The organism is Lunatimonas sp. (assembly GCF_020832325.1).
Classification (GTDB): domain Bacteria; phylum Bacteroidota; class Bacteroidia; order Cytophagales; family Cyclobacteriaceae; genus Lunatimonas.
Genome location: NZ_JAFIEU010000028.1, coordinates 57,672 through 105,484 on the forward strand (window position 1 = coordinate 57,672; position 47,813 = coordinate 105,484).

General features: G+C 47.2%; 38 protein-coding genes (1 of these 38 only partly in view). 18 read left to right on the top strand and 20 right to left on the bottom strand.

The window, feature by feature from the left end:
• The 4 genes in view from JJU34_RS10670 to JJU34_RS10685 are tightly spaced (at most 24 nt apart) and all read right to left on the bottom strand, a layout consistent with a single transcriptional unit that may run on beyond the window.
• Nucleotides 1–17 carry the 5' portion of a hypothetical protein gene (locus JJU34_RS10670; RefSeq protein ID WP_228692345.1) on the bottom strand. Its footprint begins 370 nt before the window's first position, so only the first 17 of its 387 coding nucleotides appear in the window; the start codon lies at nt 15–17; its stop codon lies off the left edge, out of view.
• A gap of 14 nt (nt 18–31) precedes the next feature.
• Nucleotides 32–250 carry an AtpZ/AtpI family protein gene (locus JJU34_RS10675; protein ID WP_228692346.1) on the bottom strand — a complete coding sequence of 73 codons (219 nt, stop codon included), beginning with the start codon at nt 248–250 and terminating at the stop codon, nt 32–34.
• Between the two features lie 24 nt (nt 251–274).
• Nucleotides 275–643 carry a polymer-forming cytoskeletal protein gene (locus JJU34_RS10680; RefSeq protein WP_228692347.1) on the bottom strand — a complete coding sequence of 123 codons (369 nt, stop codon included), beginning with the start codon at nt 641–643 and terminating at the stop codon, nt 275–277.
• Nucleotide 644: 1 nt separating this feature from the next.
• A complete protein-coding gene (locus tag JJU34_RS10685) occupies nt 645–1,514 on the bottom strand; it encodes a M23 family metallopeptidase (protein ID WP_228692348.1) in 870 nt (289 codons plus the stop codon).
• A 190-nt stretch (nt 1,515–1,704) separates the two neighbouring features.
• Here JJU34_RS10685 and JJU34_RS10690 point away from each other — a divergent pair, with 190 nt between their 5' ends.
• The 3 genes from JJU34_RS10690 to uvrC are packed head-to-tail and all read left to right on the top strand — an operon-like array spanning nt 1,705 to nt 8,450.
• On the top strand, nt 1,705–4,269 hold the full coding sequence (locus JJU34_RS10690) for a tetratricopeptide repeat protein (protein WP_228692349.1): 2,565 nt from the start codon (nt 1,705–1,707) through the stop codon (nt 4,267–4,269).
• A gap of 1 nt (nt 4,270) precedes the next feature.
• Nucleotides 4,271–6,583 carry a transglycosylase domain-containing protein gene (locus JJU34_RS10695; protein ID WP_228692350.1) on the top strand — a complete coding sequence of 771 codons (2,313 nt, stop codon included), beginning with the start codon at nt 4,271–4,273 and terminating at the stop codon, nt 6,581–6,583.
• Between the two features lie 58 nt (nt 6,584–6,641).
• The gene (uvrC, locus tag JJU34_RS10700) at nt 6,642–8,450 is read left to right on the top strand and encodes an excinuclease ABC subunit UvrC (protein WP_228692381.1); all 1,809 of its coding nucleotides are present in this window, start codon (nt 6,642–6,644) and stop codon (nt 8,448–8,450) included.
• Nucleotides 8,451–8,559: 109 nt separating this feature from the next.
• On the opposite strand, the gene gldN is transcribed toward uvrC, so the two are convergent.
• The 9 genes from gldN to JJU34_RS10745 all read right to left on the bottom strand — a co-directional run bounded on the left by gldN (nt 8,560) and on the right by JJU34_RS10745 (nt 18,732).
• Entirely contained in the window at nt 8,560–9,375 is an 816-nt protein-coding gene (gene gldN / locus JJU34_RS10705; RefSeq protein ID WP_228692351.1) for a gliding motility protein GldN, read from the bottom strand.
• Between the two features lie 46 nt (nt 9,376–9,421).
• Nucleotides 9,422–11,023 (bottom strand): gliding motility protein GldM, encoded by a 1,602-nt coding sequence (gldM, locus tag JJU34_RS10710; RefSeq protein WP_228692352.1) that lies wholly within the window; start codon nt 11,021–11,023, stop codon nt 9,422–9,424.
• Between the two features lie 56 nt (nt 11,024–11,079).
• The gene (gene gldL, locus JJU34_RS10715; protein ID WP_301005360.1) at nt 11,080–11,838 is read right to left on the bottom strand and encodes a gliding motility protein GldL; all 759 of its coding nucleotides are present in this window, start codon (nt 11,836–11,838) and stop codon (nt 11,080–11,082) included.
• Between the two features lie 105 nt (nt 11,839–11,943).
• On the bottom strand, nt 11,944–13,038 hold the full coding sequence (gene gldK / locus JJU34_RS10720; protein WP_228692354.1) for a gliding motility lipoprotein GldK: 1,095 nt from the start codon (nt 13,036–13,038) through the stop codon (nt 11,944–11,946).
• A 116-nt stretch (nt 13,039–13,154) separates the two neighbouring features.
• Nucleotides 13,155–14,132, bottom strand: a complete 978-nt coding sequence (locus tag JJU34_RS10725; protein ID WP_228692355.1) for a type IX secretion system membrane protein PorP/SprF — start codon at nt 14,130–14,132, stop codon at nt 13,155–13,157.
• Nucleotides 14,133–14,209: 77 nt separating this feature from the next.
• Nucleotides 14,210–14,983 (bottom strand): uroporphyrinogen-III synthase, encoded by a 774-nt coding sequence (locus JJU34_RS10730; protein WP_228692356.1) that lies wholly within the window; start codon nt 14,981–14,983, stop codon nt 14,210–14,212.
• A 27-nt stretch (nt 14,984–15,010) separates the two neighbouring features.
• On the bottom strand, nt 15,011–16,132 hold the full coding sequence (locus tag JJU34_RS10735; RefSeq protein WP_228692357.1) for a DUF4271 domain-containing protein: 1,122 nt from the start codon (nt 16,130–16,132) through the stop codon (nt 15,011–15,013).
• Complete coding sequence (locus JJU34_RS10740; protein WP_228692358.1) at nt 16,133–17,866, bottom strand: BamA/TamA family outer membrane protein; 1,734 nt, start codon at nt 17,864–17,866, stop codon at nt 16,133–16,135.
• Nucleotides 17,860–18,732, bottom strand: a complete 873-nt coding sequence (locus JJU34_RS10745) for an SMP-30/gluconolactonase/LRE family protein (RefSeq protein WP_228692382.1) — start codon at nt 18,730–18,732, stop codon at nt 17,860–17,862. The genes JJU34_RS10740 and JJU34_RS10745 overlap by 7 nt, the downstream gene beginning before the upstream one ends.
• 252 nt (nt 18,733–18,984) lie before the next feature.
• Here JJU34_RS10745 and hemW point away from each other — a divergent pair, with 252 nt between their 5' ends.
• Together hemW and JJU34_RS10755 are read left to right on the top strand one after the other, a co-directional pair.
• The gene (hemW, locus tag JJU34_RS10750; RefSeq protein ID WP_228692359.1) at nt 18,985–20,109 is read left to right on the top strand and encodes a radical SAM family heme chaperone HemW; all 1,125 of its coding nucleotides are present in this window, start codon (nt 18,985–18,987) and stop codon (nt 20,107–20,109) included.
• A gap of 70 nt (nt 20,110–20,179) precedes the next feature.
• Nucleotides 20,180–20,494, top strand: a complete 315-nt coding sequence (locus JJU34_RS10755) for a DUF721 domain-containing protein (RefSeq protein WP_228692360.1) — start codon at nt 20,180–20,182, stop codon at nt 20,492–20,494.
• 7 nt (nt 20,495–20,501) lie between these two features.
• On the opposite strand, the gene JJU34_RS10760 is transcribed toward JJU34_RS10755, so the two are convergent.
• Nucleotides 20,502–21,215, bottom strand: a complete 714-nt coding sequence (locus JJU34_RS10760) for a DUF4197 domain-containing protein (protein ID WP_228692361.1) — start codon at nt 21,213–21,215, stop codon at nt 20,502–20,504.
• A 164-nt stretch (nt 21,216–21,379) separates the two neighbouring features.
• On the opposite strand from JJU34_RS10760, the gene JJU34_RS10765 reads away from it, so the two are divergent.
• The 6 genes from JJU34_RS10765 (at nt 21,380) to JJU34_RS10790 (ending at nt 28,613) form a co-directional block, all read left to right on the top strand.
• The gene (locus JJU34_RS10765; protein ID WP_228692362.1) at nt 21,380–23,446 is read left to right on the top strand and encodes a PP2C family protein-serine/threonine phosphatase; all 2,067 of its coding nucleotides are present in this window, start codon (nt 21,380–21,382) and stop codon (nt 23,444–23,446) included.
• A gap of 31 nt (nt 23,447–23,477) precedes the next feature.
• The gene (locus tag JJU34_RS10770) at nt 23,478–23,822 is read left to right on the top strand and encodes an STAS domain-containing protein (protein ID WP_228692363.1); all 345 of its coding nucleotides are present in this window, start codon (nt 23,478–23,480) and stop codon (nt 23,820–23,822) included.
• Nucleotides 23,812–24,228, top strand: coding sequence for an ATP-binding protein (locus JJU34_RS10775; RefSeq protein ID WP_228692364.1), 417 nt, complete (start codon nt 23,812–23,814; stop codon nt 24,226–24,228). Before JJU34_RS10770 ends, JJU34_RS10775 begins: the two co-directional genes overlap by 11 nt.
• A gap of 90 nt (nt 24,229–24,318) precedes the next feature.
• Complete coding sequence (locus tag JJU34_RS10780; protein WP_228692365.1) at nt 24,319–26,340, top strand: peptidylprolyl isomerase; 2,022 nt, start codon at nt 24,319–24,321, stop codon at nt 26,338–26,340.
• Nucleotides 26,341–26,356: 16 nt separating this feature from the next.
• Complete coding sequence (locus tag JJU34_RS10785) at nt 26,357–27,199, top strand: peptidyl-prolyl cis-trans isomerase (RefSeq protein ID WP_366512695.1); 843 nt, start codon at nt 26,357–26,359, stop codon at nt 27,197–27,199.
• A complete protein-coding gene (locus JJU34_RS10790; protein ID WP_228692366.1) occupies nt 27,192–28,613 on the top strand; it encodes a peptidylprolyl isomerase in 1,422 nt (473 codons plus the stop codon). The genes JJU34_RS10785 and JJU34_RS10790 overlap by 8 nt, the downstream gene beginning before the upstream one ends.
• Before the next feature lie 106 nt (nt 28,614–28,719).
• Here the strand turns inward: JJU34_RS10790 and JJU34_RS10795 are convergent, their stop codons facing one another.
• Nucleotides 28,720–30,432, bottom strand: a complete 1,713-nt coding sequence (locus JJU34_RS10795) for a PQQ-dependent sugar dehydrogenase (RefSeq protein WP_228692367.1) — start codon at nt 30,430–30,432, stop codon at nt 28,720–28,722.
• Nucleotides 30,433–30,613: 181 nt separating this feature from the next.
• Between JJU34_RS10795 and JJU34_RS10800 the strand changes: the two genes are divergently transcribed.
• Together JJU34_RS10800 and JJU34_RS10805 are read left to right on the top strand one after the other, a co-directional pair.
• Nucleotides 30,614–33,052: a TonB-dependent receptor gene (locus JJU34_RS10800; protein WP_228692368.1), complete on the top strand. Its 2,439-nt coding sequence runs from the start codon at nt 30,614–30,616 to the stop codon at nt 33,050–33,052.
• 134 nt (nt 33,053–33,186) lie between these two features.
• Nucleotides 33,187–34,611 (top strand): DASH family cryptochrome, encoded by a 1,425-nt coding sequence (locus JJU34_RS10805; RefSeq protein ID WP_228692369.1) that lies wholly within the window; start codon nt 33,187–33,189, stop codon nt 34,609–34,611.
• Between the two features lie 4 nt (nt 34,612–34,615).
• On the opposite strand, the gene JJU34_RS10810 is transcribed toward JJU34_RS10805, so the two are convergent.
• From JJU34_RS10810 to JJU34_RS10820, 3 genes are all read right to left on the bottom strand, one after another.
• Nucleotides 34,616–35,203: a DNA-3-methyladenine glycosylase I gene (locus JJU34_RS10810; RefSeq protein WP_228692370.1), complete on the bottom strand. Its 588-nt coding sequence runs from the start codon at nt 35,201–35,203 to the stop codon at nt 34,616–34,618.
• Nucleotides 35,204–35,339: 136 nt separating this feature from the next.
• Nucleotides 35,340–37,871 (bottom strand): M14 family metallopeptidase, encoded by a 2,532-nt coding sequence (locus JJU34_RS10815; RefSeq protein WP_228692371.1) that lies wholly within the window; start codon nt 37,869–37,871, stop codon nt 35,340–35,342.
• A 97-nt stretch (nt 37,872–37,968) separates the two neighbouring features.
• Nucleotides 37,969–38,631, bottom strand: coding sequence for a DUF3365 domain-containing protein (locus JJU34_RS10820; RefSeq protein WP_228692372.1), 663 nt, complete (start codon nt 38,629–38,631; stop codon nt 37,969–37,971).
• Between the two features lie 280 nt (nt 38,632–38,911).
• On the opposite strand from JJU34_RS10820, the gene prfA reads away from it, so the two are divergent.
• The 5 genes from prfA to JJU34_RS10845 all read left to right on the top strand — a co-directional run bounded on the left by prfA (nt 38,912) and on the right by JJU34_RS10845 (nt 45,844).
• Entirely contained in the window at nt 38,912–39,988 is a 1,077-nt protein-coding gene (prfA, locus tag JJU34_RS10825; protein ID WP_228692373.1) for a peptide chain release factor 1, read from the top strand.
• A 61-nt stretch (nt 39,989–40,049) separates the two neighbouring features.
• A complete protein-coding gene (locus JJU34_RS10830; protein WP_228692374.1) occupies nt 40,050–41,687 on the top strand; it encodes an ABC-F family ATP-binding cassette domain-containing protein in 1,638 nt (545 codons plus the stop codon).
• 106 nt (nt 41,688–41,793) lie between these two features.
• On the top strand, nt 41,794–42,249 hold the full coding sequence (locus tag JJU34_RS10835) for a DinB family protein (protein ID WP_228692375.1): 456 nt from the start codon (nt 41,794–41,796) through the stop codon (nt 42,247–42,249).
• A 309-nt stretch (nt 42,250–42,558) separates the two neighbouring features.
• Nucleotides 42,559–45,009, top strand: coding sequence for a TonB-dependent receptor (locus JJU34_RS10840; protein WP_228692376.1), 2,451 nt, complete (start codon nt 42,559–42,561; stop codon nt 45,007–45,009).
• A gap of 124 nt (nt 45,010–45,133) precedes the next feature.
• Nucleotides 45,134–45,844, top strand: a complete 711-nt coding sequence (locus tag JJU34_RS10845) for a hypothetical protein (RefSeq protein WP_228692377.1) — start codon at nt 45,134–45,136, stop codon at nt 45,842–45,844.
• Nucleotides 45,845–46,190: 346 nt separating this feature from the next.
• On the opposite strand, the gene JJU34_RS10850 is transcribed toward JJU34_RS10845, so the two are convergent.
• Together JJU34_RS10850 and JJU34_RS10855 are read right to left on the bottom strand one after the other, a co-directional pair.
• Nucleotides 46,191–46,964, bottom strand: a complete 774-nt coding sequence (locus JJU34_RS10850; RefSeq protein WP_228692378.1) for a sulfite exporter TauE/SafE family protein — start codon at nt 46,962–46,964, stop codon at nt 46,191–46,193.
• 182 nt (nt 46,965–47,146) lie between these two features.
• Nucleotides 47,147–47,434, bottom strand: coding sequence for a DoxX family protein (locus tag JJU34_RS10855; RefSeq protein ID WP_228692379.1), 288 nt, complete (start codon nt 47,432–47,434; stop codon nt 47,147–47,149).
• Between the last annotated feature and the right edge of the window lie 379 nt (nt 47,435–47,813).

The following is a 47,813-nucleotide window of genomic DNA, read 5'->3' on the forward strand; positions in this document are numbered from 1 at the left end:
GTTTTGTAGCTATGCATAGCGGTACATGGTTTCAGTCGCGGTTGGGAGGAAGGCTTTTGAACAGTTGGTAAAAGGCTATCAGGGTACCTAAGAATGACCCTGTGAGTAACCAAACCGGAAAGCTGTATGACGTTTGGGCATCCAGTCGATGACCCAAGTAGCCTCCAAGCCCGATAAGAGCCATCATTTGAAAGGCCAATCCGATAAAACGGATATAGTCCGGAGTATTCTTTTGGGGGGGGATTTTCAAGAGAGAGTATGCTTAGGGGGAGTGCTATTCGGACCTTTCGCCCATGTTGCACTTTCCGTTTAATTCCGCTCCGTTTTCAATAATGAGTTTTTTTGTATAGATATCTCCAAGAATGACTGCGGTCTTTTTTAAAAATAGTGCCCCACTGCACCTGATTTCTCCCTTTACATGACCGGAGATTTCAATTTCCTTAGCAGAAAGGTTCCCGTGAACCTCAGCCGACTCCCCTACAATGATTTTATTCTGGGATTCCAGTGACCCCTCTACGGTACCCTCGACACGAATATTTCCCGGGGTGGCGATATTTCCGACAATGACCGTCCCTGCAGCGACCAAGTTGCTGGAACTTACCATTTCAGTTGTCTTGTGCTTATCTTCCTTATTGCTTGCCATATTAGTCGAACGTAATGAATTCCTGGGGATTCAGGGGGTTGCCTTTGTACCATAGCTCCAAGTGCAAATGCTGTCCTGTGGTCAGTTCACCGGTATTTCCGATGATAGCCACGATTTCTCCTCCCCGTACGGCATCACCAACAGACTTCAATATTACTGAATTATGTTTGTAAATAGAAATCAGCTCATTCGAATGCTGAATTCCTACTACATAGCCTGTCTCCAATGTCCAGGACGCAAAAATCACCGTACCCTCCGCAATGGCTTTGATGGGCTCATTTTCTGCGGCCACGATATCCACACCAAAATGATTATTGGACGGAGTGTATCCGCTCACCACCACACCTTTTAGCGGGGGAAAGAAATAAGTATCCGCAAAAGCACTATTGCTGATTCGGCCAAAACTGCTTTCATCCAGCGGCATAGACTCAAATTCACTGATGACACTTAGGGTAGCATCGCTGTATTTGTACAGGTCTATCTCGCTGCGGTTTACCTCCAATTGGGCCGGTTCTTGGTCCAAGATGGTATCCTCCGGAATTTCACCGCCTGAAATAATTTGCTGGATGTTTTTGACATAGCGGTCTTTGGCCTGCACTTCGAGGATCAACGAATCCACCACCTCAGAAAGCTGGTAAATACGCGCTGTATTTTCTGACTCGATGTAAGCAGGATCAAACCAACGGGCCAGCAACGACTTGGAAAGTACCAGGGATATGCCGAAGGAGGTAATAAGCAACAGAAACAACAATAAAGCGATCCGTATCTTCGTAATACTGATAGACGTGATCACCGAGAAATCCTCCTCCCTTCGGATTACGAAAAGAAATTTGGTCTCAATCCAATCGTTTAGTTTCTGTTTTAAGCTCAATGTATGCGTGTTTGAATTATCTTGGAAGTGCAAAAATAGGATATTAATAGAAGTCTTTACATATTTATTTTAAAAGAGGTAATTTGCAGGCACTTAAATCCAGCCGAAGTTGAGAAGTTGTACGCTATATCGTGTCCTTTTGTTCGTCATCCTGTTAGGCAGCTCTTGCACATCGCAAAAGAATACCTTCGTGAACAGGCTGTATCATAACACAACGGCCAAATTCAACGCGTATTTTCTGGCGCTAGATAAAATACGCGAGGTGGAAGCAAATATCGAGTCCGAGTACGAGGAGGATTACTCTCAGATATTACCCGTTTTCTATCCCATCGACAGCGCAGTCATCGAATCCAACAAGGAAGCCCTCATGCAGGCGAGGGACTTGGCCTCCAAGGCCATAGATTGGCACCGCATCAGCAAGTGGGTAGATCCCTCCTACTACCTATTGGGCAAGATCGACTATTACCAGGGCAACTTTGACGAAGCCCAGAATACCTTCAAATACCTCAACGTAAACAGTAGTCAGAAAGATGTAAGGCACCTGTCCCTAGTTGGGTTGCTACGCTCTTTCATAGACCTGCGAAAATTTGACGATGCGGTATATGTCATGGATTTTTTGTCCAAGGAAGATGGTATCAGTGATGAAAACCGCTTTCTGCTTTATCAGACGCTGGCTTACTATTACGAAGCCAAAGGAGAGACGGATATGGTCGCTCCAGCGCTGTTTCGCGCACTGGAATTTGCAGACGATAAGAAGATGATATCCCGGATGAATTTTATCCTAGGGCAACTCTATCAGCAAGCCGGATTGGATGCCTTTGCGTATGAATATTACCAAAAAGCAATCAGCGGAAGCCCGAATTACGAACGCACGTTCTTTGCCGTCCTGTATTCACAGCAGGTAGCTGAACTCAGTAAAAGTAAGGACCTCCGGCGCGTAAGGGGATATTACGATGATTTGTATAAGGACCGAAAAAACCTTGAATTTCGCGATGTGATCCTCTATGAAAAGGCCTTGTTTGAATACAAACAGGATGAAAAAGAGGAAAGCATCCGCCTGCTTACCCTTGCAGCCAAGGAACCTACTGACAACCGGCGACAAAAGGGCTATATCTACGAAAAGCTCGCTGATATTTACCTCCAAGACTTCAACGATTTCTTGACCACCAAATATTACTTGGACAGTGCATTGAAGCAATTCCGCGAGGGCGACAGAAACTACCAATCCCTCGCTGCCAGAAAAGAGATTTTTGATCAGTATGCATTGAATTTCGAGTTGATCCAGGCCAATGACAGCCTGATTTCGCTAAGCCGGCTATCGCCCGAACAGCAGGAAGCTTATGTAGACGAATTTCTGAAAAAAGAGGAGGAGCGCCTGATCCGGGAAGCGGAAATGCAGAAAAACAAAAAGCCCTCCAGTATCTTTGACAACTTATTGGCTTCGGCAGGCGGTGGATCGGGTACCTCTTTTTACTGGGATAACCCCACCGCCATGTCGCAAGGGGCCATCGAATTTAACCGCATATGGGGCAATCGGCAATTGACAGACAATTGGCGAAGAAGTGCCCGTGGCTTTCAGGAGTCTACTAACCCGGATATGGTCCAGGATATGGATGATCCGTCGGACAGTGGAGACCAGGAATTGACCTCTGCCATGGCTGCGCTGAACCTTCCGGACAGGGAAAGCCTCCTCTCCCGAATACCCAAAGACCAAGCCACTATAGACCGTCTGGTAGATGAGATGGAAGATGCCTACTTTAATTTAGGCAAACTGCTGTTTTTTGATCTCAAGGAGCCAAAGCTTTCCATTTCCTATTTGGAAACTCTCGTGAGCCAATACCCAAATACCGTAAAAAAGCCGGAAGCCTATTACACGTTGTATCTGGCAAATAAAGAGCTGGGACTAGACTTTGACCGATACGTGACACTTTTGAACCGGGAATTTCCCGAATCGCAGTATACCAAGTCTGTAAATAATCCCGAGTCGGTTTCTGGTACACAAGCAAACTTTGAGTCTTCTCAAAACTATGCGGCAGCCTACCGTCTGTACCAAGCAGGCCAATATCAGGCATCGAGAGAACTTCTTAGAACCACCCTGAATAGCTATCCACTCACCAAGAACACGGATAGATTGTTGATGTTGGACATCATGAACACCGGTAAACTCGGCAACTTGGATGATTATAGGGTCAAACTGGAAAACTACATGCTAAATGCCGCTGATCCAGCATTGATAAATTTGGCAAGGAAAATGCTAGATGGCATAGGCGGCGGGGAAACTATAGATGAATCGATCGCCGATGCGAGCCAAGATATGGAAGAGGAGCTCGAAAGTGAGGAAAATGAAGCGGATGAAGATACGGAGGAGGCAGGCGATGAGCAGATTTACCGCGTAAACGAATCACAAACCCATGTCTTTATCCTGGCAATGGAGCCACGTGCAGCGGCTGAATCGAAAAACCTGACAGCAGACTTGGAGAAGTTCCACGGAGCGAATTTCCCCAATGACAGATTGCGCACAGGTACCATCGCCTTGGATAGGGAAAACACCATCGTAATCATCAGTCCCTTTTCAAACGCGGAAAAGGCACAGGCATATCGGACGCAGTTTTTAAATTCTTTTAACACGGAAAATCTACCGGAGGAGGCAAAAATCAGTAGTTTTGTCATTTCTATAGAAAATTTCCAACAACTGAATCGACGCAAAGACCTAGAGGAATACAGGACCTTCTTCCGAAAGTCTTACACTAAATAAAATGACAAAGCAAAAGCGTACTACCACCGGATTTAACGTCCAAAAAACCATCAAGTACCTTTGGTTGGTTTTTGCGGCAAGCATCATCGGATTTGTGTTATTTGTCTTAGCGGTGAGCTCCAATTTTTTGGGGCTATTCGGAAGTATGCCGGATTTTAAATCGCTAGAAAATCCGGAGAGCGAACTTGCTTCAGAGCTTTTTTCAGCTGACGGGGTTCTTTTGGGGAAATACTTCCGCGAAAACAGAAGCCCGGTAACCTACAACGAACTAAGCCGAAACCTGATCAACGCCTTGATTGCCACAGAAGATGTACGTTTCGACAAGCATTCCGGTATTGATTCCCGCGGCATGGTTCGGGTTTTATTTAAAAGTTTGATTTTGCGCCAAAAGGGCGCGGGAGGTGGAAGTACCCTAAGTCAACAAACCGCCAAAAACCTGTTTAAGACCCGAACCAAAGACATGCAGGGTTTACTCAGTCGTGTTCCCGGTCTTAATATGCTGATTATTAAAACCAAGGAATGGTTAGTGGCCACCCAACTCGAAAAATCCTATACCAAGGACGAAATACTTACGATGTATTTGAACACATCGGATTTTGGTAGCAATGCCTACGGAATAAAAACGGCATCCAAAACCTTCTTCAACAAGGAACCGAATGACCTTGCCGTACAGGAGGCAGCCACCTTGGTCGGGTTGTTCAAGGCACCTTCCTACTATAGTCCGGTGTTTAACCCAGAAAACAGCCTTCGCAGACGAAATACCGTCTTGGCCCAAATGGAAAAATACGGGTATCTCTCCCGTACAGAGTTTGACTCGCTGTCTAAGCTTCCGATTGAATTGGAGTACCGAGTAGAAAATCACAACGAAGGGATGGCTACCTACTTCCGAGAAGTCGTCAAGGCAGACCTCCTGAGATGGGCGAGGGAAAACCTAAAACCGGACGGATCTTCTTACGACCTTTTTGGAGACGGACTTAGGATATTTACCACTGTAGACAGCAGACTGCAGCGATACGCCGAAGAGGCGGTAGCTACGCATATGGCAGATTTGCAGAAGAAATTCGAAGCTGAAGTAGGCAATCGAGAACCTTGGATCGACAATCGCGGCAGGCCAATTCCAAATTTTATCGAAAATGCCGTGAAAAGGACCGAATCGTACCGGCTACTCAAAATCCGATACGGTGACAACGAAGATTCCATTCAGGTCAAGCTGAATGAAAAGAAGAAGATGCGGGTTTTCTCTTGGTCAAGAGGGGAAATAGATACCCTGATGAGCACCATGGATTCCATGCGTCATTACAAGAAATACCTGCAAACAGGTTTTGTCACCATGGATCCCCATACCGGACACATCAAATCTTGGGTGGGTGGCATCAACCACAAGCACTTTAAGTACGACCACGTAAAGCAAGGAAAACGACAGCCCGGTTCTACCTTTAAGCCCTTTGTGTATGCAGCCGCGATCGAAAATGGATATGGACCTTGCTACTCCGTCATTGACCAGCCGGTGGAGGTAAGTACGCCTGGCCAGCCCATCTGGAGACCAAGCAATGCGGATGGTAAATTCACCTATGAACGCATGACCATCCGCAAGGCCATGGCCCAATCGGTAAACTCTGTCACCGCGTACATGATGAAGAAGCTTAGCCCCCGTGTAGTAGTGGAGACGGCCCGCCGAGTGGGTATCACAAGTGATTTGGACGAGGTACCGGCCTTGGCCCTGGGTACCAGTGACGTATCCATTCTGGAAATGGTCGGTGCATTTGGGACTTTTGCGAACAAGGGAGAACACATCACACCGATTTATATCGACCGTATTGAGGATAAAAACGGGAATGTATTGCATCAGTTTATCCCCAAAAAACGCCCCGCAATGAGTGAGGAGCACGCGTACCTAATGCTATATATGCTTCGTGGAGGAACCGAGGAAGAGGGGGGCACCAGTCAGGGTGTGCCTTGGACATTGCGGGACCAAGGAAACGAAATCGGCGGAAAAACGGGAACTACACAGAACGCTTCCGACGGATGGTACATGGCTGTGACCAAAGACCTGGTAAGCGGCGTGTGGGTAGGAGGCGACGACCGAGCCATCCACTTTAGAAGCTGGATAAGCGGTCAGGGATCCCGAACGGCCCGGCCAATTTGGACGAATTTCATGGCCAAGGTCTATGAAGATACGTCCTTGGGGATCACCAAAGGACCGTTCCCAAAACCGGAAAGACCGCTTAGCATGGAGATTGATTGTTCTATGTACGACCTGAACAGACCAGACTTTGACGACTTTCAGTTTGATAGTCAAACCACGGATTTTTAACCACCAATGTCTTGGCCAGATGGGCTTAGGCATCAGGGGTTGAATAAAATCATCCATGATGGACTCACCTGCATACCGTCCCGAGGAATACCAACAATTGCCCGATCAGCCGGGCGTATACCGCTACTATAATGCTGCCGGTGAACTGATCTACGTGGGGAAGGCCAAGAGCTTAAAAAAGCGCGTGGCCAGTTATTTCGGTAACAGTGTAGGTATCAACCGCAAAACCCGCAGAATGGTACGGGAAATCGAGCGGATAGAGTTTACGCTCGTCAACTCGGAGTTTGATGCACTCTTACTAGAGAACAATCTCATTAAGAAATCCCAGCCCAAATACAACATCCTCCTAAAGGACGATAAGACTTACCCCTACCTGCTGCTTACGAAAGAGAATTTCCCCCGCATCTATCCTACCCGAAAGGTGATTCCCTCTAAAGGCACTTATTACGGTCCCTTTGCCAGTGTAAAAGGAATGAATAACGTGTTGGAGCTGATTCGATCGCTGTTTACGATCCGAACCTGCAAGCTGGACCTCTCACCCTACAAGGTGGCCGAAGAGAAATACAAGGTTTGTCTCGAGTACCATATTGGAAACTGCCTAGGCCCCTGCGAACGCTTTCAATCGGAGGAGGAGTACCAAAAGGATATCGAACAAGCTAAATACATTCTAAAAGGCAATCTGGGCGTAGCCAAGAGCTACTTTAAGGAAAAGATGCAGGAAGCGGCCCAAAGTTTGGCCTTTGAAATAGCGCAACGCTACAAGGAAAAACTGGAATTGCTGGAAAAGTACCAAGCCAAATCGTTGGTGCTCAGTCAGAGCATCGGAAGCTTGGATATTTTCAGCATCGTGCTAGACGAGAAGGTAGCCTTTGTGAACTACCTCAAAATTAAGGAAGGCGCACTGATCCTGTCCAAGACCGTGGAGCTGCGGAAACGACTCGACGAAGAACCGGCGGAACTGCTACTGACAGCCATAGTGAGGCTTCGGGATCAGTTTCAGAGTGAGGCCAAAGAAATCTTGGTAAATATCCCGGTGGAAGAGGTATATGGAGATTTTCAGGTGACCGTACCCAAAATTGGCGATAAACGAAAACTAATAGAATTGTCCCTGAAAAATGCCCTTTATTACAAGAAGGAAAAAGCATTGCTTTCCGGCGAAGTCAAAGACAAGAAAAACCGCGTTTTACGTCAGTTACAGAGTGACCTTTCGCTTTCGGACTTGCCAGACCACATCGAATGCTTTGACAATTCGAATATTCAGGGTACACATCCAGTCGCCAGCATGGTTTGCTTCCTGAATGGAAAGCCTGCCAACAAGGAATACCGCCACTATCACATCAAGACGGTAGAAGGTCCGAATGATTTTGCAAGCATGGAAGAAGTAGTCGGACGCAGGTACCAACGCCTTCAGCAGGAAGGTAAACCACTTCCGAAGTTGATCGTAATTGACGGGGGCAAGGGACAGCTTTCTTCGGCCGTCACCGCACTGAAAGCTCAAGGAATCTACGGCAAGATTCCCATTATTGGCATCGCCAAACGGTTGGAGGAAATCTATTTTCCCGAAGATTCCTACCCGATCTATATCGACAAAAAATCCGAATCCCTGCGTCTCTTGCAGCGTATACGCGACGAAGCACACCGTTTTGCAATTACTTTTCACCGAAACGTGCGAAGCAAACATGCGTTTGGTACACAGCTGACGGAGATTGAAGGGATAGGCAAGCTAACCGCTGAAAAGCTACTGAAACATTTTAAATCGATTAAAAAAATAAAGGAAGCCACGCTTGAGGACATGCAGGCTGTCATCGGCAAAGACAAAGCCGAGAAGGTCATGCATCAAATTAACCAATGGATAGCGCCCGAATAGCCCTTCGCTTCACCGGTTGATAGCTCTTGGTACGTGTTCGGGCTAAAAAAAATCCGGCTGACTTTCGAAAGGTCAACCGGATAGTTATTTTTTAACTGATTGAGTGAGATTACCACTCCCACAGATCGTTTTCCCAATCCAGCAACTTGTATTCAAATTCCAAGGACTTAAGGTATGCCTGCATTCGCGCATTTGGATCGCTATTATCTACCATGTCCGCAATAAGGGCATTGTCCGGATTGGTGTATTTTCGAACGACGGACCTAAAAAGACGTAGGTCAAATGCCTGGCTGTATGGGATATTCTTCGAAGGATTCTGATAGTTGATCCACTTAGCCTCTGGATGGTCTTTGAAATGTTCGTAGAAATCCTTGTATCTGAAATACCCGATAGTGCGCTCGCCGGCATTGCTATTGGTTTCAGAAGGCATGGTAAGAATAATATACTTTACGTCAAACTTCGTCTCAGACCTATTTTTATCAAAAATAAAGTCCTCCTTAAAATCAACGTAATAGAGATCTCTCACGAAAATGCTATCACCGATCTCATTGATCCAAAAATTGGACTGGAAGTCGGAGATGGAAAGTTGAGTGGTAAAATCCTCGTCCGCATAAGGGGTCAACTCATTGTCCTCCACGGCTTTTAGGACGTTTCGCATAAAGCCTCCCAGCTTCAATCCGCCGGTTCCATAAAAAGGAAGGTTAAACTTCTCTCTCAGGTCGATCCGTCTCCAGATAGAGATCTGATACATTTTATCGTCCTCGCGAATAGGTAACACCGAGAAGGTCGTGTCCATCTTCATGCCCGAGTCGCCCCAGATAGAAGGATTTTGGGAGGTTGGCACTTGCGCCTTGGCCTCTAAGCCCACCAATAGCAACAGGAGGCTAAACCCAATTATCGAAATTTTTCCCTTCAGTTCGTTCATGATGCTGTACTTTACTGTTCTACGTCAGATAACGAAGCTATCCGTCTTATCGTATGTTAATGGTATATACTTCGTTGAGCTGACTTCTAATTTTATTACCTTGGAAGTTAGTCCTAGTAACTTCATTAACGATCACGATTAACTTGTCTCCTGCTTGGGCCTCTGCCAGCAAGCTGGTGGTGGATACATTTTCGCCAGAAATCCGGACACTGGAACGGGGCACGTCGTTTCGAACCAAACGTACTTCCCCGGCGGAAACCTCAAAGTTGGCATCTCTCGCCATTGTCTGAGCGAAGGTCGGTTCGGGAATCGCCCGGACTTTCAACTGTCTAGGACCTGGAAAAGGAAAGGTATTTTGAAGATCAATCGCATTGTCACCGTTAAATAAGCGGATCGTCGGTGATGGCACAGGGCGGATATCGTATTCCAAAGACCCAATCCGATTTCCGCTGCTTGATACGGTGATATTTACCTTACCACTAGATCCAGGAATGATCGTCACGTCCGCCGGTCGGGACCCTTTTATGGCTTGCCCGCCACTGACGGAAAACTCGGGGGCGTATGCGTTGCCTAATGCAGGAACGTCAATGTTCAGCTCGTTGGCACACTCCGCATACAACTGCCTAACCACCACAGAAGATACTTGAATTACTGGCTGAGCAACAAAATACTGGTAGTCTACGGTCAATACGCTATCTACACCGCCAATAGGTACCACAATCTCTCCGCGCAAGGTTCTAGACGCCAAACCTCGATCGTCGTAACTGCTTGCAGGTGCTACCGGGAATTCAATTTTGCCGAAACCGTCCTGTACGGGAATTTCTCTTCCATCTGCCGACATTCTCAACTGTACGCCTGAGGAAGAGGAAGCCACGAACATGTCTGCTTCAAATCGTGTCCCTGCGGCCACAATATTGGAGTTTGCCGCTACTCGCGCCATTAACTTATCTGCTTCGAAGATAAACGATCCCAATGAGTTGGTTATCCTCGTAAGCGCTTCACTTTCGATGTTCAGCACTTCGTTTTGGTGCTGACTGATGATAGCGATAACAGCACCAACGGGCGACTTCACGAAGTTTAGGTTTACATAGTCTTTGTAATTGACATCTACATCGTTTTTGAACAGATCGATATCTTTTGCGTCGTTTGCGATTTTATCAAACGACATGTCAATTCCTATACTTGCCAAAATGCTGCTAACCTCCTCTGGAAAATCGTTTAGTCGATCTTGCATTTCATAACCTACTCGGTTATTATTAAAGATGTTGCCTGGCACATCCGTATTTTTCAAGGCAGCCGTCTTAAAGTTACCTTCTTCTGTCTTTGCATTAGACTGTTCGATCAGATTGTTTTTGATCTCTTCCAGGTACGCTACGGTCTCTCTGCTGAGTGTTCGAATCTGCTGCGCGGCATCTACTTTCGGCAGGTCCTTTTCATTATTTCCCTGTTGCTCTACCGTAGTACGAATAATGTTTATCGCAAAATCATTCTTCTGATTAAAATTATTGGTGGTCCTTTCCAGTCCATCGTTCAGAAGAATAAATTTCTGCAAAATCTGATTGCTCACTTGTAAGGCCAAAAGAGCGGTTAGGACGAGGTACATCATACCTATCATCCGCTGTCTTGGTGTCTCTTTTCCACCTGCCATAATATTCTATTGTTTGTATACTTAAAACCAAATGTAACTGACGTGCTGCGTTGGGATTAACCCTTCATAGCTGAAAGCATCCCTCCGTAGATTTTGTTCAGTGAGTTTACATTCGTATTAAGTTTGGCCAATTCGGTTTTGAAGGTTTGAGTTTCTTTACCCGCTTCATTCAGGCCTTCCATCGCGGCAGTGATATTCGAATAGAACTTATTGATTACCTTCACATGGTTTTGTGAATCCTGTAGCTCCATTTCATAAATGTTATTCAGCGCGCTTAGGTTTTTGGTTACATTGACAATCTGATCTCTGTATTGTTTGGCATCTTGACTAGCGGAAGACATTTCGGCAAGCGCAGAAGCTGTTTTTTCGTAGGAGTCGTTGATCGAGATAAGCGTTTGGCTGGCTTTTCGGACGTTTTGTGCATAGTCATTTGTTGCAACAGATGCATCTGCCAAGTTGCTCATCTTCTCTGTAGAGCTAGCCAGATTTTGGATGCCTTTGCCGAGACTTTCGATCAAATCGGGTCCTATTTTGGCATTCTCCAGCATTTGATCCAGTTTTTGGCTTGTGTTGTCGGTTGTTTTCACCACTTTTTTCACAGGTGTGGCCCCGATATTCGCTTCATCTGCAAGTTCAGGATACACACGAGTCCAGTCTAATTCATCCGATTTAGGCTCGAAAGCCGATAAAAAAAAGATAATGGCTTCTGTGGTAAGGCCCACCCCGATCATCAGGGAGGCAAAAGGCCAGTCTAATATCTTAAACATGGCTCCCAAGATCACAATAGAAGCACCTATGCCATAAATTTTAGGCATTATTACACCGTAAAATTTATACGAGAATGAGTTTTTGTTTGCTACTGACATAATTGAGTAAAAAAGGGCGATTGTTTGGTTGTTTAACTTAAATAGTTTTATGAGTTATCTTCTGCTTCTTCGATTCGTTTTCACACTCATGGATCCGGATCTCCCGATGTAAGTCATGGCTGTTCTAAATCCTATATGTGCCGTCTTGACGTCCTGGTACTCGTAGCTTCTCGCACTGGTTTCCAAGAAATGGGCCACATCCTTCCAAGAACCTCCTCTGACCACTTTACGCGGCTCGTTGGCATCAAAAAATGTAGGATTCATATCCCATACCATGGCACTAGCTGCAGGATTATAGGCATCTTCCACCCACTCGGACACGTTGCCAGCCATATTATAGAGACCAAATCCGTTCGGCGCAAACGCATCTACCGGAGCTGTATACGCAAAACCATCGTCTATGTAATTTCCTCGCCCTGGCTTGAAATTAGCCATCAGGCATCCTCTGCGGTTCTTAAGGTAAGGCCCGCCCCAAGGATATTTGGCAATATCTTTTCCGCCTTTCGCTGCGTATTCCCATTCTGCTTCGAAGGGTAATCTGAAGCGTGGCATATCAAATTCAGAACGGTCATTCGCATTCATATGGTATGACTTCCATTCGCAAAACTTCTTGGCCTGATCCCAGCTGACTCCTACTACTGGATAATCGTCAAACGCAGGGTGGTCAAAATAATATTGCATCAAGGGATCTCCGTAGTGGTGCGTAAAGCTATTCGTCCAAACCGTGGTATCGGGAATGAGCTCTTCGATATTGAATTGCGGAGGATCTGCCTGGGTAGTCGGTGTTCCGAGGGCCAAGTCTCCCATTCTTACCGCTTCCAAAAATTGCCGGTATTTATTGTTGGAAACCTCGTACTTGTCCATAAAAAACTCAGAGATGGTCACCTGCTTGTTCATAGATGACATACTGAGGGAAATATCCTCGTCAGCCTGACCCATCCAAAACGTCCCTGCTTTTACAGGCACCATTTGGTGCGGCAGGGCTTGTTGCCATCCCGATCGTTTCGGCACCCCAGTTACTTCACCTCTCCGGTTTAACTTCTCACTGGCTGCTCCTTTGCTGCCAAAAAGCCCACAGCCCTGGAGGAGTGTCGCGACCACTAGCCCGACGGCGAGAGCAAAATAACGCGAGTCCATTTTTCTTAACATAAATGACATTAAATTAATAACATTCAATTTCAACTATTTACATCAGCAAAGAAATCGAAATTTAGTAGAAAATGTCAGAAAAACACAAGCTTATTGTGCTTTTTGGTTCCGATATTTTAAAACCTAAACCTCGGTGTCCGTTGGATAACCCGTTCCAACTCCTTCTTGGCCTGGGGAAGGTTGTAAGTCAGCATGAATTCATGCGTAGTTGGAGACTTGGCTTCAAGCCCTCCGACTACCAGATCAAATGCGTATCCCAGCCTCAGCGAATTGTCCTTCATCAAACTGTAACCCATTAGAATTGAAGCAGATTCTTCTCCTCGATAGGCTAAACCCACACTCAGCTTTTTGTTGTACGTGCCTATAACGCTAACATCGTACGAAAAATTATTCAAAGATATGGATTTTAATAATATACTTGGTTCAACACTGAAAAGGGCGAAAGTGTTTATTCTATATCCTACTAGGACATAGTGATGGTTTTCCAGGCGGTTTTCAAAGCCTTCCCCAAAGTCAAACGACGGCTCATTGAAATGACGGACGCTGGCTCCGGCATAGAAATTAGTCCGGTCATACATGAGGCCTAACGAAACACTGTTGTTAATTTGATTCTCTCTACCTCCGGAGCCCACCAATGGATCAGGGTTTACTCCCTCTAGATTCCCGTAATCGATCGTACTGGAAAAAAACCCTCCAGATGCACCTACACTCAGACGGCCTCGGCCCATGCGCAAGTGATATGCTAGCGCTACATTTACCTCTTGGTTGTTTATGGCTCCGATATTATCATTGACTACCGTCAATCCTACACCGAGATTTGCCTTATCGAAGGAACTGGATACCGTGATCAGCTGGGTAGTGGGTGCCCCGCCTCCCCCAGTGGCTGTGCTGTATGAAAGCCACTGACTGCGGTGAAGTGCGGTGATGGCGTGTCCGGATTCTTTGCCGGCGAACGCGGGGTTAAAAAATAGCCCGTTGTACATATATTGCGTAAACTGAGCGTCCTGCTGCGCTTCGGAAAGCATTGGTACCAACAGACAGACACTCAGCAATATCCACTTTACACGTGCATGCAGGTAAACATTTTGGATCATGTGCGAATCACCTTTTGATTTTGAAAACCTATTCTACACATTTTAACTCAATTTACCTTACAAAAGATTAAAAGATGTTACAATTTATTTGCCTTTTTTATGTAAAGCTCCAGTGCACCGGTCATACTGGGAGCATTTGGAAGCGGTGCCTCGATGTCTAAAATAAGGTTCTGTTCCCTCACCGCTTGGGCCGTCGTGGGACCAAAAGCCGCTATGCGCGTGTTATTTTGTTCAAAGTCAGGGAAGTTTTGGAAAAGGGACTTTATACCCGAGGGACTAAAGAACGCCAGAATGTCGTATTTGATATCCTTAAGATCCGATAGGTCTGCAGCTACGGTGTGGTAAATGATCGCCTCGGTAAAGGTGATATTGTTTTTGGTCAGGAAGTCGGGAATGTCTTCCTTTCGGATATCTGAACAAGGAAACAGGTATTTTTCTCCTTTGTGTTTCTTGAAGTAGTCGAAGAGATCTGAGGCCGTTTTGCTCCCCACAAATAACTTTCGCTTCCTGATCACAATGTATTTTTGGAGGTAATGTGCCGTTTGTTCGGAGATACAAAAATACTTCATGTCTGCCGGCATTTCAATCTTTTGTTCTTGGCAGAGACTGAAAAAATGATCGATTGCATTCCTGCTGGTAAATATGATGGCGGTGTGCTTAAGGATATCAATCTTTTGCTTTCTAAACTCCTTCAATGGAACGGGTTCTACCTGAATAAACGGACGAAAGTCAATTTTAATTTTATACTTTTCGGCCAACTGGAAGTAAGGAGACCGTTCATCGGAGGGTTTTGGCTGTGAAACTAGAATGCTTCTAACTCGTTGGAGTCTGTCTTTTACGGCCTTAGTCATCTTAATTTATCCTTTATTAATAGAGGTTTACCCAATGAGCAATCTTGAAATCACCAAAAAGGGAATTAATTCTGAGGTGCAAATGTACGAAAATAAATGATAATTCTTAAAGGACAATCTTTTACTCATCAACACCCCTAATAAGAAAAGGGCCAAAATATAAAACCAAATAAACGCCTTTAAAAAAAAGATTACAACATCCTCTATGGCCTGATATTCGTTGGCGATGCCGATAATCATCACACAGGAAATCAGCAGGATACTTAACGAAAGCACACGCAGTATATACAGAAAGTGCGGAATCTCAAATTTTGCAATACCAAAGATATAAACGTTAATCCGAAGCCAGATTATCTTTAAGATCGATGCTGCCATCAAGATCAAGGTGCCAGCGATCCAAAGGAAAAAATAGTGGTTGATATCATTGGAAAGAGATAGTCCGATCGGCGCTATTGCTAGGTAGTTTGATACGGTGATGAACACTAACATCAACAGCATATTCAACAAAAGCAGGTAATATAGAAGCGCATTGGTGAAGAATTTGGTAAACGAGCCTCCTTCCGTAAACTCCTCAGAGGAGATTAGGTACCGGGGGTTAAGAAATAAAGGGAACACCACCGGGTGAATGACACGAAAAAGGGCTCCTAATAGCATCAGAAAACACAACGCGGTAAAAAAAAACTCGGAAAACACGTCTCTGTCTCTAGCGGCATAGCTATCGGCAAAAACCTGAATGGAGGCTTGCTCGTGGACACTGTGTGTTTGGGGACCGATTTTCCGTACGGAGACTTCGTTCAGGCTAATCCCTTTTTTATACACGGTCAGCTCGGCCGAGCTACTACCTGATGACAGAACCGTATTTAGTTCCTCCAAGGGAAGCCTCAACAGCGTGTCGGCATCCGTTTGGAGCCAAAGAATATGATCGATGAACAAACTGGAGCCTTCTGGCAGCCGAACCAAGAGTGCACTCATCGGAAAGCTGGTCAGATCTACCGTCAGTTGCACGCCCTCCGAACGGAGGTAAAATTGAGTAGCTGGAAGATAAGAAATACGCCCGTCGTAATTTTCCAGCACCTGAGATAGTGCCGGAACAGAGGTCAGCATATAAATGGCAAAAAGTACCTGGACTAACGTTGCTCTTCTGTTCATTTAAAATCTTCCGGTATAGCCAAAATGGATGCGTGAGTAGTTAAAACCAAGTGGTTGGTCTGCCGACTTGCCAAGTGCATACACAAAATGGAAAAGACCACCCTTGGTCTGCATCCTAAATCCACCCCCAAAGGAATAGGGAAGGTCTCGTTCTGAAACATTCACGCGGTTCATCAGGGCTCCTGCATCCGCAAAAATCAGGAAATAGGAACTAGTATCAAAATAAAATCGCGGTTCAATAGTAAGGTAAGCATATTGGGAAGCAAAGAAATGGTTTTCATTAAATCCTCGGATAGTATGTAGACCTCCCAATCGAAAAAGGTCGTTTAAAAGTAGGTTGGGGTTTTCCATATGGCCCGCCCGAACGTGGAAGACTGTGCCCAGAGTGGGACTCCACAGGTGATAGTAACTGTAACCGGCTTCCAGATAATATTGAAGCGTACGGGTGAGATTATTTTGGTAAAGCTGCGGGGGCAGACCGGTATTCTGAAGCAAGCGTTTATTACCAATCCCAATCTCCAAGTCTGCTTTGCTGCCCCGCTTGGGGAAAAACGCGTCGTCCAGATCCACAAAGTCCAGGTCCATGCCATAGTTGGCGAAGCGAAAGTCTGCGGCCGCCGGCAGTTCCGTGCTTTCCCGTAGGTGAAAGGTCGACAGCAGATCTCCAGCCTGCCGCCTGTTGAAAACGCTGAGATACAGGCGCGGATTGACACGGTACCCCAACGCTAACCTTACATCCCGATTTAGAAAGGTGGTGTCTTCCTTAAGCAGAAAAAAGGAGGCACTCACATCAATATCCGACCCAAATATCATGGGTTCAACTGCATGCAGCCGCAAGTTTTGCGAGTACTGGCTGAGCCGTTGCCAGTTTATGCGGTAGTTCCTTCCTCTCCCGGATACGTTGTAGAGGACCACGTCAAACTGTCCAGTGACCAATAGCCTATTTCCTTCGATTTCATTTGGCAGGACGCCGATAATGCCGTCGATGCTATTAATCCTTCGGTCGTTTACCGGCAAGTACAGGGTCGCTTCTTCGTTTTGGAAACTCAGGCTTGGCTCACCACTTACCTGCAAATAAGGGATGGTGCGGAGGGACTGCAAGGAACGGTCTACTTGCCGCTGAGAAAAGGGATCACCGGGTACCACACGGAGTGTTTTGGCTAAAAAAATCGGTTTGGTCTTGCTGTTTCCAGTGATGTTCAGGGTATCAAAACGTATGAACGGCCCTGGATCGAAGTTCAGGGAAGCAGCAAACCCATGCTCGCTACGTGCAAGGCTGTCCAACCGTATGGAAGCAAAGGGATACCCCGTCCGCTGAGACTGATCCAGAACTTTTTCAAACAGACGGGCCAGAGCTTGGTAATTCAACGGCTTTCGCTCAAAAGCCAAGGGATCGTATCCGGAGCGGAGCAGCAGGCTTTCCGGCAGGTTACCGGCACGCAGTTCCACCCATTCGAAGCGTTGAAAAGTTTGTATAACTACAGATTGGCGATGAGGGGAACCGAATTGGGAAGAAACCACCCCGGCCAGTAGGTAACCCTCAGTGCGCAAACGCTGTAGGTGGTCCTGTATGTACCGGTGCTTGGCGAGGGAATCGGACAAGAAAGCTGTTTCCTGCCATTCTTTTTCCCCATGAACCTGAATGAAAAGGGTATCATTTTCTACCCCCTTGACTACCGAAATCCAGAAAAGGGCGATAACACAAGTGAGCAGCGATTTTCCATCGATTACCAAACTCCCCTAACCTTCATGTTTAGTGTGTACACCGCATCCATCGCGGTGATAAACAAGGTCTTACGATCACCTCCTCCAAAACATACGTTGGATGTCCAGCCGGCGTCGATCGGGATATGGCCAATCTGAACGCCTTTGTTGTTGAAAATGGTGACGCCGTCTCCTGTGAGGTAAACATTTCCGCGGTGGTCTATGGTCATGCCGTCTGATCCCATTTCAACAAAAAGCTTGCGGTTGGTGAGGTATCCATCCTCTTCGATATCGTAGACGTAGGTTTTTTTGGCACCAATGTCTGCCACGTATAGTTTTTTGCCGTCAGGGGTTCCCACCAGACCGTTCGGCTTCACTAGGTTCTCGTCCACACGAAAAAGCTGCACGCCGTCCTGACTTAGGTAATACAGGTGCTCTCCATCTTGCTGCATGGCAGGGTCCCTTTCCCAGTAATCCCTCTTGTAGAGCGGATCCGTGAAGTAGATCCCTCCCCGGGGGTTGATCCACAGGTCGTTGGGACCATTCAATTTCTTGCCCCTAAACCCCTCTACCAACACAGTCGGATTGCCTTCTCGGTCGATAGACCACAGCTCGTTGCCCATGTCGGCACAGGCCAGAAGCTCCCCCTTCAGGTTAAAGTACAGGCCGTTTGAGCGACCGGAATCTTCTATGAAGGTGCTGACCTCTCCGGTAGTAAAGGTCCACTTGTGTATTTTGTTGTTCGGCTGATCTGTGAAATATACATTTCCTGGCCGGTCTACTGCGGGACCTTCCGTAAATTTAAAACCGTCTGCAACTTTCTTTACTTCCTCATTCTTAGACACCAAACTACCTTTCACTTCCATTTGTGCATGGGAGGTGAGACCTATCAGCATGAAAGATATCAAAAAGGCGTAAGTTGGGTAGAGCGTTTGCTTTCTCATGGTTTTTTTGTTTTTGAAGCATCCATTGAAAAGATACCAGCTGAAGGCATCTCTCCTTTGAACAATCAATTTCCAGGGATAATTTTCCCGAAATTACTAAAATTTTTATATCGGCTTTGGTACTAGTTCGATTTATCCCCAAACTCTTTCTATTTTGGCCGCCTCAAGCCGTATTTACCTAAACGGCACCATCTCTGTTTCCTTATGTCCGGTATCTACATTCATATTCCCTTTTGCAAGCAGGCTTGCCATTATTGTGATTTTCACTTTAGTACCCAAACGGGGTACAGGGAGCGGATGTTGCAAGCCATGGGGGAGGAGCTCAAGCAGCGCCGAGAATACCTTCCTGATGGGACTAGGATTCAGACGATATACTTTGGAGGCGGAACTCCCTCGCTGCTGCCTCCAGGAGAGATCGAGACCCTACTGAATATCATCTCCAGCCATTATCCGCTAGCATTACAGGAGGTGACACTGGAAGCAAATCCCGACGACCTAAGCAAGGAAAAGTTGCTGGCATACCAGAGCATGGGGGTCGATAGACTGAGTATTGGCATTCAGAGTTTTCAGGAGCCCCTATTGCGGTATTACAACCGTGCACATACGGCTGCAGAATCTCACCGGGTATTGGATTACGCAAGGGACGCGGGCTTTCAGAAGCTTTCCATTGATCTGATGTATGGTTTTCCGGCACCTGACCATGAATACTGGCTTTCGGACCTGGAGATGGCCCTTCAAAAAGATCCGGGCCATATCAGCAGCTACAGCCTGACAGTCGAAGCGGATACTGCGCTGGGTCGCTGGACCAAGGCAGGAAAATTTTTGCCCGCAGAGGAGGAGTTTGTGGCAGAGCAATTTGAGATGTTGCAGGAGGCCATGGAGGCAAAGGGATATATTCAGTATGAGATTTCCAATTTCGGCCGAGAAGGTCAATTTGCCGTCCACAACACAAACTATTGGAAAGGGGTCCCCTATTTGGGAATAGGGCCTAGCGCCCATTCGTTTGATGGAACCAACCGAGGCCACAATATCCCCAATAATGCCCTTTACCTTAAAGGAATGGCCTCTCAGGGCCAACTATTTGAAATAGATGTGTTGAACCAGGAGGACAGGGCAAACGAATACCTACTTACCGCATTAAGGACCATCTGGGGAGTGGACTTAGGTTATTTTGAAAAAACCTACGGCTTGGACCTACGCACGGTACGGTCAGCAGAAATTCATCTGCTACAGCAGCATGGCTGGCTATCGGAATCAGGGGATTCTTTGACATTGACAAAAGCCGGGAAGCTACTGGCAGACAGCATTGCCGCAAAGCTTTTTCTGTAAGAAGTAAACGGTTTTCCATTCAAAAGGCTGCGATCTTGGTAGGAAACCGGCAAAAGCCGTATCTTTGGATATGCGATGGCAACCAAAGGATAGTATCAGAAAAAGCAACACCGCACCACTTAAGGAGGTCTTTCAGGAGCTTTTAGAGGCCTACCGGATCAAAGACCGATTTAATGAGCGGCGAGTAGTAGCGGAGTGGGCAGAACTGATGGGCAAGACGGTAGCTACCCGTACATCCAAGGTGTCGGTAAAAAACAAGATACTCTATGTCCAACTCAGTTCCGGTGCAATTAAAAAAGAACTGATGATGAACAAATCAAAAGTAATGAGCCTGATATCTGAAAAGTTCGGAGATCAGGTCATTACCGATATTGTTTTCCTATGACAGCAGCTTAGTTGACAGACCCGAACACCCGCCTCATGATGGCGGTAGTTCTTTCAGCCGGATTTTCCCTGATTTTCAGTTCTTCTTCTGCGATCAGCTTAAACAGACCGTCTATGGCCATCTCCGTCACATAGGCGTTTAAGTCAGGATTGATCTTCCGGGTGGTAGGAATGGCGTTGTAGGCATTTACCAGGTCGGTGTAGTGCCGGGTTGCGCCTACTTGGTTGAGGGATTCCTGCACCTTTGGCTGGAAAAGCTCGGTTAGCTGTGCCGAGGTCGTTCGCTGCAAAAACCGAGTGGCAGCATCCTGTTCTCCGCGAAGTATGGCAAAAGCATCTTGAATGGTAAGTTGCCGGATGGCGTTGATGAATATGGGTTTGGCCTCCCGCGCGGCGCTTTCAGCACCTCGGTTTATGGTGAGCAGTACCCGATCTACTTCAGATCCCAGCCCAAATTGCCGCATGGTGGATTCCAGGTTTCTCAGTTCTTCGGGAAGTGCAATGCGGATGAGTTCGTTTCGGAAAAAGCCGTCCTCCACGGACGCTTTATCTGCCCCCACGGAAATGCCCTTCACCAACGCATCCCGGAGTCCTTCCCCCACATCCTCGTTGGTTAACGTAGCCTGTGAAGCACCTTGAATAAACCGGTTCACGTCCGCACTCGTGCAACTCCATGCAGCGATGCCGCATGCTATAAACAGATAAGAAATGATTTTTTTCATATATCAATCGTTTTTTGTGAGACGTGTTGCCCCCGGGTTTTCCGGTAAACTTCCCCTTTTGTAATCCGCAATGGATGGTATGCTGATTTTAAGAAAAGGTAGCTTTTAGCAACCTCTTTTATGGATTTTACATCCTTATATGTATTATTGTAAGCGTTTTGTTTATGATCAAATTTCCCCAAGCACATATCAGCAAGATTACGGTGATCTTAGCCATCCTTACATGGCTAGGGCTACTTTTTGTTGATCTCGCCCGTATTTTTGGTGAAATTAACGAAATGGACGTGGGAATAGGTCCAGAATTTACATGGATTTTGGAAATTATTTTTTTCATCCTGTTGTATCTTTTCTTCAACCATTCCATTTCAAAGCATGAAAACGATAGTTTTCTCAACCTAATCTGGCGGGCTTCCTCTACCGGACTTACCGCTACGGTAGTGTCTTTTCTCATCGCGCTGTTTTATTTTCTACTAGAAGATAGCCAACTATACGGCGATCCGCTGTTGAGAAATTTCTTTTACCACGTAAACTTTGCGCTTACCAGTTTGTTTTTGGTGTCCACCTCCCTACTCTGGAAACACCTCATCCTGTATCAAAAAACAAAGGCTGTGGTACAGCAGTGGCAGGCCTTTGAAGTCATCTTGCTGCTGAGTATGTTTTTTGTGCTCATCAATCAGAATACATTCAACTACGGGTTTATCTTTGGACTAATCTTTTTGCTGATATACAGTGTCATCCTGTCGGCAAACCTGAAGTGGATTCCCTACCTTACGTTCAAAGAAAAGTGGAAATCGCTGCTATTTCTGGCGATCATCATATTCAGTGCTGCCTACCTGCTGTATCAACTGATAGAGTATGTGCTGCAAAATGAGTTTTCCGTCAACCTGACCGAAAACCTGTTTATCATGGGTCTGTTTGCTTTTGTGCTGATCTATTCCATTTTTAGTTTTCTGGTCACACTGTTCAACCTTCCTACCTCTTCTGTGTTTGAGCAGAAGCTGGTAGAGGCGATCAACTTTCAGAAGTTGAGCCAATCCATACAGCCCGGAGAAAACGAAGAACGGGTGCTGGACATCTTGATGGATAGTTGCATGAGCGCTGCCTATGTGGATGCCGCTTGGCTGGAAATCAAACTTTCTGACACCGAGGATACCACCGTGGTTCAACAACGGTTTATTTCTAAACCGGAGCAACAGGCTTTACGTAAACTGATTGCTGCCAGCAAGCCCTTTGGTGAGTTTTTACTGGAGGGTGCCGGTGAGCGTATGGAATATATCCACGGCAGGGTCAACCATGAAATTTACCATTCCGTATTGATTTTTCATCTGAAGATAAATAAAACTGTACTTGGAAGCATTTTCCTGCTCAAGGAAGTTAAAGATGGCTTCAATAAGGAGATGATCAACATCATCTCTACCTTTGTGGGTCAGGCTTCCATCTCGGTTGAAAACTATCGGCTGTTGAATCAGGCGATCAAAAACGAACGCTACAAAGAGGAATTGGAGATTGCTCAGCGCGTGCAGCGAAGCCTGTTGCCCTCTATACTTCACCACAATGAGAGCTTTGAAATCGAAGGGTTTTCCGCCGCGGCAGATGAGGTAGGCGGCGATTATTACGAGACATTCCAGTTTGACGAGCACCGATTTGCGCTGATCATCGGGGACGTATCCGGCAAGGGAACCTCAGCGGCCTTTAACATGTCTCAGATGAAGGGCGTATTTCATAGTTTGGTGCAGCTTCAACTCAGGCCGGTGGAGTTTTTGGACAAGGCCAACAATGCGCTTAGCCGCTGCTTAGAAAAAAACCATTTCATCACGACCACTTATTACTTGCTGGATACCGAACGGAAGGAACTGGTCTTCGCAAGGGCAGGTCATTGCCCCACCTTGTATTTCGATAGCCAAACGGATGTAAGTCGATTTTTGGATATCAAGGGCATGGGTCTTGGAATAGTGCGAAACTCGCATTACGTAGGATTTTTGGAAGAGGGTCAACTGAACTACCGGCCGGGCGATGTGATGGTCATGTATACAGACGGAATTATCGAAGCCAAGAATCAGGACAACGAGGAATTTGGCTACGACCGCCTAGCCCAGGTATTGAATCAATGCCACGGATGTTCGCCCGGAGAGATTAAAGCTACCATTATTCGAGAGGTATATGGTTTCATCGGTAAGGACAGCTTGCCCGACGATGACTACTCGTTAATGGTCGTAAAGTTCAAAGAATAAACATAAAACAAGTATAAGCGTATAAGGTAGTATGTTAGAGATAAGCATAAAGGAAGAAAACCAACACCGTGTCGTTTCCCTTCAGGGAGAAGTAGATGCCAGCAACTCGGTGGAGCTGGATGAAGCGATACATGGCCTGCTCGAACAGGGATGTAAACGGATTTTGGTAGACGGTTCGGCCTTGGATTACATTTCATCCGCTGGATTGGGTGTGTTTATGTCTTATTTGGAAGATTTTCAAGAGAAAGGGGTTACCTTCATCATTTATGGCATGAATGAAAAAGTGTTTAATGTTTTTCATATACTTGGGTTGGACCAACTGATTACCATGGTGAATAGCCACCAAGACGCATTGGATATCCTATATGAAGCATGAATTGAATTTGCCCTGCGAAAAACGTAGGCTGGGAGACCTTAGGGCCTTTTTAACAGGGATACTCTCTTCGATAGGTATGTCGGAGGTTATCCAAAACCAATTGATTTTGGCAGTGGAAGAGGTGTGTGCCAACCTCATCATCCACTCCCACGGGTGCAATCCACAAGATCAGATTTTATTGAAAGTATCCACATCAAATGGCAAAATCGTCTTTGAGATAATCGACTCGGGACAGGCTTTTAATATTTTGGAATACCAGGCACCCGAGCTTTCGGAGGTCATTAGGGAAAAGCGTAAGGGTGGCCTAGGAATTTTATTGGTGCGAAAAATCATGGATAAGATTGAGTTTGAGACCAAAAACAGCCAAAATGTGTGCCGGCTGGTTAAAAAGCTCAATTCCAAATAATTGTTAAATCTCCCCACTTATACGGTAAATTGCCCTCAACTCTCTGTTAAAATTTGTAACATTGCAGGATTAATTTCCGGACACGCTAACATGAAATTCGGTTTCAGCATTTGTTTTGCCTTGGTTCTGCTAAGTGCTTGTGCAACCAAGGTGGCTGTAGAGGAGAACAACGAGCCCGTGGTAGAAGTACGTAAGTACCTATTTACGATTGATGGAGAACCCACCTATGCCGATGAATTCCTGTATATCTTGAATAAAAACAACCAACCCGGCGCAGATAGGGCCGTTTTGAGCGAAGAAGATTTCGAGAAAAACTTAGAGCTTTTTATCAATTTTAAGCTCAAGGTAGCAGAAGCCATGAAGTTGGGCTATCACGAGACTGAGGAATTCGAAAGGGAATTTGCTGCATTTCGGGAAGACCTGCGGAAACCGTATCTGTTGGAAAGTGAGGTACAGGAAGGAGAATTGCAAAAAGCGTACGAACGTCTACAGGAAGTCGTGAAAGCCAGCCACATTCTTCTGTCATTTCCAACAAATGCCAGTTTGGAAGATTCCATCGCGGTGCTTCGTATGGCAGAGAAAATTCAGTCAGAGGCACAGGCAGGAGCAGATTTCGGAGCACTTGCTTTAGAACATTCCCAAGATCCATCTGCTCAGGTAAATCGGGGAAATTTGGGTTATTTCACGGCTATGCAGATGGTTTATCCCTTTGAGGCAGCGGCTTACGACCTTCAAGTGGGAGAGGTTTCCCAGCCAGTTTTGACCGACTTTGGGTACCACATCATCCGCCTAGAAGACCGCAAGCCGAATCCGGGAGAGATACGGGTGTCGCACCTATTGGTCAGAACCAACCCTGCAGATCCTGCCAGTGAAGACCGCGCGGTACGTCGGATTGCCGACATCTATGCGCAGCTTAGACTTGAGAGCAGCACGTGGGAAGGTACCGTTGCTAGTTTCTCCGAGGATCAGGGCACCCGTAATAGCGGAGGTCTACTGCCATGGTTTGGTGTAGGGAGCATCGTGCCGGAGTTTGAGGAAGCTGCTTTCAACCTCACGGAAATCGGCGAAATATCCCCACCTGTGAAGACAGATTACGGCTACCACATCATTCGATTGGAAGAGCGTAAGCCCATTGCTCCCTTTGAGGAATTGGAGCCTACTTTGAAATCCAGAATATTGCGTGACAGTAGATCCACGCTGATAAAATCACAGGTACTGGCTATGCAAAAGGCCAAATACCAGGTGAAAGAAAACGAACCGCTTCTCCTAACCCTGGAAAACGTGCTGTCTGATTGGAGTGGAGACTCCGCAGATGCATTGGAGACCGTGCTGAACGCAGAGGGTCTTTGGGAGGAGGAGTTGGTGGTGATTGCCGGGGAACCCATGCCATTGCGTACTTTTCACGCTTTTGTTCAGAAAGAATTGAATGCGGTGGAGTCACGCAGAGTTGCCGGCTGGGAGGGATGGTATGAGCGGTTTTTGGCTGATCGCCTGAAGGCTGCTGAGGAGCAGGAACTGCTCGAAACCAACGCAGACTACCGACTGTTGCTTCAGGAGTTCAGAGAGGGAATCCTGTTGTTTAGCCTCATGAATGATTTGGTATGGCAAAAGGGAATCTTAGATTCTCTGGGACAGCATCAATACTACGAAGCGAATATAGACCGTTATCAATGGAAGGACCGTGTTCCGGCTTTGGTCGTTACCATGACGCAAGAGAATGAAACTCAGGAATCCAATATCCGGAGGTTCCTTAGTAGCAAACGGTACCATGCAGATTTGAAGTATCAGCTGGAAGACCGGTGGTTGGATGAGTTTCCGTTGTTGTTTACGCTCGAAGATAAACTAGTTGAGGTACCAGAACACCCAGTAATCAAAGCGTTGGATCTGTCGAAGCCCTTTCACGACATAAGGCAGGAAGGCAAGCAGTACTTTGTCCTGACTGGGGAGCGGGTACCGGCAGAGGCTAAGAAGTTTGAAGAAACCCGGGGCATGGTGATTCAGGATTACCAAAGCTACCTGGACGAAAAATTGATTGGGGAACTGAGAAATAAATTCGTGCTTCGCCTGGACGAGGACGAAAAAAAACGTGTGTACGAAATTGCAGTCAACTAAGACATACCTAGTTATATTGAGCATATTACTGCTCGGTTCCTGTGATCTTTTCAAAATGAAGGGGGAGGAGGAAGACGAGGAGGACCCCGTCATCGCAGCCGTAGGAAGAACCTACCTGCACGCGTCGGATATTGATTTTATCCGAGGGGATGCGAGAGCCGAGTTGGACAGTGCCGAGATGGTCAGCAGGTATGTTCAGACTTGGATCAAGAAGCAGCTCATGATCAAAGAAGCCTCCAAAAACCTCACCATCAACGAGGCGGAGCTAAACCGGAAGCTGTTGGACTACCGGTATGCATTGATCATTTATGAGTTTGAGAAGTCCCACGTGGAGCAAAAACTCAACAAGGAGGTTCCGCTAGATGAAATCCTGGCCTATTACGAACGGCATAAAGAAAACTTTGCGCTGAAGGAAATCATCGTTCGTACCAACTTTATCAAGATGGAAAAGGGATTGCCCCAAAAAAGGCAGTTGGAGCGCTTGATCAACAGTAATCGAGAGAATGATCGCAGGGAGATGAAGGACATTGCGCAGCGCTATGCTAGCAATTACTTTCTGGAGGATTCTACTTGGATAAAGTTTGACGATATCATCCTGAACACCCCGTTGGCGCAAAACGCCAACAATGTACAGCTACTAAGATCCAATCGTACCATCTCGGTGGACGACGACTCCTATGCCTATTTCTTTCACATACTGGAATACAGGTTGCAAGACCAGGTTCCTCCATTGGAATTTGTGAAGGATGAAATATCCAAAATCATTGTCAATAAACGTAGAGTGGCTTTGGCAGAACAGCTTCACAAAGATGTTTACAACAAGGCGCTTGATAATAATGAATTCACTATTTATGACTAATTACCAAAAATCATGCTATTTGGCCGTTGTGCTACTTCTGTTTGCTTGGTCTGTACGGGCACAGGACACCTTGGCGGTGGCAGATAACAAGCCGGCCACTCCGGCACCGATCCCGACAGGTCAAGTGTTGGACAAGATTATCGCCAAAGTAGACAACTACATCCTCCTGGAATCCGACCTTCAAAAGGCCTACCTGGAAGCAGTATCACAGGCTCAACAGGGCTTTGGCACCCCGACCAAATGTGAGGTATTTGAATCGCTGGTAATCAATAAGCTCATGGCTGCCAAAGCCGAGATTGACTCCATCTTAGTATCCGATGCAGAAGTGATCATTCAGACAGATCAGCGCTTTAGTATGATCATGCAACAGTTTGGAGGAGATGAGGAAACTCTTATTGAGGCCTATGGAAAAACTTCGGACCAGTTAAAAGCTGAACTTCAAGATGCGATCAAAGAACAGATGATCGTGGGCAAAATGCAAAAGAAGATTGCCGAAGATGTGACCGTTTCCCCAGCCGATGTTCGCAAGTTTTTTGAGGCAATTCCTAAAGATTCCCTGCCCTTCTTTTCAGCAGAGGTGACAGTTGGTCAGATCGTTAAAAAACCGGAAGCCAACAAGGCCGAAAAGGATAAGGTTTATAACTTTCTACTTGGCTTGAAACAGCAGATTCTAGATGGCGAGACGGACTTTGCCACCCTCGCCTCACAATACTCCGAAGACCCGGGTTCGAAAGTCCAGGGTGGAGATTTGGGATTCTTTCGTAGAGGCGAACTGGCGCCCGAATACGAGGCGATGGCTTTTGCCCTTAGACCCGGAGAAATAGGGGATCCTGTGGAAACCCAGTTTGGGTTTCACCTCATACAGCTACTTGAGCGTAGAGGAACCACATTTAACACACGCCACATTCTGATCACCCCCAAGCCTTCCGAAGAGGACGTTGTAAAGGCTGAGAGGTATTTGGACAGCTTACGTCAGGTGATCTTGGATGATAAAATCACGTTTGCCAAAGCTGCAAAGGAATACTCCGACGATCGGCAGACCTCGGATAACGGTGGTTTTTTTACGGATCCGATAAATGGTTCCAACAAGCTAACCCTGCGGACTTTGGAAGATCCCGTATTGTACTTTACACTGGACAGTATGAAAGTAGGTACCATCACTACACCCATGCGCTTTGACGATGTGGATCCGCGAAATATGAGATCGGAACCTGCAGTGCGTATCCTGTTTTACAAAGACCGATTTCCCGCCCACAGGGCAAATATCAACGACGACTACGAAAAGCTGAAAGCAGCTACTCGACGAAAAAAAGAAGAAGATATCCTGAGCAGTTGGTTCATTCTAGCCAAAGAGGAAGTCTTTATCGATATTGATCCGCAATACGACGAATGTCAGGCATTGAAGGATCGGTAGTGCGCCGATAGTGGTCTAATCACTGCCCATAAAAAACCCGAGGGGAAAGGTCAACCGTTGATCTTTCCCCTCGGGTTTTGTGTTTGTAGCGTATTGCCTTATGGACTCAGTTGGTCCCCACTAGCTTATACACCTTTCCGTCTGGCTTAGTAAAAATGTAGAGCTCTCCGGCAGCATCTCTCCCCAGCCGGAGATCCACCCGGTTTGTACCGGATAACTCCACGAGCGTTTTTATCTCACCATTCAGTCGCACCCGCCATTCATATACAGGCACGGTTTTCCCAAAGGCCAGTTTGTCGGTTTCCACGTAAAACAGCCTTCCGCGTACAATGTCTCCAAAGAGGTATTTGCCGTTAAGTTTGGGGAGCGCACTGCCCCAGTATTCGAAGCCACCCGAAATGGCATTGCCTTCGTCGTGGTCATACATGGCTACCGGGTAAGTAAACCCCCAGTCTGCGTCATTTGGAGGTAACTCAAACACCTGATTGATGTCTACCTCGTGGTCGATCACCCAGATACCTTCCCGGACGGGCCAGCCGTAATCCTCTCCTGGCTGAAGCATATACAAAGACTCCACTCGACCCTGACCGATATTGGTAGCCAGCTTTTGACCTGCTTTGGTCCAAGTGAGTCGGTGAGGATTGCGAAACCCATGCGTATAGATTTCGGGAAGTTTGTTGGTGTCCCCTACAAAGGGATTGGAAGGAGGAATACCGTAGTTGCCGTTTCGGCTGTTCGTTCCCTTGGGATCGATTCGAAAGATGCTTCCCCAAGCCTGTGTAGGGCCAAAGGAGATAAACTGGTATCCGGCACCTAAACTCCCTCCATCTCCGATGCCTATATAGAGCAATCCGTAGTCTTCGTCACCTGGCTTGGCCAATGGATTGAAGGTGAGTTCCTGCATGCCGTGAATGCCGGTAACCATGTCTATTCGAAACAGCTCGCGGCTTTTTCCTTTGAAAGGCTTGCTTTGGGGATTTTCGGTTTGCCATTCTAACACCACCCATTGCAGGGTTGACTTGATAGAATCTCCGTAACCGAAGTCCGTCGGGGCGGAACCGGGCTTTTCAGTATGGGACGTATACAACAGACCGTTTTTTGCAAAATCGGGGTGAAAGGCAAAGCTGCCGAGACCGGTAGCTAAGCCGGGCTTGTTGATAAATTGGGGCATTTCCACTTCCATATCCAGGTATACTTCAGGCGTTCCATCCTGTAAGTGGTACATCTTTCCCCGCAGATCACTGATGTATAAATCGCCGCTGCTTGGTTCATAATCCAACTTGGCGATTCGCGTACGCGGCATCTCCTCGCTAGAGTAAGGGATCAGGGCGGTTAGTTCCAAATCCACCACCAAGTCAGACAGCGGAATGGGGTCTGGAATGGGGTTTACTACCGAGTCGACCCTAGTCAGCGTAGGTTGCGCTGCGGCCTCAAATTGATGCATGTAAGCGATCAAGGCATCTATACCCTCCTCACCCAAGTAGGAAAACCCGGGCATGTAAGACCGATACCTCGCAAACAACGCCTGCCCCCTTTCGTCGCCGGAGTCAATTACCTCCGTGGGATTGGCTATAAAAGCTCTCAACCAATCTACGGAAACCTGCCGGGTTAAGCCTCCCAATCGTGGACCGATGCCGTCCTGATCAAAGGCATGGCAAGTGGCGCAGTTTTGCTCATACAGCCTCTCTCCCTCGGCAAGTGTAAGTTGATCTATACGAATCAAATCCTCTACCTTCTCCTCACGAGGAGAACAGGAAAAAGCTACTACGAATAAAAAGAGTAGGATGGTCGTTCGAAAATTTGCTGCTGTGCGATTCATGTGGTGTTGAAACGTTAAAAGATCAGCTAAATTAACGGGATTTTTTTGAATCAAAAAATGCCGGTTAGTTCCTCCCAGATTAGGAGGGGTCTCCTAAAACCAATTGTACGTTCCTGTAAAAACTACGCTTATTGATCGGTTCATTCTGTATATTTGCAGATTACCCAAAATTGCTGATTGGATGAAACACGGTTACCACGTTTATTTTATGATTTCCCTGCTGATGGTTGGTCTTTTAGGCTCAGGCCATCTAAGCGCCCAACAGCGTAGCAATGTAAAACTTACGGGACGTATATTGGATGGGCAAAGTCAGCAGGGCTTGGGGTTTGCCACGGTGAGTGTCTACGTTGCAGACAATGCGCAGGGTAGGCTGGTTAACGGAGGTATCACCCAAGAAGACGGGAGTTTTAGCCTAGAGGTAGCTACAGGCAGCTACTACCTGCTCCTGGAGTTTATGGGCTATGAGTCCCGCCGTATCGATGAGGTAGAAGTTACAGCCGATCGGGCAACCATCAACCTCGGAAACCTGACCATTCAGCCCAGCACCGCTGCATTGGATGAAGTGGTGGTTACCGGCGAAAAGGCCCTCATGGAGCTGAGCTTAGATAAGCGGATTTTTAATGTAGGCAAAGATCTGGCAAATGCCGGCGGTACCGCCACCGACATCCTGATGAACCTCCCTTCCATCAACGTGGATCCCGAAGGAAATGTGCGATTGAGAGGCAGTGACAATGTCCGTATTCTGATAGACGGCAAGCCCTCGGGACTGGTTAGCTTTAAGGGCAGCAGCGGCCTGCAACAGCTCCCTGCCAACCTCATTGAGTCCGTTGAAGTGATCACCAATCCCTCCGCCCGTTACGAAGCCGAAGGTATGGCAGGAGTGATTAACATTGTATTGAAAAAAGAAAGCTCCCAAGGGTTCAATGCTTCGTTTGAGGGAATCACCGGAAACCCGACCAATTTGGGCTTTGCCGCAAACCTGAACTACCGACACAAAAAAATCAACTGGTTCATCAACTATGGCTTGGCTTACCGCCGGGTGCCCCGAGAGGGATTTCTACGCCAAGATGTAACCGCCCAGGATTCCACCTTCTACACCGAGCAGTTTACCACAGGGACGGTAAACAGCATCAACAACAACATCCGGGCGGGGATGGATTATTACTTCAACGAGAAGAGCATTCTTACGGGCTCCTACCTCCTTCGAAGGAGCGACTCCAAGCGAATCACCGACATACGGTATGAAGACTTCCTTCCCAACGGTGCCATGGAAGGATATTATCAACGAAGACAGGAGGAAGACGAAAAAGAGCCTAATTCCGAGTACAACCTAAGCTATCGAAGGTCGTTTGACCAGGCGGGCCATCAGTTTACCGCTGCGGTTACCTACTTGGATTACTGGGAAAATTCAGACCAAGTATATACCGAGTTTGGCTTTCAGCCAAACGGTACCCCCATACCATCCAGAAACCTACTCCAAACCTCCATCAACGACGAGTACGAGCGGCAATGGCTGTTTCAACTGGACTATACCAAGCCGGTATTTCGGGAGGGTAACTTTGAAACAGGGATCAGAAGCAGTTTCCGGGACATGGAAAATGACTTCATCGTCAGTGAACTACAGGAATCAGGCGATTTCGAACCACTCCCCGGGCTAGACGATATCTTCTTGTACAATGAAAATATCCATGCTGCATATGCCATACTGGGCAATAAAAGCCAAAAACTCTCCTACCAGGGAGGACTTCGGGCGGAATACACCGATGTAAAGACCACACTCGTAAGGGCCAATTCCATCAACCCACGGCAATATGCCAATCTGTTTCCCAGTGCGCACGTCACTTACAACATCAGTCCGGACGATGCCATGCAGGTAAGCTATAGCCGTAGGATCCGCCGTCCGGTATACAACGACCTGAGTCCTTTCATGACCTTTTCCGACGCGAGGAATTTCTTTAGCGGAAATCCAGACTTAGATCCAGAATTCACCGATGCGTACGAATTGGGCCACATCAAGTACATGGACAGAGGCTCTATCTTTTCTACCGTATACTTTAGAAACACCAAAGACAAAATCGAACGTATCCGGACCGTAGATGAGGAAGGCAATTCCATGACCCTTCCGGAAAACCTCCTTTCTGAGCGCTCTTACGGAGCAGAGTTCACCAGCGATTACAATCCTACCGAATGGTGGAAAATAGATCTCAACCTGAATCTTTTTTATGCCCAGATAGATGGTAGCAATATCATGGAGGAGTATAGGCGGGATACCTACAGTTGGTTCGCCCGGTTCACATCTCGCTTCAGCCTGCCCAACACCTTAGATATCCAAGTACGTACCAACTACGAAGGAAGGCAGCGTGTAGCGCAGGGAATCCGAAAAGCGCTTTACTATGCCGATATTTCAGCTAGCAAGGATGTCTTTAACGGGAGGGGAACGTTGATTCTGAATGTGATGGACATCGCCAACACCAGACGTACACGAATGGTGTTCGAGGGTCCAGGCTTCGTGACCGAAAGCGATGTGTTGCCCAGAAGACGGCAGATCAACCTTTCACTCAATTACCGCATACGTCAAAGTAAAACGGCCAAGAAATCTGATATCCTCGGAGCAGATTAGATCTTTCTAAAGCTGCTTCTTGCGCCTCGTAACCAATAGTCCTAGAGGTGCCTACCCATTTTGATGGCGCTTCCCCGCCTCGAAATAGAGCGGTCGGCCAAACACTTCCCACTTTTGGTTGTTTGTGCTGATGTATGAAGTACAAACGAGCGATTTGTTGGTTTAGGAATGACCTGAGACTGCACGATCAGGAAGCGTTGGCACAGGCCCTGCGGCAGGCAGAAGAAGTGATACCGGTCTTTTGCGTGGACCCACGGACCTACCAAAAGACCCCATTGAATCTTGATAAAACTGGATCCTTTCGGGCAGCATTTATCCATGAATCCCTACAGGATCTGAAATACAACCTGCAAGTCAAGGGAGCTGACTTGATTGTCCTAAAGGGTCTACCCGAAGAGGTCCTAGTCGATTTTGCGGTGCTACATCAGGTGCAAGCGATCTACTTCTCCCAAGAAGCAACAGCCGAAGAGCTTCATGTGGAAGGGTCGCTTGAAGAAGCTGCCAATACCAAAGGAATCGTAACTCAAAGCGTGTGGCAAGCGACCCTCTTCCATCTCGAAGATCTTCCCTTTCCCATATATCAATTGCCGGAGGTATTTACTACGTTCCGAAAGGCCTGCGAAAAACAATCCCACATCAGACCCGTGATTCCTGCCCCGGATAGGATTCCCTTTCCTACCGACATAACATCCATCGGGAAAATCCCTGGGTTGCAGGATCTGGGCCTGGAAAGTACAGAGCCACATGAAAACGCCGTACTTTCTTTCAAAGGGGGCGAAACGGAAGGGCTGAAACGCGTAACCCATTACCTGTGGGAAACGGACTCCATCGCAAATTACAAGCATACCCGAAATGGACTGCTGGGAGCGGATTATTCCAGTAAATTTTCCGCTTGGCTTTCCGTCGGCTCGCTGTCACCACGCTGGATTTATACCGAAATCCGAAAATACGAAAAGGAGGTAGAAAAAAACGAATCCACCTATTGGCTGATATTTGAACTGATTTGGAGGGACTATTTCCGCTTTGTCGCCAAAAAACATGGAAATAGCATTTTCAAGCGCTGGGGCATTCAGCCTGACAATAGGCCTTGGAAGCAGGACAAAGAGCTGTTTATGACCTGGGCTGAGGGAATGACAGGTGTCCCGTTCATAGATGCCAATATGCGCGAACTAAATCAAACGGGCTTTATGTCCAACCGAGGCCGTCAATTAGTTGCCAGCTTCTTGGCAAACGACATGGAATTAGACTGGACCTGGGGTGCAGCTTATTTTGAAAGCAAACTCATCGACTACGATGTTTGTAGCAACTGGGCAAACTGGATGTATGTGGCGGGAGTAGGGAATGACCCCCGAGCGGACCGCTACTTTAACCTCCTCACACAAGCCAAAAACTACGATCCAAAGGGGGATTACGTGCGTCTATGGATCCCGGAACTGCGTGCTATTCCGGGATTTGACATCCATCGGCCGGATCAGTTGTCAAAAAACAAACTACTTTCTCTTGGGATTCATTTGGGTTTAGACTATCCTCGGATGGTGGTCAAACCCAAAATCTGGTAAAAACCTATCTGGCCAGCTTCTGTACTTCCTGATAACGAAAACAGTCCACCAAATGGTCATTGACCAACCCGGTGGCTTGCATGTGGGCATATAGGGTCGTACTGCCCAGAAATTTAAAGCCACGCTTTTTCATGTCTTTGGCCAATTTATCGGAAACATCCGTCGTGGCCGGAGCTTCGGAGAGGGCTTTCCAATGGTTTTGGATGGGCTTGCCGTCCACAAATTGCCAAATATAATTCGTAAACGACCCCTCGCTCGCTTGCACTTCCAGAAGTCTTCGGGCATTATTTATGGCTGCAGATATCTTCAGGCGGTTACGAATGATTCCGGCATCCTGCAAAAGCGTGTCGATCATGCTGTCTGGAAATTCGGCTACCTGCGTGTAGTCAAAGCCGGCAAAAGCTTGTGCATACCCTTCCCGCTTTTTGAGGATGGTGGCCCAGTTAAGTCCGGATTGGGCGCTTTCAAGGACCAAAAATTCGAAGTGCTTCCGGTCATCGTATACCGGTACCCCCCACTCTTCGTCGTGGTACCGCTGGTACATTTCGAACCCTTTGCACCAGGGACATCGGAATCTATCGTTTGCTTGCATTTGTCTAAAGTTGCTAGTGTTCGTTCCTCATTTAACGCTATAAAAAGGCTATCACTACTTGGGTCAAGGCAGGAATGAGAAGATGTTTCATGTTCATTTTGCTTTCCGGAATACGGATACCAATAGGAAAGGACGACTACTGGCCGATCAAGAAAACCGCATTTGCCATCAGCAATTTCCCACTTTCCCAAAAACCCCGAAACAGGGGATTATCGACGAAATAAATCATATCTCCTTTTCCGTGTTTCTCGTGCCCAACTACCAGTGATTGGTGCAGTGGTTCCTTAGCTTTAAACCCCACAAAGCCCGCACGGTGGTTTGCCGCTGAAGGAATGTATCCCACGTTTACCCCACCGTCTCCGAGGTATGCGTAACGGGTAGCACTGTTCTTCAGCGTATAGTACGTAGTACCTATCCCGTAACCAAGCGGATGACTATGGTCCATTTGCACTTCTAAAACGGCACCGATAACTTCCTCCGAGATCCGCAGCCGCTCACGCAAGTGGTAGGGAGCAGTGAGTTCCTCTTCGGTTCCCATTCGGGCAACTCCCAAGAGCCTTGTTTCTTCCTCTTCGCTTCGGTATTTCCGCAACCCAGAGCCCTCTTGGTCCGAAAAGGCAGCCAACGCTTGTTCAATGGCGATAAGTCGACCGCCTTGTTGTACCCAATCCCGTAGCTTCCGAATGCCGGGACTTTCCAAATCCCCAAAATTCCCTGAGGGAAGAACGATTACCTCGTAGCTGCTTAGATCCAGGGAGGGTACTTTCGACCAATCTAGCATGGAGAAGGGGTAGGCGAGCTCCTCTTCTAGGAAATGCCACAGCTCTCCAACGTTCAAGGAGTTGGTGTTTTCACCGGCAATGACGGCCAGCTTTGGGGCTTTTAGCACGCTCACGCTGGACGATCCAAAGTCCTTGCCGCTATCTACGAAGCCAGTGCGGGTCTTTCCCAGCGGGATAGCAAATTTATTTGCCAGATCCGTTACGGCCCGATGAAAGTCAACCACCCGCTCATTGCCTCCACGGGCAATGATCAGCGTTCCGACCGGGTAAGAAACCTCGCCGATGCGAAACGGGGCAGCAGCATTACGAACCCGTATGCCCGCCTGCATCAAGGCACTCAGGAACTGTGCATGCTGCGTAGCATGCCACGGAGCCAAATAGGCCAGTGTAGCGGGATCGGGCTGATTGAGCTGAAAGTCCACTCCTTCGTAAGCCTCTCCGGGGTCCAAACGGGTTTCCAGGGCATAGGCTTCCAAGTTAAACGCATAGGGCATGGCCCAGGTGGTGATGTCGTAGGTAAGGCTGTCGGTCAGCAAAGGCTCCGGTTCAAACAACACTTGGGTAAGTACGGATTTTGGTTGATACGCGGATATGACCAGGTCATCCGGTTCCAACGTAAACCTTTCCGTTGTCCCTTTTAAATAATGGAAGCCGGACAAAGAGGTACGCCGGTCACTTTTCCCGTAGCGAATGCCGTTTTTATCCAAGAGGTCCAGCAATGGCTTTACCCTGGTCGGTGCATTGGTTGCTTTGATGACGAAACTTTTATAACGCGACTTGGGCTGGGTGCTATTTACGCGGTAGTATTCGGCAAATTCATCCACCACACGCTGGGCATGGGCAGAGGTGGTTTCTAGAGCAGATAGAGCCGTAGTGTGATGATGCAAAATTCGGTCAGCCAAAGTGACGGTGTCACCCTGCGCATTTAGCATCCCCAATCCGGCCCTTCCGGATCCACCCTGTTCGATGGTCATCCCAATAGCTCCCGTATACATGGGATAGGTGTCACCGTAGCTGGGGTAGAGTAGGTCAAAGTTCTCTTTGGTGTAATAAAACCAGTTGTTCCCGTCAAAATAACGGGCGGTATTTCTGCCAAACCATTCTTGGAAAGTGTGCTGGAACGGCGAAAGCTGCTCGTGAAGAGGCTCTGCCGCTGGCGCAAAATAGTAGGGTGCATCAATGCCCATCTCGTGAAAATCCACGTGAACCTGCGGCAGCCATCGATTGTACAGCGCCATGCGCTGCTTAGATTCCGGTTGGGTTTGCCATACCCAATCCCGGTTGAGATCAAAAAGGTAATGGTTCGGTCTCCCACTGGGCCAGGGCTCTTGGTGCTCTAGGGACTGCGGGTCGGGCTGCAACCGACTATGCGCCTTTTGAGCATACCAATTTACATAGCGCTCGTGTCCATCGGGGTTGAGGCAGGGATCGATCACCAGCAAGGTGTTTTCCAACCAAGCGCTTACCTCCCTCCGCTGCGGATCCACCGTGGCGTACAGCGTCATCATAGCGGCTTCGGAAGATACGGCCTCATTGCCGTGTACATTGTAACTCAACCAAGTGACAGGTAGGTTCGTTTGAGGGCTACCTTCGCGCAATCCTGCCCTGCGCAGGTTATCTTCGCGGATTTGTTCCAGCCGATCGATATGGGGCTTTGCAGACACAAAGGCCACAAGCAGGGGTCTTTGTTCTACACTTTCCCCGTAGTACTCCAGCACAACGTGTTCGTTTTCGGCAGCTACATGTTCGAAATACGCCACCATGCGGTGATGGGGGGTAAAACGGCTCCCTAACTCGTACCCCAAAAATGCCGCAGGGCTTTTGGTTTGGGCCTGTGTACATGGAAGGTAGATCAGGCAAAAAACCAATACATAAACGACTCTCATAGAATGGATTTAAAAGATACGGTAGCGGACATGTGACCTGTAATCCGCTCCTGTGTAAAATAGGCAATACGTAGAAATCTGTAAAGCCATGTACTGCTTACATGTTTTTGATGGCCTCTTTCCGTGGAATGGAGATGCTCCACATACCCCGGAGCTCACCCGCTTTGTAGCCAGTCGCTTTATCTTGTGGATACTTTTCGTTGATCTTTGCCAAAGTGGCTGCCTCGATCTCGGCGTTTGGATCACCGTGGCACTGAAGGCAGATTCCACCGGGTATCACGATCGCTTTGGTATAGAGTAGAACCTCGCCATTATCCACCTTTTGGATGTTCGGCTGGTTTTCCAAGCCCTGTTCCACATTGTAGGCGTAGGCTTCCAACAGGTTTGTCTCCATTTCGTTGGGAGCGTTTGCCGGGTTACGGTTTTTTAACGATACCCTTTTTACTGCTACCTGGTGTTTATCGGCCACTTCCTGGGTAATCGGCAGTGCTTCCGCATGGCAAAACTCAACAGCCCCGGAGGTACCCTTTTCGGATATTGCTTTTTGCAGTGTTTCTACCAATGACTTTTGGGCCTCACCACTGATTTGATCGCCCCACTTCATGGTAAACTCAAGCAGTTCGGCTTCATTGACTTTTTTGATTTCGGTGGATTTCTGAATTTCTTTGAATGTCTCCCTATCCACCGTTTTCTCTGACCCGCAGGCAAAAAATAGGGATACGTAAGGGATGAGCATGATCAATCGATAAATCTTCTTCATGTGTTTGTTTTTTTAGTGGTGGTAAAGTTTACTGCGGATTTCCTTCCGTAGTACTTAGTACTTGCCTGGCTACAGGCAACTTTTCGGCAACCCGTACTCCAGGTTGAGAGGGCAGCAGCATTCTTTCCCTGTGGATAACCCTTTGCTACCCGAAAATAACAAAATTCTGGCTGTATTGATTGCATCGTGTGTACAAATCCCCGCAGTAGTGACAATACTCTCAAAAAAGAAACACCCAATCCACATTATTTCTTAATTTTGCCCTCCAAATAAATCAATTATGCTTGACAAATTAGAAGCCATTAAAGAAAGGTTTGAAGAAGTGGGCCAACTGATTATCCAACCGGATGCCATGTCGGATATGGGTAAGTACACCAAGCTCACCAAGGAATACAAGGACCTGGAAAAGGTGGTGGAGGTTTATAAAGCGTATAGATTGGTGCTGGAAAACCTACAGAGTACCAAGGCCATCCTTGATAAGGAGAAAGATCCGGATTTTAGGGAGATGGCTAAGCAGGAGCTTGATGAGTTGAAAGAAAAACAGGAAAACATGGAATCGGACCTACGAGCCATGTTGATTCCCAAAGATCCAAATGACAGCAAAGACTGTATTTTGGAAATCCGCTCGGGTACAGGTGGTGACGAAGCTGCTATTTTTGCGGGAGACCTTTTTCGCATGTACGAGCGTTTTTGCGAAAAGCAGAGCTGGAACCTCACCGTGCTGGATTTAACGTTTGGCACAGCCGGCGGATACAAAGAGATCATTAGCACCGTGTCGGGCGCTGACGTATACGGCATGTTGAAATACGAATCTGGGGTGCACCGCGTACAGCGGGTTCCGGCCACCGAAACCCAAGGCCGGGTGCATACATCGGCTGCCACAGTGGCCGTACTGCCGGAGATGGAAGAGGTGGACGTGCAACTGGACATGAATGATATCCGGAAAGACACGTATTGTTCTTCCGGACCGGGAGGTCAGTCGGTGAATACCACCTACTCAGCAGTTCGGCTTACCCATACACCTACCGGCCTCGTAGTGACCTGTCAAGATCAAAAATCCCAGATCAAAAACTTCGAGAAGGCGCTCAAAGTACTTCGAAGCCGTATCTATGAAATCGAGCTGGCCAAACACAATGAAACCGTGGGGGCACAGCGAAGATCCATGGTAGGCAGCGGAGACCGTTCCGACAAGATCCGGACTTACAATTATCCCCAAAGCCGGGTTACGGACCACCGCATAAACAAGACGGTGTACAACCTGCCCGACGTGATGGAGGGAAATATTGAAGAGTTCATCCAGGCACTTCGTTTTGCTGAAAACGCTGAAAAAATGAAATCCGGAGGTATAGAGGACTAACCGAAACAAGTAGCCCCATGATCCTTATTTTCAACCCCCAACCGGAATATATTCCCTACCTATGATATCTGTTGATTCTATTTCCGTGCTCCACGGCGGCAAGTCACTATTCAGTGATGTTTCCTTTTCCATCAACGAAAACGACAAAATTGCCCTGATGGGCAAAAACGGTGCCGGCAAATCGACGATGTTGAAGATCATTGCCGGCCTATCCAAGCCTTCTAAAGGAGGGATTTCTGCGCCAAAGGACGCAGTGATAGCTTACCTACCCCAACACCTGCTTACCACCGACGATTGTTCGGTAGCGGAAGAGACCGCCAAAGCCTTTGCCTCTTACCTGAGCATGCAGCAGGAAATAGACCGGCTAAACGAGGAACTGAATACACGAACCGACTACGATTCGGAAGACTACTACAAGATCATCGAGAAAGTGTCCGAGCTAAGTGAGAAGTTTTACGCCATCGAAGAGGTAAACTACGAGGCGGAGGTTGAAAAAGTGTTGTTGGGTTTGGGCTTTAGCCGTTCCGACCTGTCCCGGCCTACCTCGGAGTTTTCCGGAGGCTGGCGTATGCGCATTGAGCTGGCCAAGATCCTCCTGCAAAAGCCTGACCTGATTCTGCTAGATGAGCCCACCAATCACCTCGACATTGAATCTATTCAGTGGCTGGAGGAATTTCTGAAAGAAAAAGCCAAAGCGGTGGTGGTGATTTCCCACGACCGGGCTTTTGTAGACAACGTTACCAACCGCACCATTGAGGTGACCATGGGTAGGATCTACGACTACAAGGCAACCTACAGCCACTACCTGGAGCTAAGAAGAGAGCGCCGGGAGCAGCAGCAAAAGCAGTACGAGGAACAGCAAAAGATGATCGCCGATACGCAGCAATTTATCGATCGGTTTAAGGGCACCTACTCCAAAACACTTCAGGTACAATCCCGTGTAAAGATGCTGGAGAAGCTAGACATTGTCGAAGTAGATGAGGTGGACAACTCCGCGCTGAAATTACGTTTTCCCCCCTCTCCACGCTCTGGCAAGTATCCAGTGATTGTAGAGGACCTTTCCAAGTCCTACGGCGACCACGTGGTGTTTAAAAACGCTTCCATGATCATCGAACGCGGACAAAAGATCGCCTTTGTGGGCAAAAATGGTGAAGGGAAGTCCACCATGATAAAAGCGATCATGGGTGAAATAGCCTTTGACGGCAAATGCGAACTGGCTCAGAACACCCAAATTGGGTATTTCGCGCAAAACCAAGCTTCTTTGTTGGACGAAAGCCTGATTATTTTTGACACCATCGATCAAATAGCCGTAGGGGAAATACGCACCAAAATAAAAGACCTCCTCGGAGCCTTTATGTTTGGTGGGGAGGAATCTGCCAAGAAGGTAAAGGTGCTCTCCGGAGGTGAGCGAACCCGCTTGGCGATGATGAAGCTGCTACTGGAGCCGGTCAACCTGCTGATTCTGGATGAGCCTACCAACCACTTGGACATGAAGACCAAAGACATCATCAAAGATGCCTTGAAGGCGTTTGATGGAACCTTGATCGTGGTTTCCCACGACCGGGACTTCTTGGATGGGTTGGTGACCAAGGTATTTGAATTTGGCAACAAACGTGTGAGGGAGCACTTTGAGGACATCAACGGATTCCTGCGGACCAAGAAATTGGAAAACTTGCGGGAGGTAGAGCGTAAACAATAAGGTAAAACCTTCGTTAAACGTGCATTGAGACGGTGCAATGCCTACACGCTGTCTTTTGGCCGGAATTCAAAAACCTGGAAATACCATTAATTAACAACCAAAAAAGATGGAAGAGATCGTAAGAAACTGGGAACGGGCAAAGGCCTACACCAAAGAATACTTGGACACCATGCCCGAGACGAGCTACTCGTTGAAACCTACCCCACAGATTCGCTCATTTGCAGATCAGATGCTGCACTTGGCCGATGGCAATTTTTCGTTCGCCGCTTTAGCCGCCGATGTAACCTGCCCCGTGGGCTTTGGGGAATGCGAACAAAGCAAGGACAAGTCTAAGTCGACCGTCACCAAATGGGTGCTGGATAGTTACGATTTTGTGATAGAGCAGCTGAGGAATATGGAAAGCTCGGACCTGAACGAAGTAACCACCTTATTTGGAAGGTACAAGATGAGTAGAAGAGCAGTTTTTGACACGCTCTACGAGCACCAAACACACCACCGAGGCCAAACTACGATCTACCTTCGCCTGGCAGGTGTAGTTCCTCCAGGACAGAAACTTTTTTAATCCGATTGGTTCACCCTGTCCATACACACCCCAATAGGTGGGTTACCTAGTTTCGGAAATCCGCCGTCCATGTAAAACCGGTACCATAGCCTGTCGGTCGCTTTTCAGTAAATGCCTACCAGTTGTTAGTCTGGCAGCTATTTAATCGATCTTTTTCACCGTTTCGCCCGAATTTTTCAGGAGTACTGAAGCATCGTCTTCTCCAATGACTGAAAAGGTTTTGGGGCGCTTGGATGGAATGTAGTAACTTTGGCGAAAACCTAACCGTTACGTTTCTACCAAATGCATTACCTACCAAGCACTTGCACCATGCGGCTGATTGCTTTCAGCATGCTTTTACTCGTTTTATCCATCTCCGGGTATTCCCAGCAGAACAGGCAGTTGACAGGAAAAGTCATTGACCCCGACACACAAGAAGCCTTGGAATATGTCTCCGTGGCGGTATATTCCCCTGCCGATTCCTCGTTAATTGCCGGAGGGGTAACCGATGTGCAGGGCGCCTTCTCCCTAGACGTAAAGCCGGGTACATACTTTATTCGACTGCGCTTTATCGGTTATCAGGAGAAGGTATTGAATGATGTTCAAGTAGGTCAGGCTGGAGCTTCCCTTGGCACCTTATCGTTGGATTTGGGGGAAGAAGCCTTGGGAGAAGTGGTCGTAGCCGCCGATAAGCTGGCAGTAAGGCATCAAATCGACAGGCAAGTTTACGGTACGTCCGATTTTCAGGCCGCGGTAGGGGGTACAGCCACCGATCTGTTGAGAAACCTGCCTGCAATGTCCGTGAATGCAGAGGGAGAAATTTCGTTTAGGGGCACCTCCGGATTCGTCATCCTGCTCGACGGTAAGCCGATACAGTCCGACGCAGCGGGCCTTCTTAACCAACTTCCTGCCAATGCCATTGAGGACATCGAAGTCATTACCTCCCCCTCGGCACGCTTCGACCCGGAAGGAAAAGCGGGGATTATCAACATCGTAACCAAGAAGGGGGCTACAGATGGCACCTACTTATTAGTCAACGTCCTTGGCGGGGCACCCAGCCTGGACCAACACGGGAATGCCCGTTCGCCCCAGCGGTATGGCGGAGACTTTACGTTTAACGTCAAGAAAAATAAGTGGGATATCTCTTTGGGTGCCGACTACAATCGAAACGATGTGGCCGGCTATAGAGACGGTCAGGTAGAGACTTATTTGGATAATACCGTCACTTCTTTCCCATCGGTAGGCGAGAGAAGCTATAAGAAGGAGAATTACTCCGGAAGGGCGCTGGTGGGATATACCATAAACCCCCAACACACCCTGAATGCCTCTGCCTATGGAGGAACTCGTGTAGAAACCCGCTATGCAGATATTTTGTACTCACAGACTCGGACCAGGGTTGGAGAAGAAACACCCTTCGATGCCCTGAATTATTTTAACATGAACGAGCGGGAGCGCCGAAGCCGCTTTTTCATTGCAAGCCTGGACTATACGGCTGTTTTTGATAACAAGTCCTCACTCACCGTTTCGGGTCTTTACGAATATACCGACCTGACTGGGCCAACAAGAAACCTAAACTTAGACCCATTAAATTACGCGGATACCTTGGATTACTTGGCCATGGATGAACTGAATCCATTGAACGGTACCCGGATAAATGTAGATTATGTATTGCCTCTGAGCGAGTCGTCTACGTTCAGTGCAGGCTATCAGTATAGGTACCTGAGGCACGTGGGTGAATTCGCCTTCCGACAAAAAATACTAGGAACCGGAGAATTCGAGGAGTTGCCGGAATTTGGCAGTGACATAGACTTGTTTCGTACCATCCATGCGGTATATGGCGAATACCAATATCGCTCTGAGGACCTTTCAGTCACAGCAGGGCTTAGGGTAGAGGATACTGATCGGCGCTTAGACGATCATGGGCAGCAGCGAAGCTACGACCTCCAGTTGTTAAACCTTTTTCCCACCCTTAGCATTAATTACGACACGGAAAAGGGAATCACCTGGAAGGGAAGCTACAGCCGCCGGATTGAACGTACCACAACTTCTATGATGAATCCATTTCTCTCCCGAAGGCATTCGGAGGTATTGGAGGTCGGAGATCCGGAGCTGCTACCAGAGTTGGTAGATGCCGTAGAGGTAGGCCTAGTGAAAAACTTCGAGCGTCACTCCGTCTTTGCCAATGCCTATTACCGACGGGTTCGCGATGCCATCAACCGGGTGAATACGGTCTACAACGACTCCATTTTGCTTAGGGTCTACACCAACGCCGGTGTGTCGCAGGTGTATGGCGCCGAAGCCGGAGCTGATCTAGAACCTACTGACAATTGGAAAGTATACCTGGGAGGTACACTCTATTACTTTGACCTTCAAGGCTCAGCAGTGGGTCAACAGGTACGCAGAAATAGCTGGAACTACTCCTTTAACGTAAATAGTAGCTGGAATTTGGGCAGCGATTGGGACTTGGTGTTCAACCTCAACTACCTATCCCGCATCATCACGGTTCAGGGTGAAGATAGCCGCTTCTTTTCACCCAATACCACCCTTAGAAAGTCCTTTATGGACAAACGTCTTTCCGTAGCGTTGCAATGGCGTAATATGGGACTAGGGGTACTGGAATCCAACCGACAGCGAATCAGTGGAAGCGGTGAAGGCTTCTTTACATCCACGCATTATATTTACGAGCGGGATGTCATCCTGCTTACGGCCTCTTACCGAATCAATCAACTCAGCAAAAAGCTGAACTTCACGAAGAGCGAGTTTGGCGACAGGGAGTTTTGATGTATTTCATTTTTCAACTCAAAAAAGTAAAAAAAAAACTAAAAATAAGAAAACCTTACATTCAGTCAGCACGTTCCTTAACTCATCTTTATACGGGTAATGTACCGATAGAAACTGATTGTATATGAAATATCTACCAACCGCCATTTTTGCAGTCATCACGCTAATAGTTTTAGGTTCTTGTTTGGATCAAAATGAAAACGAAGTCGTGGTGTCCTGTGAACCTAGCACAGCCGAATACGGAGGGTTTATTCTCAAATTTTATGGTGATAACCCCACGCAGTCGTCCTTTCGTAATCCAAACAGGCAGGAAGTGGTTTGCTGGGAAGATTCGTACCCCATTGACATCGGTGGATCTGGTGTCGGAAACTGTGGATTGGGTTATGAAGACATTGAAAATCCCGTAATGGGAACGGCCATATCCTTGGTAGAATATGATCCGAATGCCGAGGAATTCACCTATGCCAAAAGGTACTTGGAGGTTAGGGCTGTTTTTGCCTGTGAGGATTTCAGCACACGGGCATCGTTTTTCAACCTCTTTGCCCCTGCTGCCTTTGGCTTTGCGGATGAATTTGATGATTTCGGTAATTTCGTCATTGAATATCTGGAGGATGGTGTCCGGTATTCCAGTTTGGGAGTGAGCAATACCCTATTTAATGTCACCCTTTCGGACATTGAAGCAAGTTCCGATCAGGATGCTGATTTTATCCGGGCCACGGTAAGATTCAGCGCTTTGCTGAGAGCTGAAAACGGTGACTACCTGCTGGTGGAAAATGCGGAAGTCAGAGGCCGTTTTTTCAGGATGTCTCCTTTTGGTGTTGAATGGGAGGATTAATGGAATCATGTAGTACGGATAGTATCTGTTTGTATTGATGGAGATACCCCGCTATGCACAAAAGCGGCTGGGTAGCAAGGGAAAGAAAAAAAAACGATATCAACAACGTGGATATAAATTCCATCCACGCTAATTTGGATTTGCTTTGGAACGCGTGGGTAGATGAGGATGAGTAGATTCTTGAATTTCAATTATCTTCCCTTAAATTAGGATCAAATAGGCTAGAGCACGGATAAGGAGAATTACTGTCGTCCGACCAAATGACGAAAATTGACAAAAAAGCACCTAGATGAGTAATTCACAGAGCTTGATGAGTGATCCATTTACTGATTCGATCTTATAAAAATTAAATCCACCCAGCCCCCAAAGCCACCGAAATCAATATCAGCATAATGGCAACCGTCACCTGTAAAAATTTCAAGGTCACTTTTTTCAGAAGCTTATTGCCCAAATATGCCCCTGCAATCGCAGAAAGTGTGGCGATAACGACCAAGGTAAGGTTGTCACTTAAATCAGTCCTTACAAAACGGGTAGCGTAAACGCTCAGTCTGGTAAAATCCACAAAAGTGGAAACCACCACGGCTGTGCCGATAAAAGCCTCCTTGGACAAACCTGCCTTGATCAGAAATGCAGAACGCAATGCTCCTTGATTACCGGAAAGTCCGCCAAAGAATCCACTGAGCGCACCACCGATAGGTAGTTTTTCCTTTCCGAATTGGAGATTTTGGAAATAGGGGATCAAATCCATGGACGCAAAAATGATCAGCAAAACGGATATGATAAACTTGACTGGTTCTACAAGGAAGGTACGGCCAAACATTTCATAACTGAAGAGCGGTTCTAAATCAGTAATATTCAATAATACCCAAGAACCAGCAAATGCGGCAATTATCGCAGGAATACCAAAGCGGATCAAGACCTGTTTGTCTGCATTTCTGCCTACCAAAAAGAGTTTGAAGATATTGTTGAATAAATGCACCACCCCGGTCAAGGCAATAGCCAAGTCCACCGGAAAGAAAATCATAAATACCGGTGTCAATATTGTACCCAAGCCAAACCCCGAAAAGAAAGTCAGGATGGCAACTACAAAGGCAGTAAGTGAGATGATGAATATATCCATGGTGTATTGGATTAACCTTTGGGGTCTTTTTTGACCCCGAAGGTTTTTTAGACCTTCAAACCCCTGTCAATCGACCACTTTCCTCCCCCTCGGATAATCAGGTAAATGCTCCCCAATAGCATACTCCAATCCGTTCGGCTTCCATGCATCATTTCCCAGAAACCATCATTTTGCAGGACTTCTTATTTGGTGGTAGCAATAGCCACCAACATGATAACCAAGGTAGGGATGGGTGCTAATCTTGTGACTAAGCCTAGTAGAATCAGGATACCAGAAATAATTTCAAATGCCCCTACAAAGCTCCCCAAAAACTCCGGATTGGGCAGCCCTATTTTTTCAAACCTTCCTGCTCCTCTTATTGCAGGAAAAAGGAACTTTTGGATGCCTTCTGATAAAAATACCGCTCCAACCATCAATCGGATGATAATGGTAGTTTTCGATTCATCTGTTTGTATTATTTTTTTGATCATGGTGTGTTTTTGGTTCACACAACGACCGCAGAGAGATTCGCAGTGATCGCAACGGGGGTTGAACTTTTAATTTATGTTTTTTCCTCGCTACGATCGTTGCGTTTTCGTAGCGACCGCCGCGAGAAAATATTGTTTTCATTTTTTTAAGACCTTCGAGGTTTTAAAAACCTCAAAGGTCAGGTGCCGCTAACCTTTGGGGTCTTTTTTGGACCCCGAAGGTTTTCAGCTGGTCGATAACCTTTGGGGTCTTTTTTTGACCTCGAAGGTTTTTTAGACCTTCAAACCCCTGTCAATCGACCACTTTCCTCCCCCTCGGATAATCAGGTAAATGCTCCCCAATAGCATACTCCAATCCGTTCGGCTTCCATGCATCATTTCC

Excerpts from the sequence above, each read along its gene's own strand:
- hemW (WP_228692359.1), top strand. The coding sequence starts at position 18,985 with ATGTCCGGTATCTACATTCATATTCCCTTTTGCAAGCAGGCTTGCCAT.
- JJU34_RS10760 (WP_228692361.1), bottom strand. The coding sequence starts at position 21,215 with ATGAAAAAAATCATTTCTTATCTGTTTATAGCATGCGGCATCGCTGCA.
- JJU34_RS10850 (WP_228692378.1), bottom strand. The coding sequence starts at position 46,964 with ATGGATATATTCATCATCTCACTTACTGCCTTTGTAGTTGCCATCCTG.
- JJU34_RS10820 (WP_228692372.1), bottom strand. The coding sequence starts at position 38,631 with ATGAAGAAGATTTATCGATTGATCATGCTCATCCCTTACGTATCCCTA.
- gldL (WP_301005360.1), bottom strand. The coding sequence starts at position 11,838 with ATGCCTAAAATTTATGGCATAGGTGCTTCTATTGTGATCTTGGGAGCC.
- JJU34_RS10735 (WP_228692357.1), bottom strand. The coding sequence starts at position 16,132 with ATGAACAGAAGAGCAACGTTAGTCCAGGTACTTTTTGCCATTTATATG.
- JJU34_RS10680 (WP_228692347.1), bottom strand. The coding sequence starts at position 643 with ATGGCAAGCAATAAGGAAGATAAGCACAAGACAACTGAAATGGTAAGT.
- gldN (WP_228692351.1), bottom strand. The coding sequence starts at position 9,375 with ATGAACGAACTGAAGGGAAAAATTTCGATAATTGGGTTTAGCCTCCTG.
- JJU34_RS10725 (WP_228692355.1), bottom strand. The coding sequence starts at position 14,132 with ATGATCCAAAATGTTTACCTGCATGCACGTGTAAAGTGGATATTGCTG.
- JJU34_RS10810 (WP_228692370.1), bottom strand. The coding sequence starts at position 35,203 with ATGCAAGCAAACGATAGATTCCGATGTCCCTGGTGCAAAGGGTTCGAA.
- JJU34_RS10795 (WP_228692367.1), bottom strand. The coding sequence starts at position 30,432 with ATGAATCGCACAGCAGCAAATTTTCGAACGACCATCCTACTCTTTTTA.
- prfA (WP_228692373.1), top strand. The coding sequence starts at position 38,912 with ATGCTTGACAAATTAGAAGCCATTAAAGAAAGGTTTGAAGAAGTGGGC.
- JJU34_RS10840 (WP_228692376.1), top strand. The coding sequence starts at position 42,559 with ATGCGGCTGATTGCTTTCAGCATGCTTTTACTCGTTTTATCCATCTCC.
- JJU34_RS10730 (WP_228692356.1), bottom strand. The coding sequence starts at position 14,983 with ATGACTAAGGCCGTAAAAGACAGACTCCAACGAGTTAGAAGCATTCTA.
- gldK (WP_228692354.1), bottom strand. The coding sequence starts at position 13,038 with ATGTTAAGAAAAATGGACTCGCGTTATTTTGCTCTCGCCGTCGGGCTA.
- JJU34_RS10695 (WP_228692350.1), top strand. The coding sequence starts at position 4,271 with ATGACAAAGCAAAAGCGTACTACCACCGGATTTAACGTCCAAAAAACC.
- JJU34_RS10805 (WP_228692369.1), top strand. The coding sequence starts at position 33,187 with ATGAAGTACAAACGAGCGATTTGTTGGTTTAGGAATGACCTGAGACTG.
- JJU34_RS10770 (WP_228692363.1), top strand. The coding sequence starts at position 23,478 with ATGTTAGAGATAAGCATAAAGGAAGAAAACCAACACCGTGTCGTTTCC.
- JJU34_RS10845 (WP_228692377.1), top strand. The coding sequence starts at position 45,134 with ATGAAATATCTACCAACCGCCATTTTTGCAGTCATCACGCTAATAGTT.
- JJU34_RS10765 (WP_228692362.1), top strand. The coding sequence starts at position 21,380 with ATGATCAAATTTCCCCAAGCACATATCAGCAAGATTACGGTGATCTTA.
- JJU34_RS10780 (WP_228692365.1), top strand. The coding sequence starts at position 24,319 with ATGAAATTCGGTTTCAGCATTTGTTTTGCCTTGGTTCTGCTAAGTGCT.
- JJU34_RS10830 (WP_228692374.1), top strand. The coding sequence starts at position 40,050 with ATGATATCTGTTGATTCTATTTCCGTGCTCCACGGCGGCAAGTCACTA.
- JJU34_RS10755 (WP_228692360.1), top strand. The coding sequence starts at position 20,180 with ATGCGATGGCAACCAAAGGATAGTATCAGAAAAAGCAACACCGCACCA.
- JJU34_RS10855 (WP_228692379.1), bottom strand. The coding sequence starts at position 47,434 with ATGATCAAAAAAATAATACAAACAGATGAATCGAAAACTACCATTATC.
- JJU34_RS10790 (WP_228692366.1), top strand. The coding sequence starts at position 27,192 with ATGACTAATTACCAAAAATCATGCTATTTGGCCGTTGTGCTACTTCTG.
- JJU34_RS10815 (WP_228692371.1), bottom strand. The coding sequence starts at position 37,871 with ATGAGAGTCGTTTATGTATTGGTTTTTTGCCTGATCTACCTTCCATGT.
- JJU34_RS10775 (WP_228692364.1), top strand. The coding sequence starts at position 23,812 with ATGAAGCATGAATTGAATTTGCCCTGCGAAAAACGTAGGCTGGGAGAC.
- JJU34_RS10745 (WP_228692382.1), bottom strand. The coding sequence starts at position 18,732 with ATGCTGATAGGTCTCACCTCCCATGCACAAATGGAAGTGAAAGGTAGT.
- uvrC (WP_228692381.1), top strand. The coding sequence starts at position 6,642 with ATGGACTCACCTGCATACCGTCCCGAGGAATACCAACAATTGCCCGAT.
- gldM (WP_228692352.1), bottom strand. The coding sequence starts at position 11,023 with ATGGCAGGTGGAAAAGAGACACCAAGACAGCGGATGATAGGTATGATG.
- JJU34_RS10835 (WP_228692375.1), top strand. The coding sequence starts at position 41,794 with ATGGAAGAGATCGTAAGAAACTGGGAACGGGCAAAGGCCTACACCAAA.
- JJU34_RS10800 (WP_228692368.1), top strand. The coding sequence starts at position 30,614 with ATGAAACACGGTTACCACGTTTATTTTATGATTTCCCTGCTGATGGTT.